The organism is Bacillus sp. ISL-75 (genome assembly GCF_018613095.1).
In genome coordinates this window covers 173,015-230,685 of record NZ_JAGGQX010000038.1, presented here as the reverse complement: position 1 = coordinate 230,685, position 57,671 = coordinate 173,015, and the positions used below count along the sequence as shown (strand labels likewise).

At 39.5% G+C, this 57,671-nt stretch carries 52 protein-coding genes, 6 pseudogenes and 1 riboswitch (2 of these 59 running past the window's edge); of the genes and pseudogenes, 52 read left to right on the top strand and 6 right to left on the bottom strand.

Annotated elements, in window-relative coordinates:
• From J7E63_RS17005 to J7E63_RS16835, 36 genes and pseudogenes are all read left to right on the top strand, one after another.
• On the top strand, positions 1-323 hold the 3' portion of the coding sequence (locus J7E63_RS17005) for an ANTAR domain-containing response regulator (protein ID WP_026564955.1). It extends 250 nt beyond the left edge of the window; 323 of the gene's 573 nt are visible here — the last part of the coding sequence; its start codon lies beyond the left edge, outside the window; its stop codon occupies positions 321-323.
• A gap of 103 nt (positions 324-426) precedes the next feature.
• Positions 427-768 (top strand): ethanolamine utilization microcompartment protein EutS, encoded by a 342-nt coding sequence (gene eutS / locus J7E63_RS17000; RefSeq protein WP_168243707.1) that lies wholly within the window; start codon positions 427-429, stop codon positions 766-768.
• 40 nt (positions 769-808) lie between these two features.
• Entirely contained in the window at positions 809-1,309 is a 501-nt protein-coding gene (locus J7E63_RS16995; RefSeq protein WP_214998773.1) for a EutP/PduV family microcompartment system protein, read from the top strand.
• Between the two features lie 138 nt (positions 1,310-1,447).
• Positions 1,448-2,893 carry an ethanolamine ammonia-lyase reactivating factor EutA gene (locus J7E63_RS16990; RefSeq protein ID WP_215014507.1) on the top strand — a complete coding sequence of 482 codons (1,446 nt, stop codon included), beginning with the start codon at positions 1,448-1,450 and terminating at the stop codon, positions 2,891-2,893.
• A 17-nt stretch (positions 2,894-2,910) separates the two neighbouring features.
• Positions 2,911-4,275, top strand: a complete 1,365-nt coding sequence (locus J7E63_RS16985) for an ethanolamine ammonia-lyase subunit EutB (RefSeq protein ID WP_215014506.1) — start codon at positions 2,911-2,913, stop codon at positions 4,273-4,275.
• Between the two features lie 12 nt (positions 4,276-4,287).
• The gene (eutC, locus tag J7E63_RS16980; protein WP_215014504.1) at positions 4,288-5,259 is read left to right on the top strand and encodes an ethanolamine ammonia-lyase subunit EutC; all 972 of its coding nucleotides are present in this window, start codon (positions 4,288-4,290) and stop codon (positions 5,257-5,259) included.
• 15 nt (positions 5,260-5,274) lie between these two features.
• Positions 5,275-5,928, top strand: a complete 654-nt coding sequence (gene eutL, locus J7E63_RS16975; RefSeq protein ID WP_215014502.1) for an ethanolamine utilization microcompartment protein EutL — start codon at positions 5,275-5,277, stop codon at positions 5,926-5,928.
• A 78-nt stretch (positions 5,929-6,006) separates the two neighbouring features.
• Positions 6,007-7,530 (top strand): aldehyde dehydrogenase family protein, encoded by a 1,524-nt coding sequence (locus J7E63_RS16970; protein ID WP_215014500.1) that lies wholly within the window; start codon positions 6,007-6,009, stop codon positions 7,528-7,530.
• Positions 7,531-7,545: 15 nt separating this feature from the next.
• The gene (locus J7E63_RS16965; RefSeq protein WP_144555092.1) at positions 7,546-7,839 is read left to right on the top strand and encodes a BMC domain-containing protein; all 294 of its coding nucleotides are present in this window, start codon (positions 7,546-7,548) and stop codon (positions 7,837-7,839) included.
• A 19-nt stretch (positions 7,840-7,858) separates the two neighbouring features.
• Positions 7,859-8,488: pseudogene (pduL, locus tag J7E63_RS16960) on the top strand (phosphate propanoyltransferase); the annotation flags it as partial.
• A 242-nt stretch (positions 8,489-8,730) separates the two neighbouring features.
• A complete protein-coding gene (locus J7E63_RS16955) occupies positions 8,731-9,006 on the top strand; it encodes a EutN/CcmL family microcompartment protein (RefSeq protein WP_214711712.1) in 276 nt (91 codons plus the stop codon).
• Between the two features lie 3 nt (positions 9,007-9,009).
• Entirely contained in the window at positions 9,010-9,363 is a 354-nt protein-coding gene (locus J7E63_RS16950; protein ID WP_214711801.1) for a BMC domain-containing protein, read from the top strand.
• A 25-nt stretch (positions 9,364-9,388) separates the two neighbouring features.
• A complete protein-coding gene (gene mdh / locus J7E63_RS16945; protein WP_215014488.1) occupies positions 9,389-10,333 on the top strand; it encodes a malate dehydrogenase in 945 nt (314 codons plus the stop codon).
• A 138-nt stretch (positions 10,334-10,471) separates the two neighbouring features.
• Entirely contained in the window at positions 10,472-11,875 is a 1,404-nt protein-coding gene (gene eat / locus J7E63_RS16940) for an ethanolamine permease (RefSeq protein WP_215014486.1), read from the top strand.
• Between the two features lie 318 nt (positions 11,876-12,193).
• Positions 12,194-12,303: riboswitch (TPP riboswitch) on the top strand.
• A 146-nt stretch (positions 12,304-12,449) separates the two neighbouring features.
• On the top strand, positions 12,450-13,445 hold the full coding sequence (locus J7E63_RS16935; RefSeq protein ID WP_215014484.1) for an ABC transporter substrate-binding protein: 996 nt from the start codon (positions 12,450-12,452) through the stop codon (positions 13,443-13,445).
• Between the two features lie 13 nt (positions 13,446-13,458).
• Complete coding sequence (locus J7E63_RS16930; RefSeq protein WP_098933751.1) at positions 13,459-13,752, top strand: thiamine-binding protein; 294 nt, start codon at positions 13,459-13,461, stop codon at positions 13,750-13,752.
• Positions 13,749-14,516 (top strand): ABC transporter permease, encoded by a 768-nt coding sequence (locus J7E63_RS16925; protein ID WP_215014482.1) that lies wholly within the window; start codon positions 13,749-13,751, stop codon positions 14,514-14,516. Before J7E63_RS16930 ends, J7E63_RS16925 begins: the two co-directional genes overlap by 4 nt.
• Positions 14,513-15,253 (top strand): ABC transporter ATP-binding protein, encoded by a 741-nt coding sequence (locus J7E63_RS16920; protein WP_215014480.1) that lies wholly within the window; start codon positions 14,513-14,515, stop codon positions 15,251-15,253. The genes J7E63_RS16925 and J7E63_RS16920 overlap by 4 nt, the downstream gene beginning before the upstream one ends.
• Positions 15,250-16,017, top strand: a complete 768-nt coding sequence (locus tag J7E63_RS16915; RefSeq protein ID WP_215014478.1) for a TatD family hydrolase — start codon at positions 15,250-15,252, stop codon at positions 16,015-16,017. Before J7E63_RS16920 ends, J7E63_RS16915 begins: the two co-directional genes overlap by 4 nt.
• Positions 16,018-16,415: 398 nt before the next feature.
• Entirely contained in the window at positions 16,416-17,786 is a 1,371-nt protein-coding gene (locus tag J7E63_RS16910; protein WP_215014476.1) for an amidase, read from the top strand.
• 685 nt (positions 17,787-18,471) lie between these two features.
• A complete protein-coding gene (locus J7E63_RS16905) occupies positions 18,472-19,830 on the top strand; it encodes an ABC transporter substrate-binding protein (protein WP_215014474.1) in 1,359 nt (452 codons plus the stop codon).
• A 155-nt stretch (positions 19,831-19,985) separates the two neighbouring features.
• Positions 19,986-20,864 carry a carbohydrate ABC transporter permease gene (locus J7E63_RS16900; RefSeq protein ID WP_215014472.1) on the top strand — a complete coding sequence of 293 codons (879 nt, stop codon included), beginning with the start codon at positions 19,986-19,988 and terminating at the stop codon, positions 20,862-20,864.
• Positions 20,864-21,757: a carbohydrate ABC transporter permease gene (locus J7E63_RS16895; RefSeq protein ID WP_215014470.1), complete on the top strand. Its 894-nt coding sequence runs from the start codon at positions 20,864-20,866 to the stop codon at positions 21,755-21,757. The genes J7E63_RS16900 and J7E63_RS16895 overlap by 1 nt, the downstream gene beginning before the upstream one ends.
• A gap of 52 nt (positions 21,758-21,809) precedes the next feature.
• Complete coding sequence (locus J7E63_RS16890) at positions 21,810-23,048, top strand: ester cyclase (RefSeq protein ID WP_215014468.1); 1,239 nt, start codon at positions 21,810-21,812, stop codon at positions 23,046-23,048.
• A 45-nt stretch (positions 23,049-23,093) separates the two neighbouring features.
• A complete protein-coding gene (gene hisD, locus J7E63_RS16885) occupies positions 23,094-24,371 on the top strand; it encodes a histidinol dehydrogenase (protein WP_215014466.1) in 1,278 nt (425 codons plus the stop codon).
• Between the two features lie 73 nt (positions 24,372-24,444).
• Positions 24,445-25,494, top strand: a complete 1,050-nt coding sequence (locus J7E63_RS16880; RefSeq protein WP_215014465.1) for a LacI family DNA-binding transcriptional regulator — start codon at positions 24,445-24,447, stop codon at positions 25,492-25,494.
• Positions 25,495-25,598: 104 nt separating this feature from the next.
• On the top strand, positions 25,599-26,888 hold the full coding sequence (gene hisD / locus J7E63_RS16875; protein ID WP_215014463.1) for a histidinol dehydrogenase: 1,290 nt from the start codon (positions 25,599-25,601) through the stop codon (positions 26,886-26,888).
• Between the two features lie 40 nt (positions 26,889-26,928).
• The gene (locus tag J7E63_RS16870) at positions 26,929-28,035 is read left to right on the top strand and encodes a cupin domain-containing protein (protein ID WP_215014461.1); all 1,107 of its coding nucleotides are present in this window, start codon (positions 26,929-26,931) and stop codon (positions 28,033-28,035) included.
• 151 nt (positions 28,036-28,186) lie between these two features.
• A complete protein-coding gene (locus J7E63_RS16865) occupies positions 28,187-28,948 on the top strand; it encodes an SDR family NAD(P)-dependent oxidoreductase (protein WP_215014459.1) in 762 nt (253 codons plus the stop codon).
• 18 nt (positions 28,949-28,966) lie between these two features.
• The gene (locus tag J7E63_RS30190; protein WP_285289945.1) at positions 28,967-29,092 is read left to right on the top strand and encodes a hypothetical protein; all 126 of its coding nucleotides are present in this window, start codon (positions 28,967-28,969) and stop codon (positions 29,090-29,092) included.
• Entirely contained in the window at positions 29,082-29,786 is a 705-nt protein-coding gene (locus J7E63_RS16860; protein WP_251033577.1) for an alpha/beta fold hydrolase, read from the top strand. Before J7E63_RS30190 ends, J7E63_RS16860 begins: the two co-directional genes overlap by 11 nt.
• A 78-nt stretch (positions 29,787-29,864) precedes the next feature.
• Positions 29,865-30,629: an HpcH/HpaI aldolase family protein gene (locus J7E63_RS16855; protein WP_215014457.1), complete on the top strand. Its 765-nt coding sequence runs from the start codon at positions 29,865-29,867 to the stop codon at positions 30,627-30,629.
• Positions 30,630-31,365: 736 nt separating this feature from the next.
• Positions 31,366-31,533 carry a hypothetical protein gene (locus tag J7E63_RS16850; RefSeq protein WP_374193748.1) on the top strand — a complete coding sequence of 56 codons (168 nt, stop codon included), beginning with the start codon at positions 31,366-31,368 and terminating at the stop codon, positions 31,531-31,533.
• Positions 31,494-31,758: pseudogene (locus J7E63_RS16845) on the top strand (fructose-bisphosphatase class III); the annotation flags it as partial. The gene J7E63_RS16850 and the pseudogene J7E63_RS16845, both read left to right, overlap by 40 nt.
• A gap of 399 nt (positions 31,759-32,157) precedes the next feature.
• Positions 32,158-33,324, top strand: coding sequence for a phosphoribosylglycinamide formyltransferase 2 (purT, locus tag J7E63_RS16840; protein ID WP_215014455.1), 1,167 nt, complete (start codon positions 32,158-32,160; stop codon positions 33,322-33,324).
• Positions 33,325-33,382: 58 nt separating this feature from the next.
• Positions 33,383-34,269: pseudogene (locus J7E63_RS16835) on the top strand (MFS transporter); the annotation flags it as partial.
• 187 nt (positions 34,270-34,456) lie between these two features.
• On the opposite strand, the gene J7E63_RS16830 reads toward J7E63_RS16835, so the two are convergent.
• Positions 34,457-34,915: a hypothetical protein gene (locus J7E63_RS16830; RefSeq protein WP_215014453.1), complete on the bottom strand. Its 459-nt coding sequence runs from the start codon at positions 34,913-34,915 to the stop codon at positions 34,457-34,459.
• 1,175 nt (positions 34,916-36,090) lie between these two features.
• On the opposite strand from J7E63_RS16830, the gene J7E63_RS16825 reads away from it, so the two are divergent.
• Positions 36,091-37,023: a VCBS repeat-containing protein gene (locus tag J7E63_RS16825; protein WP_251033576.1), complete on the top strand. Its 933-nt coding sequence runs from the start codon at positions 36,091-36,093 to the stop codon at positions 37,021-37,023.
• Positions 37,024-37,318: 295 nt separating this feature from the next.
• On the opposite strand, the gene J7E63_RS16820 is transcribed toward J7E63_RS16825, so the two are convergent.
• Positions 37,319-37,708 carry a ribosomal maturation YjgA family protein gene (locus J7E63_RS16820; protein ID WP_308161966.1) on the bottom strand — a complete coding sequence of 130 codons (390 nt, stop codon included), beginning with the start codon at positions 37,706-37,708 and terminating at the stop codon, positions 37,319-37,321.
• Between the two features lie 267 nt (positions 37,709-37,975).
• Here J7E63_RS16820 and J7E63_RS16815 point away from each other — a divergent pair, with 267 nt between their 5' ends.
• The 8 genes and pseudogenes from J7E63_RS16815 (at position 37,976) to J7E63_RS16785 (ending at position 45,967) form a co-directional block, all read left to right on the top strand.
• Positions 37,976-38,287: a hypothetical protein gene (locus J7E63_RS16815; protein WP_215014450.1), complete on the top strand. Its 312-nt coding sequence runs from the start codon at positions 37,976-37,978 to the stop codon at positions 38,285-38,287.
• Between the two features lie 917 nt (positions 38,288-39,204).
• Positions 39,205-40,203, top strand: a complete 999-nt coding sequence (locus J7E63_RS16810; RefSeq protein WP_251033586.1) for a DnaD domain protein — start codon at positions 39,205-39,207, stop codon at positions 40,201-40,203.
• 197 nt (positions 40,204-40,400) lie between these two features.
• Positions 40,401-41,204, top strand: a complete 804-nt coding sequence (locus tag J7E63_RS16805; protein WP_215014448.1) for a DnaB-like helicase C-terminal domain-containing protein — start codon at positions 40,401-40,403, stop codon at positions 41,202-41,204.
• A gap of 331 nt (positions 41,205-41,535) precedes the next feature.
• Positions 41,536-41,647 (top strand): annotated as a pseudogene (locus J7E63_RS30350) (universal stress protein); the annotation flags it as partial.
• A gap of 175 nt (positions 41,648-41,822) precedes the next feature.
• Positions 41,823-42,401 carry a TetR/AcrR family transcriptional regulator gene (locus J7E63_RS16800; RefSeq protein WP_215014446.1) on the top strand — a complete coding sequence of 193 codons (579 nt, stop codon included), beginning with the start codon at positions 41,823-41,825 and terminating at the stop codon, positions 42,399-42,401.
• Positions 42,402-42,781: 380 nt separating this feature from the next.
• Complete coding sequence (locus tag J7E63_RS16795; RefSeq protein WP_215014444.1) at positions 42,782-43,480, top strand: SDR family oxidoreductase; 699 nt, start codon at positions 42,782-42,784, stop codon at positions 43,478-43,480.
• A gap of 102 nt (positions 43,481-43,582) precedes the next feature.
• Positions 43,583-44,665, top strand: coding sequence for an alkene reductase (locus tag J7E63_RS16790; RefSeq protein ID WP_215014442.1), 1,083 nt, complete (start codon positions 43,583-43,585; stop codon positions 44,663-44,665).
• A gap of 303 nt (positions 44,666-44,968) precedes the next feature.
• A complete protein-coding gene (locus J7E63_RS16785; RefSeq protein WP_215014440.1) occupies positions 44,969-45,967 on the top strand; it encodes an NADP-dependent oxidoreductase in 999 nt (332 codons plus the stop codon).
• A 534-nt stretch (positions 45,968-46,501) separates the two neighbouring features.
• On the opposite strand, the gene J7E63_RS16780 is transcribed toward J7E63_RS16785, so the two are convergent.
• From J7E63_RS16780 to J7E63_RS30555, 3 genes are all read right to left on the bottom strand, one after another.
• Positions 46,502-47,872, bottom strand: coding sequence for an MFS transporter (locus tag J7E63_RS16780; protein WP_215014438.1), 1,371 nt, complete (start codon positions 47,870-47,872; stop codon positions 46,502-46,504).
• 126 nt (positions 47,873-47,998) lie between these two features.
• Positions 47,999-48,445, bottom strand: a complete 447-nt coding sequence (locus tag J7E63_RS16775) for a PaaI family thioesterase (protein WP_133371474.1) — start codon at positions 48,443-48,445, stop codon at positions 47,999-48,001.
• 77 nt (positions 48,446-48,522) lie between these two features.
• On the bottom strand, positions 48,523-48,690 hold the full coding sequence (locus J7E63_RS30555; RefSeq protein ID WP_374193746.1) for a hypothetical protein: 168 nt from the start codon (positions 48,688-48,690) through the stop codon (positions 48,523-48,525).
• Positions 48,691-49,041: 351 nt separating this feature from the next.
• Here J7E63_RS30555 and J7E63_RS16765 point away from each other — a divergent pair, with 351 nt between their 5' ends.
• Both J7E63_RS16765 and J7E63_RS16760 read left to right on the top strand, forming a co-directional pair.
• Entirely contained in the window at positions 49,042-49,290 is a 249-nt protein-coding gene (locus J7E63_RS16765) for an ATP-dependent DNA ligase (protein WP_215014436.1), read from the top strand.
• Positions 49,291-49,419: 129 nt separating this feature from the next.
• Positions 49,420-50,271: pseudogene (locus tag J7E63_RS16760) on the top strand (DegV family protein).
• Between the two features lie 348 nt (positions 50,272-50,619).
• Here J7E63_RS16760 and J7E63_RS16755 read toward each other — a convergent pair.
• A complete protein-coding gene (locus J7E63_RS16755) occupies positions 50,620-51,270 on the bottom strand; it encodes a V-type ATPase subunit a family protein (protein ID WP_215014435.1) in 651 nt (216 codons plus the stop codon).
• 1,174 nt (positions 51,271-52,444) lie between these two features.
• Here J7E63_RS16755 and J7E63_RS16750 point away from each other — a divergent pair.
• From J7E63_RS16750 to J7E63_RS16730, 5 genes and pseudogenes are all read left to right on the top strand, one after another.
• Positions 52,445-53,455, top strand: coding sequence for a DnaD domain protein (locus tag J7E63_RS16750; protein ID WP_251033575.1), 1,011 nt, complete (start codon positions 52,445-52,447; stop codon positions 53,453-53,455).
• 2 nt (positions 53,456-53,457) lie between these two features.
• Positions 53,458-54,714, top strand: coding sequence for a replicative DNA helicase (locus J7E63_RS16745; RefSeq protein ID WP_251033574.1), 1,257 nt, complete (start codon positions 53,458-53,460; stop codon positions 54,712-54,714).
• Positions 54,715-54,756: 42 nt separating this feature from the next.
• The gene (locus J7E63_RS16740) at positions 54,757-55,182 is read left to right on the top strand and encodes a hypothetical protein (RefSeq protein ID WP_215014431.1); all 426 of its coding nucleotides are present in this window, start codon (positions 54,757-54,759) and stop codon (positions 55,180-55,182) included.
• 262 nt (positions 55,183-55,444) lie between these two features.
• Positions 55,445-56,334: pseudogene (locus J7E63_RS16735) on the top strand (electron transfer flavoprotein subunit alpha/FixB family protein).
• Between the two features lie 271 nt (positions 56,335-56,605).
• Positions 56,606-57,671, top strand: partial view of a class I SAM-dependent methyltransferase gene (locus J7E63_RS16730; RefSeq protein WP_215014429.1) — the 5' portion only. Its footprint extends 116 nt past the window's final position; the window shows 1,066 of its 1,182 coding nt (coding positions 1-1,066); the start codon lies at positions 56,606-56,608; its stop codon lies beyond the right edge, outside the window.

Here is a 57,671-nt window from a genome sequence, read left to right as displayed (position 1 = left end):
GTCAAAAGGAATATATAGAAAAAGCGAAGAAGGCAAATATTTTAGGGTATCTTGTAAAGCCGATTTCGGAGGCTAACTTGATTCCTGCGGTTGAAATTGCTTTGAAGCAGGCAGAAAATGCTATTCTTTATAAAGAAAAAGTAGAAGAAATGAATCGGGAACTGAAAAACCGAAAGATTGTTGAAAAAGCAAAAGGAATTTTAATGAAACAATTGAATTTACCGGAGGAAACAGCTTACAATAAGATTAGAGACCTTAGCATGAAAAAACAAATGCCATTGGAAAAAGTGGCAAAGTACATTATTTTGAAGTACCCAAGTTAGTTTACAAGTGAATAGATGAAGCAAAGTCGCTTAGTAGGTTTTATTTTTTATAAAAATAAAGTCTATTAGGCTTTTTTTTATTAATTTGAGAGGCGGGTTTGTCGTGAATGAAGAGAAAAAGAGGTTTATACAGGAGTTTGTCCCAGGGAAACAGGTAACTTTAAGCCATATTATTGCTAATCCGGACCCGGATATGTTTGAAAAACTGGGGATACAGGAGGCTGGGGCATTAGGGATTTTGACGCTGACCCCAAGTGAGACGGTGATTATTGCCGGAGATTTAGCCACCAAATCGGCTAATGTCAAGTTAGGATTTTTGGATCGCTTTACCGGAAGTCTTGTGATTGTCGGCAATGTTTCAGAGGTGGAAATGGCGATGCAGGAAATCAACCGTTTTTTGCAGGATACGCTGAAATATACCCCGGCGGAGATCACGAAGTCATAGAATCAGAAAAATAGAATTTTTCAAGAAAGGAGGAAATATGATGACGAAAAAGAACCGAGCCATGCTGATCGGTTCCATTGGGGCCGGAAAATCGACGTTAACAAATGCATTGCTTGACCGGGACGTGCCTGCTGTCAAAACGCAGTCGCTGAATTACTATGATTGGATTGTTGATACCCCAGGAGAATATTGTGAAAACCCGTTCTACTATAAAAATATCATGGCAACGGCATTAGAAGTGACACATGTCCTGTATTTACAGGATGCGACCAAGAAGAAAATGATTTTCCCGCCAGGATTCAGCAGCGGAATCAATAAAATCCCCATTGGGGTGGTCACAAAAAGTGATTCAGACCAGGCTGACGTTGAACTAGCCATTTCTTTGTTAAAAAAGGTAATCGTAACCAAAGGTCCGATTGTCATTACCTCTTCCCTAAAAAATGAAGGAATAGAGGAGATACGGAATCTGGTAAATTTCCGTTCGACACATGAAATGAAGAAGTATTTTGAAGGAAATCCATCCCCATTTGTAATTTTTTAAATGAAAACCTTTACAATATCCAGAAAATAATTTATATTATGAATAACAAATGAATTTAATGGCAATGGCGCCTCTTATAAACTATCTAATTTGGGATAGTTTACAAGGGGCGCTTTTTGTTTTTTTGGGGGAGTTGAGATGAAGTTCAAAGGCCCGCAAAAAGAAGAAATGATCAGTGCGGGAATCGATATAGGTACAAGTACAACAAAGCTGGTAATCAGCCGGTTCACGTTAATGAATATGGCTGGCGGGGCACATGTGCCCCGAATTGAAATCATTGACAAACAGGTCATCCATCGCAGCCCGATTTACCGGACACCGCTGCTTTCACCAACCACCATTGATATTGAAAAAATTGAAGACTTTGTCAGAAAGGAATATCAGAAAGCAGGTATTGAGCCAAAGGATATTCAAACGGGAGCAGTGATCATTACGGGTGAAACAGCCACAAAGTCAAATGCAGAAGTAATGCTGCATCAGCTGTCTGACCAGGCTGGGGAGTTTCTAGTTGCAACAGCTGGTCCTGACTTAGAAGGAATTATTGCCGCTAAGGGATCGGGCGCCTATGAATATTCGAAAGATACGGGGAAGGTTATCGCCAATATCGATATCGGCGGGGGTACCGCCAATGTGGCCGTTTATAAATCTGGCAGACTTTGTGGAACCTGTACGCTTCATGTAGGCGGCAGATTAATTGAATGTAACGATAATAAAATCATTAGTATTTCTCCGCCTGTTAAAAATTTACTGCGACAATGGGATTCAAGGATGGTGGAGGGGCAAAACCAAAATCCATCAGCGATAAAACAAGTAACCGATTTTATGGCAGATGTCATTGCGCGGATGTTAAAAAAGGAACTCACAAACGAGGATCTAACGTTGCTGCTAGGGCATGAACCTAACTGGGTGGAAGATATTGAGGCGATTATGTTCTCAGGCGGGATAAGTGAATGCATTTATCAGCATGAGACCGGAATCGTACAGTCGGCCAAATACGATGATATCGGGTTGATGTTAGCCGCCTCCTTAAAGGAAAGCTCAAGTCTTGCTCAATGGACTTGGGTAAAGCCGCAGGAAACGGTTCGGGCCACAGTGCTGGGCGCCGGAATGCAAACGACTGAAATCAGCGGCGCAACCATTGAAGTTGATAATCGTAAATTGCCGATGAAAAACTTGCCGGTTTACCAGATTCGATTTGAGGTTGATTTTAAAACGGAAATAAACCAATTATCCAAGCGGATTGAGGAAGCACTCGATCTCTATGACCCACAGCGTGAGGGACAGAATTTTGCGGTTTATTTTTCAGAATTGCCTTACTTAAGATTCCGTGAAATCGATGAATTTGCTGAATCCATCCTCAAAGCAATGAAACAAAAACCGAATCAAACTCAAGAGTTAGTTCTTGTGCTTGACCGGGATTATGCAAAAGTTCTTGGGCAAACACTTAAGCGGAAGGCTCCGGTGCAATCCGTCATTTGTATTGATCAAATTAAAGTTGAAAATGGGGACTATTTGGATATAGGCCAAGTGCTCGAAACCGATGTTGTTCCTGTCATCATAAAAACATTAACATTCCAGAAATGACGAAAGGAGGCATTCTTATGAGATTAAAGTCCACCTATTTAGGTACTGTCTATCAATTTTCCTCACTAAAGGATTTATTTGCGAAAGCAAATGAAGAAAAATCCGGAGACCGCTTAGCAGGGATTGCTGCTGAGACCGTCCAGGAAAGAATTGCAGCAAAACAAGTGTTGAGCTATTTAACACTACAAGATATTAGGGAAAATCCAATGCTATCTCCTGAAGAGGATGAGGTTTCAAAGATTATCGAGGGTCAGATTAACGAACCCATCTATCAATCGATTAAAAATTGGTCTGTTTCGGAACTTCGCGAGTATATCCTGAACGATTCAACTACCGGTGAAGACTTGAAACGCCTCAGCCGAGGACTGAATAGTGAAATGATTGCAGCGGTGGCAAAGATCATGTCCAACCTCGATTTAGTCCATGCCGCCAATAAAATTGAAGTTTTAACCAAATGCAATATTACGATTGGTCAAAAAGGAGTGTTAGCCTCTAGGCTGCAGCCAAACCATCCGACGGATAATGTCGACGGGATGATGGCCTCAATGAAAGAAGGGCTTGCCTATGGGATTGGAGATGCAGTAATTGGAATAAACCCGGTAGATGACTCCGTTGAAAGTGTAAAACGGTTATTGCATGCGACACATGACTTTATTCAAAAATGGGAAATTCCAACGCAAAACTGTGTGCTTGCCCATGTGACAGCTCAAATGAAAGCGGTCCAGCAGGGGGCGCCGGCAGATATGATTTTCCAGAGTATTGCCGGAACCGAAGCGGCGAATCGTTCTTTCGGGATTACCGCTTCCCTCTTGGAGGAAGCCAATGAAATGGCGAAAGTATACGGTACAGGAACTGGTCCACAACGTTTGTATTTTGAGACAGGTCAAGGCTCGGAATTATCCGCCGAAGCTCATTATGATATCGACCAATTGACAATGGAATCCCGGAATTATGGCTTTGCCCGCTACTATGACCCGTATATTGTCAATACGGTAGTCGGCTTTATCGGACCAGAGTACTTGTACAACAACAAACAAGTGATTCGAGCCGGTCTTGAAGATCATTTTATGGGAAAAATGCATGGCATTCCAATGGGCGTTGATATTTGCTATACGAACCATATTAAAGCAGACCAGAACGACATTGAAGATCTTGGCGTGCTGCTTTCCGCGGCAGGGGTGAATTTTATTATCGCTGCGCCAATGGGTGATGATTGTATGCTCAATTACCAGAGCTTAAGTTATCACGATGTTGCGACATTAAGACAGACGCTGAATAAACGGCCGGCACCATCATTTGAAGCATGGCTGGAGAAAATGGGGATTTTTGAAAACGGGAAATTAAGTAAATATGCAGGTGACCCGACGATTTTTTCGCGATAGGAGGTGTAAGGAGTGAATCCTGAGTTAGTGGAACAAATCACGAAAATGGTGGTTGAAAAATTGCAGACGAAGACCGCTGAAGGCGGTGCGGCGGTGGAAGAAGTTAAGAAAAAGGCGAACGATGATACATCGGCAAAAGTGGAAGTGAAATTTTGGAGCCACCGGACGAATCATGTTGAAACAGAGTGCAATCAAAGTCCGGGCTGCCTGGAGTCAGCTCATGAAAAAGAAAAACTTCTTGAACCAAAGCCGCCTGTAGGACTTGAAAATCCGATTAATAAGGAAGAGCTGGATCTTTTAATTAGCAAAACACCGGCAAGAATTGGCGTCGGCCGTGCGGGATTAAGGCCCAAAACGGACACTTGGCTGAAGTTTCGCTTTGACCATGCGGCAGCAGTCGATGCCGTTTATGGTGATGTCGATCCGAAAATACTTGAAAGCTTATCCTTATTAAAAGTTAACACGAAGGTTACCGACAAAGAGGTCTATGTCCGCCGTCCTGACTTCGGCCGAAAGCTCTCTGATGAGGCAAAACAATTAATTGATCAAAAATGTAAAAAGTCTCCGACGGTTCAAATTATTGTTTCTGACGGCTTAAGTTCGAAAGCGGTCGAGGAAAATTTAGAGGATGTCTATTTATCTCTTAATCAATCGCTTCAAAGCTTAGGGCTCGATGTCGGAACACCATTTTTTATCGAAAAAGGCCGGGTGGCGGCAATGGATGATGTTGGGGAGATCCTAAAACCGAAAGTGATTGTTTACTTGATTGGTGAACGTCCAGGTCTCGTGAGTGCGGAATCATTAAGTGCGTATCTCTGCTACGAACCACGCCACGGCACCATTGAGGCCGACCGGATGGTCATCTCCAATATTCATAAGGGCGGCATTCCACCGGTGGAGGCCGGCGCCTATATCGGAACGATCGTGCAAAAAATATTAAAATATGAAGCCAGCGGTGTTTCGCTGGTACAAAAAGAGCAATAAGGGGAGGGTTAATAAATGGCATTAGAACGAATTCATGCAAATATCTTGGCTGTTCGGATTATTCCAAACGTTGACCCTGCCTTAGCAGCTCAGTTTCAGTTAAAACCCCATCAACGGAGTTTAGCGATTTTTACCTCAACGATTGACGATGTCGGCTATACAGCTCTTGATGAAGCAACGAAACGCGCAGATGTTGATGTTGTCTATGCAAAGTCCTTCTACGCAGGTTCTGCGCATGCATCAGGGCCATTGTCTGGTGAAATGATCGGCGTGTTGGCCGGTCCAAGTCCAGATGAAGTGAAAAGCGGGATAGATGCGGTGATTCAAACCGCAGAAAATGAAGCGTATTTTGAGGCAATCAATGAGGAAAAAAGCCATGCATTGTATGCCCATGTCGTGGCAAGAACCGGTTCTTATCTATCAGCTGAGGCAGGGATTAATCAAGGAGAAGCACTAGCCTATTTGATTGCTCCGCCGCTTGAAGCGGTGTATGGAATGGATTCGGCGTTAAAGGCTGCGGATGTAGAGCTGGTTAAGTTTTTTGGACCGCCTTCGGAAACAAACTTTGGAGGTGGGCTATTGACTGGGTCGCAATCGGCATGCCAGGCGGCAGCGGATGCTTTTCGTGCTGTGATTATCGAGATTGCGAGAAATCCACGACAGTATTAGATTCCTATTTAATTGGCGGATAATGCTGCATACGTGTAATTATTTACACAAAAAACAAGAGAGAAAGGAGTGTCCCTGTTGCCATTTGATTTAGATTTACAATCCATTCAGGAAATGCGGGATGCAGTTCAGAAAGCTAAAGAAGCACAGCAAAAGTACTTGGCGTTTTCCCAAGAACAAGTCGACAAAATTGTGAAACGGGCTGCCGAAGCGGCTGCTGCCAAATCACTTGAATTAGCCCAGATGGCGGTCGAAGAAACCGGAATGGGTGTAGTCGAACATAAAAAAATGAAAAATGACGTCGGTTCACATACTGTCTATGAATCTATTAAAAACGAGAAGACAGTTGGAATCATTAACGAGGACCGTACAAAGAAAATAGTCGAAGTCGCCTCACCTTTTGGGGTGATTGCCGGGATCATTCCAACGACAAATCCAACTTCGAGTGCGATTTTTAAAGCATTAATCGCACTAAAAACAAGAAATGGAATCGTATTTAGTCCGCACCCACGGGCAGTGAAATGCTCAGTCGCCGCTTTAAAGATTTGTTTGGAGGCAGCCGTTGATGCGGGAGCGCCGGACGGAATTATTGGCTGGATCTCAAAACCAACAATGGCAGCAACCACTGAATTAATGCACCATCGTGATATTAATTTGATTTTAGCAACTGGCGGAAAAGATTTAGTCCGTGCTGCCTACAGTTCAGGTAAGCCTGCATATGGTGTCGGTCCTGGAAACGTGCCCGTCTATATCGAAAAAACCGCCAATATCGAAAAAGCGGTCAAAATGATTGTTCAAAGCAAAACGTTTGATAACGGCACGATTTGTGCAACGGAACAAGCCATTGTGGTTGACCAGAATGTCAAAGAAATGGCCGTAAGGGAGCTTAAAAATAATGGTGCCTATTTCTTAAATGAGCAGGAGAAATCACTTCTAGAAAAGGTGATTTCACCATTGCCAGGAAAGCTGAATCCGGCAATTGTTGGTCAAAGTGCTGTCAAGATTGCGGAATTGGCGGGTATTTCCGTTCCAGCCGACACAACGATTTTAATTGCGGAAGAAACGCGGATAGGGAAGGACGTTCCTTTTTCCATTGAAAAACTTTCGCCGATCTTTCCGATTTATACAGCTGAAAGCTATGAAAGTGCAAAAGAGCTGTGTGTGAAAATCTTAAATTTAGGCGGGATGGGACATAGCTTATCCCTTCACACCAATGATGACAATGTAGCCCGTGAATTTGCGCTATTCATGCCAGTATCACGACTGATGGTGAATACTCTTTCTTCCATTGGTGCGGTTGGAGCCACAACGGAATTGATGCCATCGCTGACACTTGGCTGTGGATCATTTGGCGGTAATATTACTTCAGACAATCTAACGGCCCGCCATTTAATCAATATCAAAAGAATGGCCTATGGAACAAAAGAGGTTAACGTTCCAAAACCATCCAGCAAAAGTCCTGCTCCACAATGGGGTGCCAGCAACTATGTAGACGAGATTGTGAATCAGGTTTTAAGCAATGTGAATGTATCGGGCCAGCTAGATTCGCAGGTCATTTCTGAATTGGTAAATCAAGTATTAAAAAAATATCAAATGAATTAATAGGAGGAATTTACAATGGCTAGAGAATTAACAGCATTAGGAATGGTGGAAACAAAAGGTTTGGTAGCATCCGTAGAAGCAGCAGATGCAATGGTAAAGGCAGCAAACGTACATTTAGTCGGTAAAGTACATGTTGGCGGCGGGCTTGTAACGGTTCTTGTCCGCGGAGATGTAGGTGCGGTTAAAGCAGCAACTGAAGCAGGTGCGGCAGCAGCAGAACGTGTTGGTGAACTATTATCTGTTCATGTCATCCCACGTCCGCACAACGAATTGGAGAGCATTTTACCAAAATTAGAAGTGGAAGTGTAAGAAGTAAGGAGCCAATAAGATGAATGAACTAGCCATTCGAATGGTTGTTGAAGAAGTGATTCAGCAATTGGTAAAAAAGGACTTCAGACCCAATACAATCCCGATGGCTGTCTCTGCACACCATTGCCACTTAAGTCAAGCTGATTTAGAAACGCTTTTTGGCAAAGGGTATGAGTTAACGAAAAAAGCGGACTTGTCTCAGCCCGGTCAATTTGCGGCTAATGAAACGGTGTTCATTGTCGGACCAAGAGGAAGCATTGAAAAAGTGCGAATCCTCGGTCCGGCTCGTTCTTTAACACAAGTGGAAGTCAGCAGAACAGATGCAGTAAAGCTTGGGTTGAAACCGCCGCTAAGGGAATCTGGCAATATTGCTGGTTCTGCACCGATTACTCTGGCAGGGCCCAAAGGAAGTATTTTCAAAAATGAAGGACTGATCATTGCCCAGGCTCATATTCATATGCACCCTGAGGATGCCGCTTATTTTGGCGTTGAAAACGGCGAGTATGTACGAATCCGAACAGAAGGGGAACGCCCGGTTTCGTTTGAAAAAGTACTTATAAGGGTTTCACCGAGATATCAGCTTGAGATGCATATCGATACCGATGAAGCTAATGCCGGGTTCATTACAAGCGGTCAGGCTGGATTCATTGTTAAGGATGGGGAGCCTTTCGTAAAACCCCAGCCTGTGACCAATCAGGTATCACTTGAACAAAACGAACCAAAAGAAGTTCATTTTCAAAAAAATCTCTTAACCAAAAGAGATGTGCAGGCATGTCAGTACGAGATGATATTGGTTCGAAAAGGCACAATCGTGACTCCATTGGCACGAGATGCTGCAAGAGAGTTGAAAAAAAGCATCCAGGTTATGGATTAGTTTAAGGGGATGATTTTTTGTTAGTTGGAACGGTGATAGGAAATGTATGGGCGACAAGGAAGGAAGAGAATCTAATAGGATTAAAATATTTATTTGTCCAGCCGGAGCTTCCATCCGGGGCGCCTATCCTTTCACCGTTTATTGCGGTGGATCGGATTGGTGCAGGAGTCGGAGATAAAGTGATGGTTACAACGGGAAGTGCGGCGGCAAATATTATCGGTGACCATAGAATGCCGATTGATGCTGTCATTATCGGAATTATCGATTCTATTGATGTAGAAGGAGGTGCTTAAATGATGTCAAAAGCCTTAGGAATGATTGAAACTAGAGGGCTGATTGCCTCGATCGTTGCCGCAGATGCAATGGTTAAAGCAGCGGATGTACGTTTAGTTAAAAAAGAAAAAGTGGACGCCGGACTCGTTTCGATTTTAGTAGAAGGAGATGTCGGGGCTGTCCAGGCAGCGGTCGATGCTGGCAAGTATGCTGCTCAAAGTGTCGGGGTGCTGGTAACCGCACATGTGATCCCGCGTCCGGATGAGGAAGTAGGGCAAATGTTGGCACAGACGCCGAAAAAGGGCGAGGAGAAACCAAAACCTGCAAAAAGAGGTCAAAGGGCAAAACAAGATGAGCCTCCAGCACAAACAGAATAATTTTTAAAAGAATGGAGGAAGAAATATGGTTTTCAAACGTAAAAAAATTGCAGTGATTGGTGCAGGATTTACTGGTGCAACAGCGGCGCTGATGATTGCGCAAAAAGAATTAGGAGATGTCATTCTGGTTGATATCCCGTCTCAAAACGATCCGACCAAAGGGAAGGCACTGGATATGCTAGAAGCAAGCCCTGTCCAAGGCTTTAATGCAAATATAACGGGTACCTCAGATTATGCGGATATACAGGATGCTGATTTGGTGTTAATCACTGCAGGGCTGCCGCGGAAACCAGGGATGAGCCGGGATGATTTGGTTTCTACCAATGCAAAAATTATCGAGCAAGTCTCTGAAAATATTAAAAAATATGCGCCGAATAGCTACATTATCGTTTTAAGTAATCCTGTTGATGCGATGACCTATGTTTGCTATAAAACAACAGGGTTTCCTAAAAATAGGATTATCGGTCAGTCCGGAGTCTTAGATACTGCGCGTTTCAACACTTTTGTTGCACAGGAATTGAATGTGTCAGTGGAAGATATTTCGGGTTTTGTCCTTGGCGGGCATGGTGATGATATGGTCCCATTGGTTCGATTCTCTTATGCCGGCGGAATCCCGCTTGATAAAATTCTCCCGCCTCACCGAATTGAAGCGATTGTGGAAAGAACGCGTAAAGGCGGCGGCGAGATTGTCAGTTTGCTAGGTCAAGGCAGTGCCTACTACGCCCCGGCAGCTTCGATGGTCCAAATGGCTGAAGCCATATTAAAAGACAAAAAACGAATCTTGCCATGTATTGCCTATCTGGAAGGGGAATATGGCTATCAGGATTTATATCTAGGGGTTCCAACGGTCCTTGGCGGCGATGGGATTGAAACGGTAATTGAAATTGCGTTAACCCCAGAAGAAAAAACAGCCCTTGATCAATCAGCCCAATCTGTTCGGAATGTTATGTCGATTTTGAAGACACGATAATATTTGGATAATATATCCTGTGAATCCTTCTACAATTCTATATTAAACTAGTAACACCTAGTTTTGGAAATAGTCGTGTATGGGATATGGTTTTACTTTAATATTTCCAGGAGATTAACTTTGAAAGGGGAAGGGTATATGGAGCAGGGAAACAACCATTTACAAAAAGCGCTTAAACCAATTCATCTCTGGGGTATTGCTGTAGGGATGGTCATATCCGGCCAATATTTTGGCTGGAACTATGGTTTTGAATCAGGCGGCACCATTGGCCTCGGCATTGCCGCACTGATTATTATTGTCTTTTATACGACCTTTATTTTTAGTTATTCAGAGCTTTCAACTTCCATCCCTCATGCCGGCGGACCGTCTGCCTACGCTCGAAAGGCAATGGGGCCGTTTATGGGCTTTATAACAGGTTTAGCCTGTTTACTGGAATTCGTATTTGCCCCTCCAGCGATTGCGGTTTCTGTTGGAGCGTATATCAATTTCTTAATCCCAAGTATTAATCCCGTTTATGCAACGGTCGGAATGTTTATTTTATTTATTTTGGTCAACCTAATTGGCGTAAAAGGTGCCGCTATCATTGAGTTAGTGGCAACGGTATTGGCACTGATCGGTCTCTCGATTTATTATGTGGCCGGTTTACCTCATGTTCAATCATCCAATATATTTAATGATATGGCTTTTAGTCATGGCTGGTCCGGTGTTTTGGCAGCGATTCCATTTGCCATTTGGTTCTTCCTTGCGATTGAAGGGGGAGCGATGGCAGCAGAAGAGGTGCGCGACCCGAAGAAGGATATTCCAAAAGGCTTTATTTCCGGTATTTTAACGCTTGGTGTGGCAACGATTTTAACCTTAGTCGTAACGGCAGGACTTGGCGGCGGTACCGGTAAACCGGCGGATTATCCACTTCCACAGGCATTGGAAAGTATTTATGGAGAAGGCAGCTTTATTCCAAAATCAGTTGCCATTATCGGTTTATTTGGTTTAATTGCCAGCTTGCACGGTATTATTATTGGTTATTCCCGTCAAACGTTTGCCCTGGCTCGTGCAGGATACCTGCCTAAGTTTTTGTCTAATCTTTCGAAACGCGGGGTGCCGCATTGGGGCTTGATTGTTCCAGGAGCGATTGGAGTGATCGCAGCAGGCTCAGCAAACTTTGCAAATGCATTGATTATCCTATCCGTTTTTGGTGCGATTACGATGTACTGCTTAAGTATGGTTTCGTTGTTTGTGCTGCGGAAAAAGGAGCCGAATTTGGAAAGACCATTTAAGGTAAGCTATCCTGTGGTACCGGCGATTGCATTAGTATTGGGTGTTTTCTCTTTCTTCTGCGTGGTAAAATACAGTGTGTTAACGACAACTCTTCCATTGTTTGGAGTGGAGCTGCCTTTGGCGGGTGTGATTCTGACGATTTTTGGTGTGGCGATTGTCTACTATTTCTTAGTAGGATCCAAGAAACTTCGTCCAATGTCGGAGGAGTTTGTTTTAATTGAGGATGTGACTTCTGGAGAAACAGGGACAGATGAGAAAATAGGATAACGTTCAATAGAAAAAGATGTTCCATTGGGGTGGGGCATCTTTTTTGTATTAGTTGAAATGATTGGATATAGACGGATCCTCAAATAATGCCCCTGTTCGTATAAGTTATCATGAACGAAACTAGCTCCTTACTCGTAACACCGTAGGTTAACTAGCAAAGTTATTTCGTGCAGGTGAATTAACCTCTGTTTACGTGCCAACAGAAGATGAGAACTGGATGTTTCATGATAGGAAGTATTTGTTAACAAGCATAAATAGATAAAAGCAGTTGGCATTGTCTGCCTTGACTGATATAATAGTAGGATATGAAGTGGAATACGAGTAATGTGGGGGAACCGGTGGTGCCGGTTGAGATTTAGTCCGTGAGACGATGACCCTTGGAACCTGATCTGGTTGATACCGGCGGAGGGAACATATTCTTAAACAATTAATTGTTTGCTGATATGCACTCAGGTTTCTTTACCTGGGTGCTTTATTTTGTTTAAGCAAGTTTTTGCCTTCTAACCAACACTTAGGTTTCACTCTCTTTCATTTGTTTCACTTTCGATTTTATTTTACATATGGGGGATTCTACATGAAGAAATGGCTAGTACTAGTCCTTTCAGTCCTTTTAGTGACTGGATGCAGCAGCAAAAAAGAAACAGAAAACGCAAAAGAAAAAAAACAGCCGCTTAAAAAGGTCTCGATTGTACTGGATTGGACGCCAAATACCAATCATACTGGATTATATGTAGCAAAAGAAAAAGGATTCTTTAAAAAAGAAGGCTTGGATGTGGATATTATCATGCCGGGTGAGACCGGTGCTGACCAACTTGTAGCTTCTGGCAAGGCGCAGTTTGGTGTTGGCTACCAAGAAGCGATTACCCAGGCACGTATTCAAGGGGTACCACTCGTATCGATCGCTGCAGTGATTCAACACAATACATCAGGATTCGCTTCACCAGCTGGCAAACAGATTCAATCTCCGAAAGATTTTCAAGGAAAAACATATGGTGGATGGGGCTCGCCAGTCGAAAAATCTGTCATCACTTCTCTCATGAAAAAGGAAAACGCCGATGCCAATAAGGTGAAAATCGTGAACATGGGTGATACGGACTTTTTTACGGCTGTGAAACGAGACATCGATTTCGCTTGGATTTACTATGGGTGGACTGGTGTAGAAGCAGAGCTTCGTAATGAAAAAATTAATATGGTTTACTTAACAGATTACTCTGACAAACTGGACTACTATACACCTGTTTTAGAAACAAACGAGAAAATGATCAAAGAGGACCCTGAAACGGTTAAGGCGTTCGTAAATGCCGCTGCCAAGGGGTATGAATTTGCCATTAAAAACCCTGATCAAGCGGCAGATATCCTGATTAAAGCAGCACCGGATTTAGATCCAAAGCTTGTAAAGAAGAGTCAAGAATGGTTGTCTCCAAAATATCAGGATGATGCAAAGGAATGGGGAATTCAAAAGCAAGAGGTTTGGGAAAATTATGCCCAATGGATGTATGATAATAAGCTTCTCGACAAGAAACTAGATGCGAAAAAAGCATTTACAAATGAATTTTTACCAAAATACTAGGGGGTAGTAAAACATGGCGAATTCATTAATCAGCATTCAAATCATACCGAAAACAAAGGATGGAGAAGACGTCATTCCATACGTTGATGAAGCCATTAAAGTCATTGCTGAATCTGGTGTGAAATATGAGGTACACCCGTTAGAAACAACCATGGAAGGCGAACTGCACGAATTATTTACTGTGATTTCAAAAATGAATGAACGAATGATTGAAATGGGAAGCAAAAATGTCATTTCTCAAGTAAAAATCCTTTATCAGCCAACAGGTATTTCCATGGATGACTTAACGGAGAAATATCGATCATGAGGAAGAATCTTGTAAAAGGGTGGAGACCGATTTTGGTTCTCCTCCTTTTGTTTGTCATTTGGGAGATTGTCGTTAAAATAGCAGAAGTGCCGGAATGGCTTCTTCCGCCGCCATCAAAGATTTTCACAGAGGCCATTGCCGGTTGGCGTGATTTTTATCCAGATGTGTTTTCAACGGTTAAAATTTCACTATTTGGATTTGTAGTTGGAGCATTCATTGGACTGGCGGTCGCCGTTTTATTCCATCTGGTGCCTGTTTTAAGGGATTCTTTCTATCCATTATTGATTTTATCGCAAAATGTTCCCATTATCGTTCTGGCTCCACTGTTGGTGATTTGGTTTGGGTTTGGCTTATTGCCCAAAATGATTGTCATCACCCTTGTTTGTTTCTTTCCCATTACAGTGGCCGCCTTAGATGGATTTAGCCAAACCCCTTCAGAGTTGAAGCATTATATGAGGATGGCAGGTGCATCCAAAACACAGCTTTTTTGGAAATTGGAGCTGCCGTTTTCGTTGCCCTCGATTTTTTCAGGCTTTAAGGTTTCTGCCACGTATAGTGTAATGGGTGCCGTTATTTCTGAATGGCTTGGTGCTAAGCAGGGGATTGGTGTCTTTATGACATTCGCATCGTCGTCTTTTCGAACGGACCGGGTGTTCGTTGCCATTTTTACCATCATGTTCTTAAGCCTCTTATTTTTCTTTTTAATCGTTTTTATGGAGCGAAGAGTGGTTCGATGGCAGCAGAAAGGGGATGAGAAAAAATGAGCTATCTTCGTTTTCAAAACGTTTCGAAACGTTTCGGGCAAAATGAAGTACTGAATGACCTTGATTTTTCCATTAATAAAGATGAATTTGTTTCTATTATTGGCCCTTCAGGTAGTGGGAAAAGCACCATTTTCAATTTAATAGGAGGAATTCTTTCACCAGATGAAGGGGAGATCCTATTAGACAACCAGTGCGTTAATGGAAAGCGTGGTTTTATTAGCTATATGCCTCAAACTTCTTCTCTTTTCCCGTGGAGGACGATACTTGAAAATGTCCTTCTTGGCCAAGAGCTTCAGGGAAAAAAAGACGTAAAAGCAGCACGAGAAATGCTGGCGATTGCAGGACTCTCTGATTATGAAAACGCCTATCCTCACATGCTATCTGGAGGAATGAAGCAGCGGGCTGCTTTTATCCGTGCCTTATTGAGCCCGCAAGAGGTGATCTGTCTTGATGAGCCTTTTTCAGCATTAGATGAGCTAACCCGATTTGAAATGCAGAAATGGTTATTGGAAATGTGGGAATCACATCGAAGGACGATTCTTTTTATTACTCATCATATTGAGGAAGCACTGTTTCTATCCGATCGAGTGATGATGCTGTCTGGTAAGCAAGCAAAGGTCGTTTCAAACATAGAGGTTCCATTTGAAAGGCCGCGGCACGAAGGTATTCTACTAGATGAAAGCTTTATTCAACGGAAAAGGGATGTATATTACCAATTAGTAGGTGAAATCAAATGAACATGATCGACGCTCATATACATTTGGATCGCTATCAGGATGAGGAAATCAAACGGATTGTATTGGATTCAGCCCATATCGAAGCCTTGATTTCTGTATCCTTTCATTTGGATTCCAGTAAAAGAAACCTTTTGCTTTCACAAAAATATCAAAAGGTAAAACCTGCATTTGGCTACCATCCAGAACAAGCATTGCCTTCTGAAAACGAGCTAAACGTGCTGCTAAATTGGATGGACGACCACCGTGACGAGATGATTGCTGTAGGAGAGGTGGGGCTGCCATACTACTTAAGGCAAGAGCAGGGGATATCGATTGCTCCTTATTTTGAAGTATTAGAAGTGTTTATAAGTAAGGCGAAAATATGGGACAAACCGATTGTTCTTCATGCTGTTTACGATGATGCGCCTCTCGTTTGTGACCTTCTCGAAAAATATTCTGTTTCCAAAGCGCATTTTCATTGGTTTAAAGGGGATCAGAATACAATAGACCGAATGATAAGAAACGGCTACCATATTTCTATTACCCCGGATGTGGTGTATGAACAAGAAATCCAGCAGCTTGTCAGCGTCTATCCTCTCGAGCTTATGATGGTTGAAACAGATGGTCCTTGGCCATTTGAAGGTCTATTTGCAGGGAAAATGACCCATCCGAATATGATGGAGGAATCCATAAGGAAAATCGCACTGCTCAAGAAGCTTTCCGCTGCGGAAGTTTCAGATGTCTTACATCAAAACACAAAAGGGTTTTATCAATTAACATCTTGAAGCTGCCGATCAAACATTGGCAGCCTTTCTTAGTGTACTAACGAAGCACTTTAGTTTAAGTACAAAATTTTACAATAATTCTGTTGGATTCAACCATAATGGTTACCTTCATGTTCATGAAATTGCTAATGTTACCAAGGAAATTGCCTTCCATCTTTGAAATACCCTCCATAGGTCCTTCAGGTCCAATATAAAGTTGTCAAGGCTTTTAAGTACTAGTAAATTCAATCCCTTTATATTCAAAAATAGTAACTCTATTTAATAATGGAATATTATAATGAGTATTTTCAGAAAATAAAGGATATTTCGAATTGATGTAGAATTAAACAAAGGAAAAAAAGATGTTTAAAACAGTTTGATTCCAGAACTAAAGGATTATTAAGGGGGCATATATGGTATTGGAAAAATCAATAAGAGAAATAATTAACGGATATAGGGAAAAAGAATTTTCTCCTGTAGAAATCCTCGAGGAGTATGTGAAACAAATAAAAACTCATAACCCAAAACTTAATGCTTTTATTACAGTTAATGAAGAAAAAGCCTTTGACCAAGCTGTAATTTCAGAAAGGAGAATATTGGAAGGAGGAGATATAAGAATTCTTGAGGGCATACCAATTTCTTACAAGGATAACATTGATACTAAAGGGATATTAACAACGAGCGGTTCTGTTATTCATAAAAATCGAATTCCTGCAAGTAATGCAAGTGTTGTTGAAGCTCTTAATTCTGAAGGTGCTGTGAACATTGGAAAAACCAATATGTATGAATTTGCATTTGGTATTACCTCAAAAAATTCCTTTTTCGGTGATATTAAGAATCCTTGGAATGACAATGTTACAGCTGGCGGTTCAAGTGGTGGTTCAGCAGTTGCCGTTGCAGCTAATCTTTGTATGGGGTCAATCGGCACCGATACTGCAGGTTCCATTCGAGTACCTTCTTCGTGCTGTGGTGTGATAGGGTTAAAACCAACATATGATTTAGTAAATATGAGAGGTATAATGCCATTATCCAATTCCCTCGATCATACAGGTCCAATTGCTCGAAATGTTGAAGATTTAGCTATCATGATGGAGGCTATCACAAAGAAAACATTCACGAATAATTGTATTTCTGACATAAGAGGAATGAGAATTGGGGTTCCTAAGCAGTACTTTTATGAAAGGATAGATAATGATGTTTTGAGTTTCTATAAGAATGCATTAAATACTTTTGAAAGGTTAGGAGCAATAATAGTAGAACTTGAAATTCCGAATTTCGATGATCCAAGAAAAATTGCACATGTATTAGCTACCTCCGAAGTTGGTTATTTCCATAGTGAATTAATTAAGTTATCGCTATCCCAATATAGTGAGGAAGCAATAAACACATTTGATAAGAGTAAATCTATTTCCGCCCACTCATACATTGATGGCTTAAACAAAAGAGCACAAATGACTAGAGATATAAGCAAACTTTTTGACCTTGTTGATATTTTAGTAACTCCAACTATGCCTATAGGGCCACCAGACATAGGGATTAAAGAGTTCTTGTTAGCTGGAGAGATGGAATCGATCGATGAATGCATGATTCGATATACTTGTTTATTTAATATAACGGGCCTTCCTGCGCTTTCCATTCCTTGCGGTTTATCACATGGATCCGTTCCAGTTGGTCTGCAATTAATAGCAAATCATCATAGAGAGGACCTTTTGATAAGGAATGCGCATTCATATGAACAAGCCATGTTATTGGATTTTTATAAAATAAGGGAAAAAATCGTAAAAAATTAAGCGAGAAAGTGTAATAAATTAAAACATTACAGATTTATATTGTTTAAATATGATATTTAATTTTTAAATTTTTTAGAATATTCAGTATTGACATAGATAGTTTTCAAGTTTAATATATTGTTTATAAGGAATGCGTATTCAATGCTAGCTAGCAGCTTATATTTTTTTTGAAATAAATCTAAATAGAGTAAAAGAAATATATGAATGCGGATTCAAATGAAAAAATCAGCAGTAAGTAGTTAAATAGGTTCTCCAATGGAGTTTTTTAGAATCTTCGCGCAGATAAAAAATAGAAAATATTTTTTGTGAATGCGGATTCATAAAAAAATCTAATCAAAAGGTAATTTTTATGATTGAATGCGGATTCAAAACAAATCTTGTAACAATAATAAAAAACTTTTTGAAATACCACCACACCACAGAAACTACACAATAATCCTTCAAACAGCCTTCAGATAATTTTACGTCAAGATATTTCATCCAGTTAAGTTGAAAAAATACAGTACTTAACAAACTCCAGACCCCAGCAAATCATTTAGCTTATTAATAATGATCTACCGTATGTGCACTTTTATTAAAGGTCTAAAATTATTAATAGCTCAATGTCATATACAAAACATTTTTTACAAGAAATGATGTACCTAAAAAAATTTAAGTCAACCTATTAAAAGAGAGGAATGTGCAAATGAGTATAAAAAAAGGATTTCGTTTTTTCGCTGTTCTCTTAATGCTAGTAACCCTTATTATTTCTGGATGTAGTAATTCAGAATCTTCAAACGGCGAAACCAAACCGAGTGCAGATTCTTTGAAGGGGAAAACAGTGAAAGTATTACTTTCAGCTGGCGGTGTTGGCCAATTTAACGCATGGAAGCAAAGATCCAAAGAATTTACGAAAAAAACGGGCATTAAAGTAAAATTTATTGAAACTCCTTATGAAAACCTTTTAGAAGACATCACCACAGACGGTATTGCAAATGGTGGGGCGTACGATTTAGTTGCACACCTTGATTCCATGGGTTCTTCTATTTCACAGTTTGTAGAACCTCTTGATAACTATGTAAAAAGGGACAATATTGATTTAAATCGTTGGCCAAAAGCAGCGATTGATCTATCCACATTTGATGGTAAGATTCAGAGTTTGCCGGTAAGGGCTCACGTTCAAATGCTGTTTTATCGTAAAGATATCTTTCGAAAATTAAACATTCAACCTCCTACCACTTGGAAAGAGTTTGAGGAAGCAAGTAAAAAAATTACCGACAACACTGACTTATCTGGTGTCGTTCCGTACTATGCTGCAGGTAATAATGGTCAAAACCTATTTATGTGGACAGCTTATTTATGGAGTAATGGCGGTGACATTTTTGATAAAGATATGAAACCAACATTTGCATCCAAGGAAGGTGTAGAGGCTACGCAACGCTATATTGATCTTCTTGTAAAAGATAAAGTGGCACCGCCGGGTTCTGTAACCTTTGGTGAACAAGATTCTCGTACATTCTTTAAACAAGGTAAGGCTGCCATGTGGTTAGGCTGGTGGTGGGTGTTCTCTGAATTCAACAGCAAAGAATCAGCTGCTCCAGAAGTTGCAGGAAATGTAGGGTTTGCCCCTGTTCCCGGATGGGAAGGGAAAGATAGCAAAGCAAACGTTTCATCTTTCCCATTGGCAATGATGAAGGGGTCTAAAAATAAAGAAGCTGCATGGGAAGTTTTGAAGTGGATTGCAGAGCCTCAGGAAGAACTTGATATTGTAATGAAGACGGTTAAAAATGAAGTCCCGGCTGAAGTGCAATCTACCGTAATCACACAAACTGAGAACCTCCGAAATAAGGAACTTAATAGTTTAAGCGATGGGTTTTATGATGTGGCAGCTGATAATTTTGAGAATTCTCGTGCATTGCCAAAAATACAGGAATGGCCACAAGTCGCGGATATTATTAGTGCGGCCATCTCAAAAATGGCGACAGGTGAACCGGTTGAATCTAATCTTAATAAAGCCTCAGAGCAGGTTGAAAAGCTCTTGGATAAAGCTGGATACTATAAGTAACATTTGAAGATTAAAATACACCTATCAATAAAGGTTTAGAAGGTGTCTAATTTCTTCTAAACCTTTCAAGATAGGGGATCTGGTACTCTATTGGGTGTAAATGTCACAATTGATGTTTCCTATTACCCTACTACACTACTTAGGAGGGACTTTAAATGAAAAATAATGTTTTTAAATACACAATCCTTGCTCCTGCGCTCATTCTTATTTTAGCAACGACAATTTACCCTCTTATTAGGTCGTTTTGGATCAGTCTCCATACTTGGGACTTAAAGAAATCAACAGAAATGGGTCCTTTTATTGGCTTTGAAAATTATATACGCGCCTTTTCGGACTCACAATTTTGGAATAGCGTTGTCATTACACTAATTTTTACTGGATTGACTGTACTTATTACCATTGTACTGAGTATCGGGGTTTCACTCCTGTTAAGTAAAGAAAAGCGTTATCTTTCTTATCTGCGCGCAGTTTTAATTATTCCTTTTGCAATGAGTGCTGCTCTAATCGGTTACTCTTGGCGATTCATGCTAAATTCAGATTATGGTTTATTCGATAAAATTATTGATTTTTTCTTGCCGCCTTTGGCAGATGTAGTTTGGTTAGGCACCCCACAAACAGCAATGGCAGCACTAGTTTCCGTAGTTGTTTGGATTTGGCTTCCGTTTATGAGTCTAATGTTTATCAGTGGTTTAATGGGCATGCCAAAAGAAGTGTTTGAAGCGGCTCAGGTGGATGGGGCATCTCGAATTAGAACTCTAATACATATTACATTACCGATGCTAAGACCCATTATTTTGATTGCTTCCATTTTAATGACAATGTTTTCATTAAAGGCATTTGACCCTATTGCTACACTTACTCAAGGAGGACCAGGAGATTCCACTGAAGTGTTAAATTTCCTTATTTATAAAACAGGGTTCCGCTTCTTTGATATGGGATATGCCTCTGCGCTCGGTTATATTTTAGCGATGATCACCATTGGGTTTGTCGTAATTTACATGAGAAGGCTTGTCAAAGGAGATGACTGGAATTAATGAGCAGTGCATTAGATTTAAGTGAAAAAGAAAGTAAATCAGAATTGTTGAGTGAACCATTGGGTTTAAACAAAAAAAATAACAAGGTTTCGTTTGCTTCCATTTTTGAAGGGTTCGGTGTCATTCTTGTTGCGGTGTTTCTTTTCCTTCCTATCTTCTGGATTGCTATTACAGCATTTAAGCCGGAACAGGAAGTTTATACAACAAGCATTTTTTTTCAGGCTACTCTAGACAATTTTAAGACTGTCTTTAGTCAATCTAATATTGGAAAATATTATTATAACAGTACCATTGTTGTTTTTGTAACACTGCTTATAACAATGCCAGTGAGTATCCTTGCATCATATAGTCTTTCCCGATTCAAAATCCCTGGGAAACAATTATTTTTGTTTGCAATATTAGCGACACAATTTATTCCATTAATTGTTAACGTTATTCCATACTTTATCATGTTCCGAAATTGGGGATTGCTTGATACAACACTCGCCCTAATCATTGTTAACTTAGGTCATACAATTCCTTATGGTATTTGGCTTCTTAAGGGATTTATTGATAAAATTCCACAGGATATGGAAGAAGCCGCAACGATTGATGGAGCAAATCGACTTCAAGTAATATGGCATGTTTTAATACCTCTTGCTAAACCGGGAATTATTACAGCTACCGTTTTTTGCTTTGTTATCACATGGAATGAATTTATGTTCGCATTAGTTTTAACAAATCAAGAGGCTGTTACATTACCGGTCGCCCTGTCATTCTTTAATGGGGAAAAGGGAGTCTTATGGAATCAAATGGCTGCAGCGGGAATCATCTTTGTTATACCAACGATCATTTTTATGTTGATAGTAAGAAAGCAATTTATTTTAGGAATGACTTCAGGCGGAGTTAAATAAAGAGTGATTGCCTGATTAGCCAATAATTATTTATAAAAGGATGGTTCAGCAAATGGAGAAAACATTAACTAAAGAAGAAACCAGTGTGATGATTAAAACAGAAGATAAGAAAAAGAGTAACATTCAAATAAAGAATAGGGGAAATTTAATCTTTTATGCTGACTCAAGTGAAGTGAATCCAATCGATTCTAAGGATGATTATGACTATGTCAATATTAGTCCTGTTGACCAGAAAAAACAAAGCATGAGAGGGTTTAATGAGGAGTATAACAATATTGTTGATTATATTGTTAAAATAACCCGCCAAATTTGGAAAGAAAAAGATATTGGCTTAATTTATGATACCTACAGTACCGGGGTAAGCATTCACAAAGGCTTAATTAACAGCCATGGAATAAATGAGGTAATTTCCGGAACTCTTCAAACGCTGCATTCTTTTCCGGATCGAAAAGGATTAGGCTGGAGTGTTGTTTGGTCGGGCAATGACCAAGATGGATTTTTTACTTCTCACAGAGGAAGATCCGTTGCGACTAATACCGGTGACAGCTATTATGGACCGGCAACTGGTAAAAAAGTTATGTTTAGAACAACGGCAGATTGTCTGATTCATTCCAATAAGATTTATGAAGAATGGCTGGTAATGGATACTTATCATCTTGTTCAACAATTGGGGTTTGACCCCATTGAGGTGGCTAAGAAAGTAGCGTTAGGCACTCAAAAACTTGCCCCTTCGTTAAGTTTTGGCCTTCCAGAAACAGCAGAGGCAGGACTTCCTCCAAAACTTTTCATACCATCATCAGTTGAATTTGAAATTGGGGAATTTATGCTTGAGCTGTTTAATAAAGTTTGGGAGAGACGTTCCTTTAACTTTGTTAAAAAATTCTATGAAGAAAAAGCAGTTCTTCATTATGTCTGTAACAGAGATCTTGTCGGCGTTAATGAGATTCAAGGGATGTTTCTTAGTCTATTTGCTTCAGTACCAAATGCAAAATTAGTACTTGAACGGATTACTTGCAACAGGAGAGAGAGTAATCAAGACTGGGATGTTGCTGTTCGCTGGCGGTTACAAGGAATGCATGAGGGCACTGGTTATTTTGGAGTGCCAAGTGGAAAACCGATTGATATCTTTGGAATTAGTCACTATAAAGTAAGAAATGAAAGAATCGTAGAAGAGTGGCTATTATTTGACGGAATGGAAGTATTGCGGCAAATCTATTTGCCTGAATCAGAAGAAAAGGCAGCAGCTGGGAATGTTCAAACAGAAGATGGTAATTTTACAGGAGTTTCGTGATTAACAGTATTGGGCTTAGTTTTTTATAAAAAAGGAGGCAGTAAGTTGGAATACTTAAAAAAGGCAAAATTATATGAACAGACATATTCTAATGATGTTGAACAAACAGTGAAAGAGATTATTGAAGTTGTTAGGTCAGAAGGCGATGCTGGTGTTAAAGAGTATGAAAAACGTTTCAGTCAGTCGGACCGTCCTCTAAGAGTAAGCGATGAGGAAATTGAAAGATGCATCAGTAAACTCTCAGATGAAGTGAAAGAATTAATTGACCGGGTGGTGGACCGAGTTTCGGCATTTTCTCAGGCCCAGCTTGAGTGTTTAATGCCATTCGAAAGAGAATTCGGGCCAGGAATCCATATGGGCCATCGTATTATTCCAATTGAAAAAGTTGGAGCCTATGTACCAGGAGGAAGATTCCCACTATTGTCATCTGGTCCTATGGTTGTTGCACCTGCAAAAGTAGCTGGAGCTAAACAAATCGTTGCATGCAGTCCGGCAAACTTTAATGGGGGTATCCACCCTGCCGTCCTTTACGGGCTCGTGAAATCAGGTGCAACCGATATATTTGCCATTGGGGGAGCCCAAGCTATTGCTGCCATGGCTTATGGAACAGAATCAGTCCCTGAAGTGGATATCATAGCTGGCCCAGGAAACCGATTTGTTGCAGAGGCCAAACGTCAAGTATTCGGAAAAGTAGGGATAGATCTTATTGCTGGTCCAAGCGAGATAATGGTTTTTGCAGATGATTCAGCAAATCCCAAAAAATGTGCTGCTGACCTCTTGGCCCAGGCGGAACATGATCCATTTGCAAGAGCCATTTTCGTTACAACCTCTCGTAACCTGGCTAAACAAACCGTGGACGAAATTGAACATTTGCTTCAAGAGTTTTCTCCAAGTTCCCCAGCGTATGAATCATGGTCCAATTTGGGAGAAATTATCTATGCAGAGTCTTTACAAGAAGGAATTGATATTTGTAATGATTATGCGATCGAACATCTGCATTTACATGTAAGAGATAGTAGACTTCTGATGGAGCAGCTTCATAATTACGGTTCACTTTTTATAGATTCTGATAGTTCAGTTGTATTTTCCGATAAGGTTTCTGGAACTAACCATACATTGCCAACGAATAGAGCTGCCCGATATACGGGAGGGCTGTGGGTAGGAAGTTATGTTAAGGTAATCACCCATCAACAGATTACAGGGGATGGTGTACAATACCTAGCATCACATGCTGCTAAACAATCAGATATTGAAGGTCTTGAGGGACATCGTCTCTCGGCTGCCATTCGTTTAACCGAGGATGAAGTACCAACAGCTAAATAAATTTTTTTACTATGTTACTACACCATGAATTAATCAATCGGGTAAATATATGAATGCGGATTCAAAAGGGGTAATGATTAATGTGAAGGTAGAAATGAAACATAGTATTAATGCTTATGATGTCGCAAGAAAAGCTGGTGTTTCCCAATCAACAGTTTCGCGGGTATTAAATAATTATCCGCATATTAAGGAAGATACGAAAAAAAAGGTTCTATCTGCCATTAAGGAACTTAATTTTACACGGGATGAGATTGCCAGGAGTTTAGCGGAAAAGAAGACAAGGACAATCGGCTTAATCATTGGTGATATTACAAATCCATTTTACGCTGAGACATCTAGCATTATTATGAAAAGAGCCAATGACCAAAATTATGATGTCATCATAAGCTACACTGATTATCAAAATGATAATCTGGATCAAGCCATTCAGACTCTTATTGGAAAAAGAGTGGATGGGATTATTATTGGTTCAATTAATCGGTCTAATAAAAAAATCAATGAACTATATCAATCTGGTTTTCCTATTATTTTATATAATAGCCCGGTGGATGATTATGAGCATGCCAATTTTGTTGTGCTAAATAATGAAAGAGGTGGTTATTTAGCGACAGAACACCTCATCAATCTCGGTCATCAAAGAATCGCATTTGTCTCGGGACCTGATCGATTTTTGAATCTTTATCAGCGGCACATAGGTTATGTTAATGCATTAAAAAAATATAATATTCCATATAATGAAAGTTTGGTTTATAAGGGTGAATTGACTTTCCAAGAAATTATCACTTTTGTTATTACACGTCTCTTTACTCACAATAGGCCAACTGCCATTTTTGCTGGTTCTGATCAAATCGCATTAGCGATAATGGATGCAGCAGCTAAGCAAGGGCTCAGAATGCCGGAAGATCTTTCTATCATAGGTTACGATAATATAAATTTTTCTGCCAACCATTTAATCAGTCTAACTACTGTTTCTCAAAATATCGTTACCATGGCTACTCTAGCATTGGAAAATCTGCTTCTATTAATTGAGGGAAATGAAGTGATGGAGAAATCTATTCAAATTGAATTAGCACCCGAACTCATTATTCGAAAGACCACAGGTCCTGTTTCCATTTTGACATAATTCCCGGCCCTTTATTACTTGATTCGTCAAGTTAGGGCTGGAATTTCTTAGAGCAGTATTAAAGGAAAAAATATTTTTTGATATTTTAATAGGAGTGTATGCGGATGGCTCAGTATTTAAAGGTTGGAAAAACGGTTGAAGAACTAGCTCAGTCAGAGGAGCAGGTATACCAAACAGTTAAGTCCATGATAGAAGAGGTAAAGAAAAATGGAGATAGTGCTGTAAGGGAGTTTTCTAAACGCTTAGACAAATGGGTACCTGAGAGTTTTCTACTATCTCAGGAACAAGTTAAGGAAATTATTAATTCTGTACCCGAGGAAACGATTAACGATATTAAATTTGCACAGGCTCAAGTAAAAAGGTTTGCAGAGGCACAAAAATCCTCGATTAGAGATATTGAAGTGGAAACATTACCAGGAATAACATTGGGTCATAAAAATATCCCAATTGATAGTGTAGGATGCTATATTCCTGGTGGAAGGTATCCGATGGTTGCTTCGGCACATATGAGCGTATTAACTGCAAAAGTGGCAGGAGTAAAACGGGTCATCGCATGTACGCCCCCGATTAATGGGGAAATTCCAGCTGCAACGATTGCAGCCATGTCACTGGCAGGTGCAGATGAAATATATATCCTTGGCGGAGTTCAGGCTTTAGCTGCAATGGCGATCGGTACAGAAACAATTGTACCGGTAGATATGATTGTCGGACCAGGAAATGCCTATGTGGCTGAAGCGAAACGCCAGCTTTTCGGAATAGTAGGCATTGATTTGCTGGCCGGACCAACTGAAACATTAGTAATCGCTGATGACAAAGCTGACCCTGAAATGATCGCCTGTGATATTCTTGGTCAAGCCGAACATGGCCCGACTTCCCCAGGAGCTTTAATTACCACCTCAGCCAGGATTGCCAAGGAAACCTTAATTGAAATAGAGCGGCAATTAAAAGTCCTGCCAACGGCTGACGTAGCAAGGGTTTCTTGGGAAGAAAACGGAATCATTATTGTTGTTGACACACTGGAAGAGGCTGTAGTTGAAGCTAATAAATTAGCATTTGAACATGTAGAAATACTTACTGAAAATCCTGACTATTTCTTAAGCAATCTGAAAAATTTCGGGGCATTGTTTTTAGGACCAGAAACGAATGTTGCGTATGGAGATAAGGTAATTGGAACAAACCATACCCTTCCAACGAAGGGGGCTGCACGTTACACAGGAGGACTTTGGGTTGGAAAATTCATTAAGACATGTACTTATCAAAAATGTACTCCAGAAGCGAGTGCTTATATTGGTGAATATGCTGCTCGTTTATGTGAATTAGAAAATTTCATGGGTCATCGTGAACAAGCATTACTTCGAGTTAGACGATATGGAAAGAAAACTGTGACAAGTTAATTTTTTATATAAAAATTTATGTAAGGGAGGAAAATAAATTTTGATAACGATAACAAAAGAAGAATATAAAAAGCGAGTCATTCGGTTCGAGGATTTGGTTTCTGACAAAGCGGCTTTTATTGATGCGAAAACTCCTGGTTCAGACAAAAAAGATAACTATACCATTATTGGACCTGGAGTATCAGAAAGCAGCAACAGGGTAATCAATTTAGAGGAAGCACATGGATTTAACTTTGGAGCGGCTGCTATGCCTCATGGAATAAAAAACTCGCTTCATTCTCACTTAACTGCAGAGGTTTTTATAGTTGCCAAAGGGACATGGCGCTTTTTCTGGGGGAATGATGGGACAGAAGGAGAGACTATTTTAAAAGAGGGAGACGTTTTCTCCATTCCTACTAAGATTTTCCGGGCATTCGAAAATATAGGATCTGACGACGGTTTCTTGTTTTGCATTTTAGGTGAAGATAACCCTGGAAAGGTTACCTGGGCTCCTCAAGTACTGCGTGCCGCTGAAGGATATGGACTAGTTTTGCTTGAGGATGGACGTTTAATTGATACGACAGCTGGCCAGGAAATTCCTGAAGATGCAAACGTAGTGATGCCGATCAGCAATGAAGAATTGGCTAAGGTTCCTAAAATAAACGCAGAAGAAATGAGCAAACATATATTTCGGTTCGAAAACCGGATTCCTTACGAAGAGTCATACTTGGATTGCCGACTTCCCGGTGGGGACAAAAAAAGCTATGGTTTGATTGGACCGGGCATGGCGGAGGCTGTCGAGCGTCCAACAATGCTAAACACTAAGCATTCTTTTACCTTCGAGTTAGTGGAATCTAAGGAGGGCAATGGTTTCCATCCATTCAAACAATCAACAAAGCAGGTCGTTTTCGTTCAAAGCGGTGAATGGAAGGTTTCTTTAGGAGATGGAGGAGAAGACGGGGAAGTGATACTACAAGCTAAGGACGTTATGTCTATTCCAGCCGATGTGATTCGACGTTTTGAAAGTGTTGGAAAGGAAACGGGATTCCTCTTTATTATTAACAGCGGGGATGAACGTCCCAAGCTTGAATGGGCACCTGAAGTGGTAAGCGCTGCCAGGGAAACCGGCTTATATCTAGATGAAAACAATAGGTTGCTTAAATTATAAATAAGTATTTATAAAATATGATCGTAACCCCAAGTTTTCTGTTTCAGATAACTTGAGGGTTGCGATTTTTTCAAAGACTAAGAGATTCGCAAGTTCCATAGTAACACCTTTATTCCTGAGATAGCAAGTAGATATAAGTGGAGGGAAAGACGTGGACTATTTTACAGACCTAAAGAGTCAAAAGGTGATTGTTACGGGTGGAAATAAAGGAATTGGAAAGGAAATTGCCCATTCTTTTGCCAAACTAGGAGCAACAGTCATCATTACGGGGCGGGAAGAATTTTCCCTTAAAGAAACAGCAGATCAATTAAAAGAATATAATCCCGATTGTTCCTATATTGCTTGTGATATGCAAGATATTAAGAGTATCAATTTAATGGTTGATGAAGCATATTCTCGGATGAGAGGCATTGATGTTCTTGTCAATAATGCAGGAATAAATATTCCGAAACCCGCGCTTGAAGTGACAGAAGAGGATTGGGATCGGGTACTGGACACTAATTTGAAAGGAGTGTTCTTTTGTTCCCAACAGACCGGGAAATATATGGTTTCCCAAAGAAAAGGGAAAATTATTAATATTGTTTCACAAATGGCTTTTGTTGGATATGTTAAACGAGCGTCCTACTGTTCTAGTAAAGGTGGAGCAGTTCAGCTTACGAAAGCATTGGCCATTGAATGGGCTCCTTATAATATAAAGGTTAATGCAGTTGCCCCAACCTTTATAGAGACCGATTTTACAAAAAAAATGTTTGAGGATCAAGACTTTTATCAAGATGTGATAAGCAGGATTCCACTGGGGAAAATGGCCCGCCCTTCTGATGTCACAGGATCGGTTCTATTTTTGGCTTCTGAAATGTCAGATTTTATCACGGGAGAGACCATTAGAGTTGATGGAGGATGGACAGCAATTTAAGGAGCTGAGGAGGTTCCAATGCTGATTCACACGATTTTATTAAAATATTATTTTCAAAGAATTGCTTCGGGGAGATTCTTGCTGATTCTTTTATTAGTTTCAGAAGATAAAATACATATTCAAGAAAGGGATAATGATGAGTAAAGAAGATTTAATTTTGCTTCCAGGGACACTGTGCACGGAAAGTCTTTGGAAATATCAAATAGAACAATTGTCAGATGTGGCGAATATCCAAGTTGGTGATTTGACACAGAACGATACAATCCAAGGGATGGCGGAATCGATATTAAGAGAAGCCCCATCAGAATTTTGCCTTGCTGGTCTGTCTATGGGCGGGATTGTTGCGATGGAATTAATGCGCCAAGCCCCTGAAAGGGTCAAGAGATTAGCTTTGCTGGATACCAACCCTACCCCTCCACACTCAGAACAGATCGCGGGCTGGGAAAATTTTATTGCCATGGCTAATAACGGACGATTTATGGATATTACCGAAAAGTATTTGCTGCCTGTTTTAATCCATCCTCATAGACAGAAGGATGATAATTTAGTTAAAACCATTATACAAATGGCTGAAGACATCGGACCTAATGCAATGAGCAGACAAATGAACGCACTTATGACTCGTCCGGATGTAAGGGAGCATTTATCCTCAATTAAATCTCCAACACTTGTTATTCTTGGACGCCAGGATGAACTTTGTTCCATTGAAATGCATGAATATCTTGCTTCTGTCATTCCTAATGCAAAACTCGCAGTTATTGAAAATTGTGGTCACTTATGTACGATGGAACGGCCTAAGGAGGTTACAACAGTTTTACGTGACTGGCTGATTAGTTAGGTAGAGTAAAAATCGTAATACAACACCTATAAATCGGAAATTTCCGTATTAACAATATTGATTAAAGGAGTGAATAAAGTGATTAACAAAGTGAAGGAAAAGATCAGGAATGGAGAAAAAGTACTGGGGGTTTTTCTTGGAATTTACTCACCCTCACTGATCGAGATGATTGGATATTCTGGATATGATTTTGTCGTAATTGATGATGAACATGGGGCATTTAGTCATTCGGAAATTGAAAACATGGTAAGGGCTGCAGAGTTGGTTGGTTTAGTCCCAATTATCAGGGTTTCTTATGATCCATCAAGCATTCAAAAGGCATTGGATCGAGGAGCAAAAGGTATTCAAGTACCTATGGTTAATACAAAAGAAGATGCGGAGCGGGTGGTGAAAAGAGCTAAATTTCCGCCGCATGGACAAAGGGGAGCCGCTTTTGCCATCCGGGCTGCACGTTTTGGAAGGGATGGTGGTGAATCCTATTTTATAGAAGCTGATGAGAATCTCCTAGTCAGTGTTCATATTGAAACACCAGAGGCTGTGAACAACTTTAAGGAAATTATGAGTGTGCCAGGTATAGACATGGCATTTATTGGATCCACTGATTTATCAGTCAGTATGGGATTTAAGGCAGAGGGAGCAAATCATCCTAAAGTAAAACAGTCAATCCATGAGTTGTTTAGAATCGCCAATGAGCATGGATTTAAGGTCGGAACCGTAGCAGCAAACTCAGCAGGAGCAGCGAAAAGTTTCGAAATGGGAGCCTGTTATGTAGGGATTACGGGACACTCGGTAATCATTAACGCTTTCGACCAAGTAGTAAATGAAACTAAGAATAACAGATGATAGATGGAGAATTACTAGTATTAGTTAACGACAACATCGAAGGGGTTGATACAATAAAAAATGGATTTCTCTGAGCTAATTTTGAAAAGAAATAGGATTGTCTAGGCAGATGCAATAAATTCAATATATATATTACTTGGTGCAAATGAAAAAGTGGTTATCCACGTTTGAACTATGTACCTTGGCTCTGCAATCTTTTTGGTTTAAAAGGCGACGATATATTTCTCCATCCTGAATAAGTAAATTATGTACAAAAATAGATGAGTCGTTAAAGCAGGTAAATCCAATCTAAGTTCGATAGTAAATTAGGCATTAAGGAAAAAAATGTATGTTCGCATGATTTAAAGGTTTTTAAATACTATTAGTTGCGAATCAAAAATTTCAATAAATCCCCTCGGAAGTATAACCAGATAAACGCCTTCACACAAAAATAATCTAAAAATCACTCAAAAATGCAAAAAACGCCTTCAAAAATCAAATTTGAAGGCGTTTTTTGACGTTTACGCTCAAAAAATGCCCTCAAATTTGAAAATTGGCGATTCGCTTTACCCCGCCAATCTCGATATCGTAGAAGTGCAAAGGATGCGGGCTTTCACCTAAATCCTGCGCAAAGGACAAGGTGATGAAAAGGTGTCATAAAGTATTCACATATTATTGAAAAACATATGACCATTTTCTTTATTTATTTATATATCAAGTATGAAGGAATTTTTTAAGAGAAAGGTAGTGGTTGAAGATGGCAAAGTTTAGAATGGTACGTACTGATTTTTGGAAGAATCCAATGGTATCAGAGGAGATGACTCCAGAGGACAAATTCTTCTGTCTTTATCTTCTTACGAATCCACATACGACTCAAACCGGAATCTTATCTATGGTGGGTTCTCAAAACCCTATCAATCTGTAACAGGTATAGCAGGATACACGTTACTATATAATTCCTACGGTAGCAATTGGTTGCTCATAAACAGTTTCATTCAAAAGAAGATGTATTAAGTGACGGTACGGATGTATTATCGGTAAAAAGAGTAGTGGATGGAGAAAAAAAGTAAGAGAAACGAATATTGGTAAAGAACTATTACAGGAGATTTCTATTTTGAATAGTTTGAAGGAATATCGTTATATGAATTAACAAAAAGGTAATAAAAGTAAAGCACATAAAAAACCATCCTTGCGATTTAGAAGGATGGATTTAACAATAGATAAATAGAGGCAATGGAACTTAAAGAAAAAGCAGGTAGTGAGCTGATAATAGCTCAAGTACCTGTTTTTTTAATTGAGAAAAAGAATGAACCTACGAGACCATGAAAAGGTGGCATCAGGGTTGTCTCTCTTTTTTGCTTTTTACATATTTTTTCACATACGCTAGAAGTACATCTGTTAAAAAATAGTAACGCTTTCAAGAAAAATGACGAATGAAACTTATGAAAATATTAAATAATGTTCGTATTTTGTGCGAGAATATCACTTGAACGAAGAGTAAATATGGGTTAATATAAGCAAAAAAACAAACAATAAGGGGTTGTGTAAGATGTTTGGTACACAGACAAAAAAAGTGTTGTTACTAGGTTCTGGTGAGCTTGGTAAAGAGACGATCATCGAGGCTCAGCGTTTAGGACTTGAGACCATAGCTGTAGACAGATATGAAAACGCTCCGGCAATGCAGGTGGCCCATCGTTCCTATGTGGTGGACATGCTGGATGGAGAAGAACTTCGCAGAGTGATCGAACAAGAGAAGCCGGATTTGGTAGTTCCTGAAATTGAGGCGATCGCAACAGAAACCTTAATCGGCCTTGAAAACGAAGGATTTCGTATTGTACCGACGGCTAAAGCTGTGAACTTGACCATGGATAGGGAAGGAATCCGACGCTTGGCAAGCGAGGAACTGGGGCTCCCTACAGCGAAATATGCTTTTGCGAACACATTAGAGGAATTAAGGGATGCTGTAGAAGAAATCGGGATTCCATGCGTGATTAAACCAATCATGAGTTCATCTGGAAAAGGGCAAACTGTTTGCCGTTCGATCGAGGATGTAGAATGGTCTTGGAACGAGGCTATTTTAGGTGGAAGAGCCAAAAAAACTCGGGTGATTGTCGAGGAATTTATCCATTTTGAATCGGAAGTTACACTACTAACAGTCCGTTCCATTTCAGGAACAACCTACTGTGCACCAATAGGACATGTTCAAAAAGATGGTGACTATATTGAATCATGGCAGCCGCATGACATGTCAACGGAACAAATCGCAAAAGCGCAGGATATCGCCAAAAAAGTCACTGATGCTCTTGGCGGGTACGGACTTTTTGGAGTTGAATTATTTCTTTCTCCACAAGGTGTTTATTTTAGTGAAGTGTCGCCACGGCCTCACGATACGGGGATGGTTACAATGGTAACTCAAGACCTATCCGAATTTGCCTTACATGTAAGAGCAATTTTAGGCTACCCGATTCCATATGTTCAGCTATTGAAACCTGGTGCAAGTCATACGATTAAAGCAACGAAGGAAAGCAATACCTACCAAATAGCTGGAATTTCTGAAAGCTTATCCATCCCAGATACACAGGTAAGGGTTTTTGGAAAACCAGAAACAAAAGTAGGACGACGTATGGCAGTAGTGTTAAGCAGCGGAGAATCAGTCGAAGAGGCAAGGCAGCGAGCCGTATTAGCAGCTTCCAAAATGATCGTTACTCACGACTAAGTACGATTTGAAATCAACTCACAGCTTGGAAATACAACTTGAAAAAGGGGACGGAAGGATGCAAACAAAAAATCGTTGGCTAATCGCTCTTTCAGCGGTTGGAATTCATATTTCAATTGGTTCAGTTTACGCCTAGAGTGTTTTTACAAAACCGCTGCAAGAACAGATGGGGTGGGGATTGAAGCAAATTTCGTTTACGTTTAGCTTGGCGATTCTATTTTTAGGTTTATCAGCAGCTTTTCTAGGGCACTTTGTCGAGAAGTTTGGACCGAGAGCGGCTGGTACACTTAGCGCTCTGTTTTTTGGAGCTGGAATTGCTGGGGCAGGTTTAGCCATTCATTTAGAATCATTGCTATTACTCTATTTATTTTACGGTATGATTGCAGGAATTGGGTTGGGGGTTGGTTACATCACACCTGTTTCCACGCTGGTAAAGTGGTCCCTGACAGGAGAGGTCTCGCAACTATTACATGTGGAATCGCGATTCTTTCTGTTGCCTCTCCAATGGCTCAAGAGTTAGCAGGGATGTCGGCTGCCGGAGCAGCGGCAATGGTTGGAATCATGGGGTTATTTAACGGATCAGGAAGGATAGCTTGGGCTTCCATTTCCGATTACATCGGAAGGCACAATGTTTACACACTATTTTTTGCTTTTTAAATCGTTGCCTTTTTTATGCTGCCAAATATAGTAGTGGGAATTCTTTTTTCGATCTTTGTTTATATGATCATGACCTGTTATGGAGGAGGATTCGCCTCTATACCTGCTTATATCGGCGATTTATTTGGAACTAAGCAGCTTGGAGCCATTCATGGCTACATTTTGACTGCATGGGCTTCAGCTGGTCTAGTAGGTCCAATCTTTGTATCCTGGGTCAGGGAGACCACCGGAAGCTATCAGGGGACTTTAGTCATTTTTTCAGGGATATTTGTCATAGCTCTAGCCGTTTAACTCCTCATTCGTCTAGATATTAGAAAATTAAGGACAAAGAGCGAAAATCCTATCATCAAAAATGCAGGGAATTTTTAACGTTCCAATCGATTTTCCATGTTAATCACATAAAGAAATGCACATTAAACTAGGGACCACAACAAAATGGTGTGGTCCCTTCTTTTTCATTTGCAAGACATCTATTTCAACTAAGTTTCACAATGGATAATGATGCAGCATTTATACTTCTGTTCTGTAAAATAGGTAATAGGGTGTCTGTAGCAGCTCCTATATTTCTAAGCTCAATGGTGGCCATTTTGGGAATATGGATAATTGCTTGTCCTACAAGCATTAGCGTAGCATTATTCACTTGCCTTGTTATCCCAAAGTTGGTTAGATGATCAGGAACCAAAGAATGATTCAAGAAAATTCCATATACCGAAGTTGAAGCAGGACCATCGATTAGCAAAGTATATTCAATCTTATAGTCTCCAGATTTTAAAACGGTTAAAGTACCATCATGAAGGGAAAATCTTATATTTTTTAATGAGCCATGTTTGTTAAAGTGGATATTCTCATTTGGATTTACTAGTATAGCCTCCGTACCTACCAGAGTAACATAACCATAGGCCGCTGAGGATCTCTTCCAGTTTCGATCCGACACTTTTAAATCACCACCTTTTCAATCTACTAATATATGATATTGGAGAATGTAAGAAATGATTGTACGATAATGAAACTGGAGATTTTTTTATTTCATTTGTGTGTTGGCCTCTACGTCCTTTAGAACGTATCAAGTGAAAGTGAACAGGATGTTTCAATCTTTCAGCCTTTTTTAATTCCCCACTGCTTATGTCACTATTTAATTTTCTTTGACTAATCCCATTCTCTTTAGAAATATTGATAATAATGAAGAAAAATTGTTGGGTGTTACAAAATGCATTTTTTCCATGCGTTGTTATTTTGTGGATCCATCATACTAAACCACTGCTAGCTTGGGTATTTTCTATTATGTGGCTTATTATTTTATGGAATATTTTTGATTTATCCCATAACTTGTTAAGTTTATGAATATAACCATCATCTCATCCATCACTTTACTAATTCTCATTTCTTTTTGTGTTACACCAAAAAAACTGCATATTAATCGTCCTATTAAGTTTAGCAATACCGAACATCATCGACCATACCATTGCTGCCATATCTCCTTATGATTTATATCGAATCAATGATTCGGAGAAGTATGAAGTGTTCGATATTGTATTAAGCGGAGTCTATGCTCCGTTTGGGTATCTCTGTGTGTATTTTTATGAATGGTTTAGACCCAAGAGAATGAAAATTGTCCTTTATATTCTAAGTTGGTCCCTCTTTGCGATTTGTTTTGAATTTGTCATTGTAAGATTGCATGTCTTTACATTTCACGGTTGGAAATTGGTGTATTCTTTCCCCACCTATTTGCTCGTTATTTCTTTATTCTTATCCTATTACTTCTTTTCCACCACAAGAAAAAGGTTGTAATGCGAACTTCATTATAAGAACACTTAAGTTGTATTTGTAAGCTAAACTACTAAAAAGTTTAGGTGTAGCGGTAGAAACTCCACTGCTAGAGAACGGTGGAGACAATTCTCCTATAGACTTGTTGGGTGATAAAACTGAGATCTAGAGGAACTTCACGGAAAAAGCAGGTAATGGGTGATAATAGCTCAGGTACCTGCTTTTTTAATATGGAAAAAATGATGGAACCTATGAGACGATAACTCATGTAGAACGGATCTTGGAATGCTCCTGTGGATTTGTACATAAATCTATATAGAGAATCATAAGACAGGTGGGTTGCAGATGGAAACCAATAATTTTAATAAAGAGCTGCATCACTATTACACAAAAATACGTGAGACGAATCATCCCTATTATTGGTACTGTTTGGCTAAAACGCAGGCAAGAGCCGGATTAACAAATGAAGCACTGCAAACAATTGATATGGCTTTGTCCTTTCCCAATCCTTATCCTTCAAAGCATAAGCTTTTTGAAATACGGGCGGGACTGCAATCAGCTGATTCAAGACAGATATATACTAATAGTCCAGCCATCGTAACAGTAAAGAGGGGTGATATTGACGGAGACGGGATAAAGGATAATGTTTATCTTACGGCATATAAAACTCCTGATAGTCCATTTTGGAAAGATATCACTTTGGTTGTCCAAAATGGGAGAACACACCACTATGATCACATCCATTTTAAAAATAACTCAGGATACAACCCCACACTTTTTCTAGGTGATTTGACAGGAAACAAGGGGGAAGATATTTTAGTGGTTATTGACACCGGAGGAAGCGCTGGCACGGTTTATGCGTATATCTTTTCTTATATGAACGGTCAAATAAGGCAAATATTTGATTCAGATGCATTCAATGATTCCTATAAGTACGATGTGACATATGAAAATCAATACAAAGCAATGGTAATCAGTTATCATCTCAGAGAAAAGTATATGCTTGACCTGGCTTATAAGGGGAAGGAATATTTATCGGAAATCTATAACCCCCAAGGTATATTAAAGGCTCCTATTAATGGGTGGGTGAACCCCTTGTCTGGTTTATACCCGATTGATTTTAACAGGGATAATAGATATGAACTCGAAGCGTATCAAAGGATAGCTGGCAGGTACAATGCGGATAGTCTGGGATATGTACAAACTGTATTGAAATGGAATGGTCAGGAGTTTGGTCCTGACAGACAGACGGTGGCCACCTTTGGTGGGGAGATGTAGGTAGCTTTGGAAATTCTTCCTTCTTCGTCCAGCGGGTGACTCCCTTTCCACCAAGGACGGTAGAATGATTGGAGGCCAAGGTCCAACGAACATACTTGATGGAGGAACGAACAAGGAAACTGTCCATAAGTCGACTGTAAATGTAATCCGCAAGCCAGTGTCCATAAGGGGGAACCTGTGAGATGTTTTAGTGGTATACACTCCCTTTATGAAAAGAAGATGCCCCAATCTACTTGTAAGGTAATCAATCGTTAAAAAAACGACAAGTACGATGCACTTGTTTGTTTTTTTATTTCTAGAGGCTTTTCTTATGTTGGTGTCTGAAGATTAACTGATCTAAGAACGAGGCTAAAAGGATCCCCACCGTATAGCGAATAAGATCCACCGTTAGAAAGCCCTTGCCTAACACCAGTGCACCGAACCATGTACTGCGAATCTGATTGATCCAGTCTGCCTGATACAATTGAGAAAATTCAATACTAAAGCTAAACAATAAACTGAACAAAATGCTTTGGAGGATGTGCTTCCTTGCAAGCAGGAAGCGAAAGCCAAAATAGACCATCATAGCCCACAGTGCATCACCGGCATTCTCCGCTAGAAATAAAGGCAGATATGGACTGTATTTTCGAGAAGCAACCCCTAAAAAAATAACAGCCACAGCATAGATAAGATAGGTTTTCCTCAAGTTACCTGTAACTTCATTATTAGATAAAAATTTAGCAGCCAATTGAATCATTCTTTAAAGAAATTATTTTGTCTACTATTATATCAGAAAGTTTAGCTAAAGAATGGTTTCATACTAACGTTCTATATTAATAGGAGTGAATGTATAAGGCAAAGGTAAGGGTAATGTATTAATGGTGCATTTATTTACCAGCAATATTTTTTTTATAAACATTGAACATTAAAAAATAAATATTTCCTTTATGAAATGTAAGAGGTGAGGTGTAAAATGACTTGTAGTGATGAAATTAAAGTAAAAGTAGAGGAGATTGATCGTGAGATAAAATCTCTTCAAGAAGATTTGTCGGACGCTGATTGGAGTGAAAGACATGCAATAATCGCAATGATAAATGCTCTTCGGGGACAAAAGGAGAGTCTATTGAGGTCATGTGATTCACCCGACAAACCGAATCCAGTACCAGAACATTCAATTCCTTCCCATCTTCGGGTTTGTGTTCCTATTTGTGTTTATTATACCCAAGCGGCAATGGATACAATGGATGCTGAAAAAAAAATTGATCCAAGATATTACATTGTGTAGGACAGCATGGGATTATATACTGGCTCATGAAATAGGGCATTTGTTATTCTATAAATTAGACCCAAAAGGCGTTCCCATTACCTTAGAACCTGATAAGAGTAATTTAGATACAAAACCCGACTGAACTACAGATGTTGCTCATCATAGGAATGTTAATAATCTAATGCATCACACGTTTTCGAACATCACTCCTCCTGGGACTACGCCGTTTCTGAACGATATTCAGAAGACGGCGGCTCGAAACAATCTGTTTCAAAATTCAATTTGTGTGAGATAAAGTTAATTTAAATCTTCGTATTGAACGGTTTAGAATCACTGATTCTTCCGAAGGTAAGGATTTTAAATGGAAACAAGAGAAAGGAAAAAAAGAAAACATATCTCCTGAGCGTGTTTGGTATCAGGGTAGCCTTTTTTTGCTGAACAGACCAGAGGCCAGCGCAAAAGTGGTGTAGATCGCACAAGAAAGAACCATCGATACGATCATCATTGAAAAAAATGAGGGTTGGAAGATGGAAGTTGATAGGCAAAAGACTAGTAAACAAACCCTCATACAAATCCCATATGCCACTTTCATAGTTATGATTCAATACGATAATCGCCTTCACACAAAAATAACCTAAAAATCACTCAAAAATGCAAAAAACGCCTTCAAAAATCAAATTTGAAGGCGTTTTTTGACGTTTACACTCAAAAAATGCCCTCAAATTTGAAAATTGGAGTTTCGCTTTACCCCGCCAATCTCGATATTGTAGAAGTGCAAAGGATGCGGGCTTTCACCTAAATCCCTCGCAAAGGACAAGGTGATGAAAAGGTGTCATAAAGTATTCACATATTATTGAAAAACATATGACCATTTTCTTCATTTAATTATATATCAAGTATGAAGGAATTTTTTAGGAGAAAGGTAGTGGTTGAAGATGGCAAAGTTTAGATTGGTACGTACTGATTTTTGGAAGAATCCAATGGTATCAGAGGAGATGACTCCAGAGGACAAATTTTTTTGTCTTTATCTTCTTACGAATCCACAAACGACTCAAATTGGAATCTATAAGATTACCAAAAAACAAATGGCTTTTGATTTGGGTTATTCGATTGAGAGTGTTCACTCGTTAATGGAACGATTCATCGTGCATCATAAGCTGATTCGTTACAATCCTGAAACGAGAGAACTCGCGATTCAAAACTGGGGGAAATATAACCTGGATAAAGGCGGGAAACCGTTCATGGATTGTATATCTTCCGAGTTAAAGGATGTGGAGGATCTCTCACTGATTCAATATGTTTCTAAGGCGATTCAAAAACAGGAAATTCGCAGTCTATTTGAATCACTTTGTGAACAAGAAGAACTGGTTTTCGGCAAGGAAGTTAGCGGCCAAGATGAAAATGATACATATCTAGAACCTGAATGTGGAGAGCTTGACGATACGTTGACGCATCGTGATACGAGAAGGGGGCAAAAAGAAGAAGAAAATAAAAAAGATAATAAAAAAGAAAAACAACAACAAGAAGTTTTTATTCCAAATATAGAGAAAAATCCAGACACAGAAAATAATCAAAAAGATGTAGATGTAAAAGAAATTGTTGAGTTTTGGGACAACAATGGATTTGGTTTTTCGAACGTGAATGCGAAAGATCAGCTGTTAGTTTGGTTAGAGGATTCTAGCTTTTTACAGCCGAAAGAGGTGATTTTAAAAGCGATGAATATTGCCTGTGTCAATAACAAGCGAAGGCTGAGTTATGTGGTTGGGATTCTGAAAAACTGGGTAAATGACTCCTTACTGACCGTAGAAGAAATTGATTCCTTTTATGAGAGTCAAAATTCTGCACTAAAGCATAGGAAACCAACCGAATCGTTTCCTACCGGAAGGGCTATTCCAAGTGGATTTAAACTTGATCTTACGGCAGGTGAAGAGTGATGAGTATCGCAGAAAAAGCGTTCTTAGGAAGCTTGATGAAGGCGGAGTACTTACTCCAAGATACCGTCATTTGAACAGCTAGAAAGTACACGGCATAAAGAAATCATGCGAAGAATGGTGGAGTTAAAACGGGCGGGTAAGAATGTTGATTTAATCACATGGACAACCTTACCAGACCTCGATTCATTAGGAGGGGGATGTCTTACCTATCGGAGCTGTTATCATACGCGGATCTGGAGAAATTTGACGGTACGGAGAAGCTCATTCTCGATCTGTGGAAGGAACGAGAAAAGAGAAACATCTTGACGCTTGCAGCCTTGAATGATTGGGAGATTGCGAAAGTCATTACCGAATTGGATAAAATTAACCAAGTGAGAATGGAGGATCACACGTCCTTACAACAAGCATTGGTAGAAATCTATGAGGCACCCTGGGAAGATCGAATAAGCCAGAAAAGTGTAACAACGGGGATCAACAAGCTCGACGAAGTGACGGGAGGCTTTCAGGGAGGGGAAGTGACGATTCTAGCAGCGGGACCATCGATGGGAAAAACCGACGTAATGCTTCATTTTGCCAAAATGACGGGTTGGGCCGGGTTTCTGCCACTCGTATTTTCCTTAGAAATGCCTGAAAAGCTGATAACTTCGCGGTTAATGGCTTCGACCGGGGGCTTTAACCGTGCAAAAATGCGGGATCCGAAAAGAATGCTAACTGAAAATCAAAAGAATAAATGGTGGGATGTAATTGGTGATCTCACGGAAACCCATATGCAAATTTTTGATGGGGCGGGACAAACCATTGCCGAAATGAGAGCGAAAACGCGAAAAATGATGAATCAATTTCCATACAAGAAACCAATCCTTTTTATCGATTACTTAACACTGATCCATTCAGGCCAATTTTACGGAGGGAATTACCATTTACAAGTAACGGAAATTTCCAAATCCCTGAAAACGATGGCGAAGGATTTTGATTGCCCCGTCATTTGTTTGCGCAATTAGTCAGGCACCATATTTCTATTCAAATAGTTCTTTAGTTATTTGAATAAATAATTGGACGACACGAGAGGCATCCTTTATGGAAGGTAAGCCTAAGGCAATATGTCTGTTAAGGTTTGTTTCTAATGGCCGGATGTTCGATTTGGGAAAAGAAAGATTTTTCAATGAGAGCTCAGGCAGGATAAGCACCCCCCAATCCTTCTTTAATGTATTTAGTTTAGATGTATTATATTTCATGTAAGTATTATTTTATTGATTGCTGGTGTACTAGTCGGTTTTGGATATGGAACTTATATGTCCAGCGCTCAGACTGTTGCAGTCCAATCTGCACCTGCTCATCGTCATGGGGAGCAGGGGGTTTGGAAATATTAAAATGGTTAATGCTCGGAAGTGTTAGTCAGAAAGTTTCCCAGCTATCGCATTGTCCTGTTTTGATCATCAAGTAATAGTAGCAGGGCAGCCTTTATTAAAGGTTAGCCTTTTTTTGCTGAACAGACCAGAGGCCAGCGCAAAAGTGGTGGAAGGTATTCTTTTTATAACAAGCATTTATGTGGAAAGGATTTATTTTCTTTACCGTTCGTTCTCAATATGTTATATTGACGATGGGAGGAGGAAAATAGAATGGCAAGAAGTAAAGAATTCGAAGAGAACGTAGTATTAGACAAGGCGATGAAGCTCTTTTGGGCACAAGGTTATGAGAAGACATCCTTGACCGATCTGGTCGAGCATATGGGAATCCATCGCAGAAGTTTGTATGACACATTTGGCGACAAACATACGCTGTTTTTGAAAGCTATGGATCGATTTCGCGATAAAGTCAGTGCTGAGCTTACGGGAGAAGTTAAACGCTCCAAGACTGCAGCAGAGGCTATTCAGTTTATTTTTAGTTTCATGATAAATGGTGAAGAGAACTCGCCTTCAGGCTGTTTAATGGTGAATTCGGCGGTGGAATTGGCAATGCGCGATGCCGATGTGGATTCAAAGTCCACTGAATCGTTCACACTATCAGAGCAGCTACTCAAGGATATTATTCTGTGGGGGCAGGAGGAGGGAGAATTTACCTCAGATTACGATGCCGGCGAACTGGCGGAGCATCTGCATACCGTATGTGTTGGGTTAAGGGTAATGACAAGAACCTCCATTCCCAAAGAAAAACTACACCGTATAGCCAATTTATCCATAAAACTTTTAGATAAATAATTATTTTATTCTTAGAATTATAGTTCCTATATGAGTAAGTCTGAGCTGTAGTAAAGCTTACTCCTAAGAAGATATCATTGCTTATGCATTTTTTAGAATGATCGTTCTCGTATGTGAGTCTTTCCTTGCTTAAGCTCTCTCCATGAAGGGATCATTCTTTTGTGTTTTTTAGAATGGTCGTTCTCGTATATGAGTCTTGCCTTACTTAAAGCTCTCTCCATGAAGGGATCATTCTTTTGTGCTTTTTAGAATGACCATTCCCATATAGCGAGACTTGCCTATGTCCAAAACTTCTCCTTAAGGAAATCATTACTTGCGTAGTTTTGAGGAGGAAGACATTTTGTTGTACCAAAATTAAATAATAAAAGGAGCACATAAAAATGAAAATTTCTGAACAAGTAGCATTTGTCACCGGCGCGAACCGAGGTTTTGGACGCCATTTAGCACTTGAACTTCTATCCAGAGGGGCTAAGGTTTATGCTGGTGCAAGAAATCCTGAGTCCATTGACATTCCCGGTGTAATTCCTGTAAAGCTTGATATTACTAACCCTCAAGAGGTAGCTGCAGCCGCTATGGTCGCTAAGGATGTTACGATTTTGATCAACAATGCAGGATCGTCTACAGGTGCTTCTTTGATTGACGGTGATCTCGATAAAATACATTTGGAGTTTAATACGCATTTCTTTGGCACACTTTCCATGGTTCGTACTTTTGCACCGATTCTAGCAATTAATGGGGGAGGATCGATTCTGAATATTCTCTCCGCATTATCTTGGGTTAGTTCGGGAACTTTTGGCTCTTATACGGCTGCAAAGGCGGCAGAGTGGGCATTGACGAACGACCTACGTTTAAATCTCTATCCTCAAAATGTGAGAGTAGCTGGATTACATGTAGGCTTCATGGAGACAGACATGACGTCGAGCTTAGAAGTTCCCAAATCCAACCCTGAGGATATCGCAAAAATTGCTATTGATGGATTAGAATCCGACAGCTTTGAAATTGTTGCTGATGACGTGAGCCGAAAGATCCAAAGAGATTTTGCCGGGGGTGTAACTGCGATATACCCACATCTCTCCTAAATACAAATTCACTAATACAGTGATTTGTCCAAGATTTCAAACAAAAGGTAAAAGGACACACGTATACAACGGGTAACATAATTTGAAGAGGAGTGTACAAAAATGGATAAATTGTGGAGCAAAACGAAAATTGGAAATTTGGAATTACCTCATCGTTTAGCGATGGCACCAATGACACGTAGTAGAGCGCAAGAAGATGGTACACCGGGAGAACTAAGTTCCCTTTATTATGCTCAAAGAGCATCTATGGGATTAATTATTAGTGAAGGTACACAACCTTCTGATGATGGACAAGGTTACTTATCGTCACCTGGCATCTATACTGAAAAGCATATTGAAGGGTGGAAAAAGGTTACGGATGCGGTGCATGAAGCAGGTGGATTTATGTATATCCAATTAATGCATGTCGGTCGTATGTCGCACCCTGACAATACATCACATCATCGTCAAGCAGTTGCGCCATCTGCGATCGCACCCGGTGTAGAAATGTTTACTGCTAAAGGGATGCAGGAAATACCCGTTCCACGTGAGTTAAGTGAAGAAGATATTCAAACGACAATTGCAGACTTCCGAAAAGCAGCATCTGCAGCTATTGAAGCAGGAGCTGATGGCGTTGAAATTCATGGAGCAAATGGTTATCTAATTAATCAATTTATCGGAGTAAATTCTAATAAACGAACGGATAAATACGGTGGATCAATAGAGAATCGTGCTCGCTTTGCTATCGAAATAACGAAAGCAATCGTTGAAGAAATTGGAGCAGAAAGAACAGGCTTTCGTATTTCACCAGGGACACCTCTTGGTGGGATTGAAGAAGGTGAACAAGGTCCTGTAGTTTATCTCCATCTTGTAAAAGAATTAGCTCAATTCAATTTAGCTTACCTTCATGTTATGCATTTAGGAAACGAAACACTGCTCCATGAAATTCGTTCAATTTGGTCAAATCCATTATTAGTCAATCGAGCTGGTCGAGCTCTAGAAGATATTAGTGTAGATATTGATAATGGCGTTGCTGATATGGTACCAGTCGGTGTATGGTCATTAGCTAATCCGGATTTAGTAGAACGTCTCAAAAAAGGGTTTCCTTTGAATGAAGCATACCGTACAACATTCTTTGGTGGTAACGGAAGCGTGGGTTATACGGATTATCCTACGATGAAAGAATTAAAATCTCAAGAGGGGTAAGTATAGCTTATAGGGTGAAGAATGGCGTACAACTGAAAAATTGTACGCCATTCTTTCATCAGAATTAGACATTGTGGGAAACAGCTGTCTTGGTAATTAATATAATAAAAGTTTGTGCCGTTTTTTGGCTCAACTTGAAAATCAGTGCTTGACGCATGAATTACGTGTATTTGCATGCGTTTGGTGCATTCTTGGGCTATACCCTTCATGCACTGGTTTTTGTTTTGAGTCACCTACATTCAACGCTAGAGATTGCATTTCATGAAAAGCCACCAAAACATTGTAAAGGAGGAGGAAGAAAAAATGAGAGCTGCTCAAATGCAGAAATATTCAAAAGAAGTTCAAGTGGAATTGAATGATGTTAAAATACCAGAAGTTAATAGCCGGGAGGTACTCGTTAAAGTAAAAGCAGCAGGTGTTAATCCATTAGATATCCTTATTTTAAATGGAAGTATTCGAATGATTTCTGATTATGATTTACCATTAACTTTAGGAAATGAACTATCTGGCGTTATTGAGGCTGTAGGAAAAGATGTTGAGAACTTCCACGTTGGTGACCACATTTATGCGAGGTTGCCAGTTAATCAAATTGGAGCTTTTGCTGAATATGCGGCCGTCAATGAAGATGCTATATCCATAATGCCTAAAAATCTATCCTTTATTGAAGCAGCCGCTGTTCCTCTAACTGCTTTGACTGCTTATCAAGCATTAAATGACGTACTCAATGCTCAGCCTAACAAAAAGTTATTTATCCCTGGAGGAACCGGTGGCTTTGGTGCTATGGCAATCCCCATCGCCAAATCAATGGGGTTATATGTTATAACAAGCGGCAGTGAAAGAGGTAGATCACGTACACTGTCGATTGGCGCTGATAGATTCATAAATTATCATGAGGAAAACTATGCCAACATTTTATATGATATAGATTATGTTATCGACACCTTGGGAGCAAAAGAGATAAAAGCAGAACTTGGTATCTTAAAACCTCAAGGAAAGTTAGTATCATTAAAAGCCGTACCTAATTATCGCTTTGCGGTTGACAATAATTTTCCAATGTGGAAAAAATTATTGTTTGGTTTAGTGGGTGCTCGTGTAGATTTTTTAGCACGTAAACGTAAAAATGAATATCACTTTTTATTCGTACACGCCAATGGCAGTCAATTACAAAGAATCACTAATCTTGTTGAAAAAGAAAATATCACGCCCTCTATTGATTCAATTTATAATTTTAATGACATTAACAAAGCATTAATAAAAGTTTCTACTGGACACTCACAAGGCAAAGTTATTGTAACCTTCTAATCTAAAATTTAAGTACGTGGAAGAACTCTTGTTAAACTATAAGGTGCTTTCCTTTTATAGATCTAGCTGCCAATAGGGTAGCTTTTTATTTATGTCGCAAACGGGGAAGCATTCCTGTAATGAATAAAATCAATTCAATACGAAATGGATCACAACAGAAAAAATTATTTTATTGACCTTCTTTGGAAATAAAACAGCACCCCTTGAAAGAGTGCTGGATGAACCCCAAATCAGGGATAAAAGCTTATTATTTTGTTGTAAAGTCTGAAAGTTTAACTAACTTAATATGACCATCATTTTTAATTTCGAAGTAACCGCTATCGTATATCCAATGAATGACATAAATTTTTGACTCGAATATTACTTTACTCCCTTTAACCAACAAATAAATGCCCCCTTTTATCTGAATTTGAACCTTTTTTTAGCAAGTAGCTTAATTATTAACAGAAACATTAAAGTATCATGATTGAAATCTTTTTAAGAAAGAGTGAAACCTATAATAGCCGTCCTATTTTCATTCAAGCGATGAAGAATTTAACTTGGCTCCTTTAACCTAGCTCTACGAAGATAGAAGCCGTATATGAAACTAGCCATAATGTTAACAATCGAGAAGCAAATAAATATATTTCGATAAACCATTTCCAAAAATAATCCTTCTTGAATGGTTATGAGTAGTCCAGAAATAGTCACTCCGAGACCCGCACCGAAAAATTGCATTAATTGGACGATTCCTATCCCCGAACCAATTTGATTGATTGGCAAGATCCTTGTTATCTCGTTCGAAATACTCGAAGAAATTGCCGTAAAGCCAACGCTAGCAAACATATAAATGAAAAGGATAAAATAGGGATTTACAGAAGAGAACCATGCAAATAAGATTGAGGCACTTAATAACAATAACTGCCCAAAAATAATTAAGGGTGCATTCCCAAAACGGTCAATGAATCTTCCTATATATATGCCAGCAACCACGGCGATAATGGCACCTGGAAAAATCATCAGTCCTAGCTCTGCTGGTTCTTTCCCGAATACAGTTGTGAGAATAATGGGCATTAAAAACAGATTTGAAAAGTTAATGAAAAAAGCGGAACAATTAATAAGAAGGAGCTTTGTATATTGCTTATTTCTAAGTAGGATTGGCGGAATAAACGGTTCTTCCGTCTTATTAAGATATTTCCACCATACCACAAATAGAACGACTGTTCCTAATAGTATCCCATACGAAAATGTAGATAGAAAAAGTAACAGACCTGTTACACTAAGCCCCGTAAGAATAGCACCGAATAAATCGAAATGTCCTTTTTTAATCACCTCATTAGGCAATAACTTTAGGAAGAAAGGAATAAGCAGGACAGAAAAAATAGTGACAACGAAAAGATAATTCCATCCTAAGTATTGAGTAATCACTCCCCCTAGTACAGGACCTAACCCAAATGCCAAAGAGGCAGCTGAAGCAATAATCGCCATCGCTTTTCCACGCCTTGATAGAGGGATATACCGCCCAGCCATGATCATACTTAATCCCATAACGGCTCCTGCTCCAGCTGCTTGAAGAATTCGAACTCCTAATAAGATAAAAAAATTTGTTGAAAAGAAACCGATGACTGATGATATTCCTAATAGGCAAATTCCATGGAGTAGAAGTCTTGAGATGGGAACAAAATCAGATAGGCGACCAAAAGTTAACGTTGAAATGGCAAACATGATGGAATAACCTGATACCAGCCATGATCCCAAGGATGAGTTTAAGGATAAGTCTTTAAGTATAAAGGGTAATGCAACATTAAACATGGTTGTATTCATTACCACCAGCAAAGTGGTAACACTCCATATTAAAATGAGTTTATTCTCTTGTAAGTGCACCGTGCTTTCCATTTTGGAAGGAGCCGTTAGAATAGAAGGCATTTGTTCCCACCTTACCTTTTTAATATTGATAAAATGAACTTTACATCGTACTACAAGCTAAACGATAGCTAAAACTTTATGGACCTTACTTTGAATGGACTTTCTTTTTACAAGAGATTAGTTATATTATTCTATTTTCAATCTTTTTCCAGCAGAATTTCCCTTCAAAATCATACATGTACTTGTAGAATGTGCCACGAGACTTTGTTTTTCATCATATACATGACACTCCAGCAATCCGACTGATGAACCTTTTTTTATTAATTTTCCCTCAGCTCGAAGTCTAGATTTAAAAATAGGTTTTAGGAAATTTAATTTAATTTCGATCGTCGTAAATAGTTCGTCCTCAGCTAATGTAGTTACAAATGCATAGCCCATAGCGGCATCGGATATGTCACATAAAATCCCTCCATGTAGTGTACCCATCGGATTGTGTAATCTTTCTGTGGCATCCATTTCGACCACAACCTTCCCTTCCTCAACATCCGTTATGTGAAAACCGATTACCTCTGCAGCGGGCGAACCTGGTATTTCACCCTTTGCCATTTTCTTCAAGAACTCTAAATGATTCATTCTTTTCACCCTCCATATTAAAAATAAAAAAGATTAGACAAAATCATTACATTTTTAGAACGTTCATTCTAAAAATGTTAATCTAATACCGCTAAAGTGGAATCAATGATGTTTTTAAGTTTCTCTTTATCTTTCGTTGTTTTGGCTAATACTCTTACCCCAATAAGTGAATTATGAATAAATTGAGCTGATTTTCCTATATCATCACCAAATGTTTCATAAATACTTCGACGGTGTATGTTCATATAGTCTACTAAATCTTACAAAGAAGTTTTTTCATATCCATTTCGCCAAAAAAGCACCATTGCTTTTTGCAGAACCTTGGCTTCATCAAATTCTTTGTGTCTAGCCATTTTTTCCCCCCTTTTAAAAAATTTTATCATTATTAGAATGATCAGTAAAGAATATTCTAACTATTCAGACGGTAAGGGGTAATGAGCAACGGTAACATCGATATTTTCTTGTTCATATCAAAGAGATTGTGAAGAACTGTACTTAAGGTAATGGGCGTTAGTTCAATAAGAAAGGACATTACATGTTAGTCATGTAAAATATGTAATGTCCTTTAATTTATCTATATTTTTTTAATTTGGGTCTTGATAAAAACCGAGGTTAGAGCCAAGTTCCCAGAACTTTTAGCAATAGACATTCCGGATGGCACTATATTAGATGGGGAAATTATTGTAACCGGTACTGATGGGAAACCTGACTTTGAAGCTATGATGAGCCGGTTCCAGTCAAAAAGTAAAATCTTAATTGATGTCACTTTAACTTACACAGTCTTTGATGTTCTTCAACATAACGGGCTTTCGGTTCCACGGCTGCCATTGTTAGAAAGGAAGTAGCGGCTACACGAAATTATCCCGGAGGATACAAGTATGTGTAGCCTATCCCTTATTTAATGTATAGTAGAGTAGAACATAAAAATGCAGAATTGATAGTAACGGATTTTTATATAGAAGTGGGGGATATTTATGAGAAGAATAATTTTGTCGACAGAGAGTGGTGCGGATTTACCAGAAGAATTAGCTGATAAACATAATGTGCAAGTGGTCCCGATGCACGTGATTATGGATGGGCAGGATTACTTAGATGGTTCGTTACCTGTAACGGATATTTATGACTATTATGAGCGGACAAAAAAAATACCCTCTACAACATCGACAAATTCCCATGAATATCTTGAGTTTTTCAAGAAGATAAAAATTGATTTTCCTGACTGCGTTATCATACATATTGGTTATACGTCAAAGGCATCTTCTTCCTTTCAAAATGCGATCATCGCAACGGAAGATTTGGATGATATTTTTCTAATTGACGCCTTGAACGTAACAGGTGGATAAACTGCAATTGTGATGTATGCGGTAACCTTATTAGAGAATGAACCTTCAATTGAACCAGACCAATTAGTAGAGAAGATTGAATCAAAGGTTCCTAAATCAAGACTGGCTTTCGTTCCCGGGAGCTTAGAATTTTTAAGAGCAGGAGGGCGAGTTAGTAATTTAGCTTATCTCGGTGGGGCTTTGTTAAAAATCAAGCCGCGTATTGAACTAATTGATGGAAATCTTGTTTCAACAAAAAAATATCGTGGGAAAATGGAAATTGTTTCGGAAAAACTCATACGAGATTATTTAGGTCAATATGACATTGAAAAAGAACAACTTTACCTTCTATACTCTGTCGGACTTGATGAAAAGATCAAGCAGGGGATGGATGAAATCGCTAAAGAAACAGGTTTTAAAAATGTAAAATGGATTCAAGCAGGCGCAATGATATCTACACATGCTGGACCTGGTGGGATCGGAATTGCAGGCTTAGAAGTATAAGACGGTCAAAGCCAGAACTTAGATCGGATTAGCAACAACCTTAGCTAAAAGGATAGCAAAAAAACCTAATCTTAAATCCTTACTGCAAGAAAAGGGGACACCACCGATATGAAAATTAGCAAAAGCATAATAAAAATTATGCTTTTGCTATTTATGATGCGAATTAGCTTGCAAATTCGATAACTAAAAAAACAGATAACTGTCGTCGTTAAAATTTCTTATTCAACATAAGGTCTGGATAGTTCAATAAGCATAATACAAAGGGTACATTAAAGCGCTGGACTTATGAATGACTCTAAATTATTAAATGCCTAAGAACCAGTAAAATACCCTCACAAGTAATTCTGCTTAATCGTTATAATCTATCTCCGAAGTAACACCTCTATCCCACGTCCGTACAATATTGAACTTTGTCAATTCTTCATGCAGTTCCACGGTTTTGTCGTCAATGCTTTCTGAAATGGTATTAAAGGCTTTTAACAAGCGAAAGAACTCGGCCTTATCTTCCACGGTGGCACTCTCTGATTGCTCGTAAAGGGCGGTCATTTTCTCGAAATAAGTGACAAGAGTTTTCATTCGTTTGTTCAGGGCTAGTACATCCTTACTCTTGAACTTGATGGTGTATTCGCCAATCCGTTCCCCTGTATTGAAATACTCGGTCAATAAGACACTTTGTTGTTCAAGAGTTTGGAGCATTCCTTCTATCTCTGATCGCTCAACCTTATCCTCCTCTTCGCTGATTTCTATAGTCTCGAAGGCTTCCCGTATTGGGTAAATACCCACATTTAGGGTATCTATAACGGTCAAGTGCCCCCGCAGGATCCTTCTCAATTCATTCAAATAATAGGAGCGGTCTTTCACTTCATTGACAAAACTCCTGTCTTCCGCTTGTGGCTCAGGTTCCCTGCTCTTCTTTTTCATCTCATTGGCAACTATACGGGATGCATCATTAGCAAACCGCTTGGAAGCCCCCCATAACAACTTATCGAAAAAACCCATTGCAATTCCTCCAAATGTGTTTGCACTCCATTAATATTATTCAGGCAATTCCGCTATCACAGACTAAACGATTAATTCTCTTCCTTTAAATTCGGCACAATAGCCGCTCTCTCCTGTTCAGTACCGTAAAAAGGTAACCAAATTGTATGTTATCTTATGGAATCAGTCTTGAGGATAGATTCCATATGGTTTAGTTAGAAAAAGATATTCATAGTTTCATAAAATTAAAAAGCTCCCTCCAATAAATGAATGAGGCTGCAAACAGATGCTAAAAAGGTCTATCCTAACGGTAAAAAGAGCAAAACCATGAAGCTAATCAAAAACAACGCAGAAATGGTTAACTCTGGAAGAAAAAACTAGTAGGAAACTATTTATTCACCACTACCGTCAGCAGAAAACCGGAAATACATTAATCAAGAATCTAAATTAAAAGTTAAGGAAGCTATTTATAAGTATTTAAGGTAGTTTATCAATCTTCTTGGAGTTCAGGAACCGATAAATCAGTTGTTTATTATTTTTGGCAGCATTTCGGTAAAAATATCGATAAACATAAATACTAGCATTAGGATGGCAGGTATGGAGAGAATTGCAAAGCTTAGGTAGGCAAGTTTCAGCTTGCCATTTGATTGGTCGAACCATTTCGTAATGTACTCAATCAGTAAGGCAAGAAGGACGGATCAGATAATAAACGAGGCCGAAAATAGGGCTATTCCTAACGGTGCTTGTGGTCCAAATAATTCATTGTTTGGATTGGACAGAAACAAAGGTTAACAATTAATTTTTGGTCCAATATTTTAGAAGCAACAGGGGAACAGTTCTTTCTAAAACCTAAGAAAGTTTAGATAAACGGTTTCACAAAAAAAGGATGAAAAATAACCAAAAATGCAAAAAACGCCTTCAAAAATCAAATTTGAAGGCGTTTTTTGACGTTTACGCTCAAAAAATGCCCTCAAATTTGAAAATTAGCGATTCGCTTTACCCCGCCAATCTCGATATCGTAGAAGTGCAAAGGATGCGGGCTTTCACCTAAATCCTGCGCAAAGGACAAGGTGATGAAAAGGTGTCATAAAGTATTCACATATTATTGAAAAACATATGACCATTTTCTTTATTTATTTATATTTTTATATATCAAGTATGAAGGAATTTTTTAAGAGAAAGGTAGTGGTTGAAGATGGCAAAGTTTAGAATGGTACGTACTGATTTTTGGAAGAATCCAATGGTATCAGAGGAGATGACTCCAGAGGACAAATTCTTCTGTCTTTATCTTCTTACAAATCCACAAACGACTCAAATTGGAATTTATAAGATTACCAAAAAACAAATGGCTTTTGATTTGGGTTATTCGATTGAGAGTGTTCACTCGTTAATGGAGCGATTCATCGTGCATCACAAGCTGATTCGTTACAATCCTGAAACGAGAGAACTGGCGATCAAGAACTGGGGGAAATATAACCTGGATAAAGGCGGGAAACCGTTCATGGATTGTATATCTTCCGAGTTAAAGGATGTCGAGGATCTCTCACTGATTCAATATGTTTCGAAGGCGATTCAAAAACAGGAAATTCGCAGTCTATTTGAATCATTTTGTGAACAAGAAGAGCTGGTTTTCGGCAAGGAAGTTAGCAGCCAAGATGAAAATGATACATATCTAGAACCTGAATGTGGAGAGCTTGACGATACGTTGACGCATCGTGAGACGAGAAGGGGGCAAAAAGAAGAAGAAAATAAAAAAGATAATAAAAAAGAAAAACAACAACAACAACAACAAGAAGCTTTTAATCCAAATATAGAGAAAAATCCAGACACAGAAAATAATCAAAAAGATGTAGATGTAAAAGAAATTATTGAGTGTTGGGACAACAATGGATTTGGTTTTTCGAACGTGAATGCTAAACAACAGTTAGTATCTTGGTTAGATGATTCTAGCTTTTTACAGCCGAAAGAGGTGATTTTAAAAGCGATGAATATTGCGTGTGCCAACAACAAGCGACGGCTAAGTTATGTGGTTGGGATTCTGAAAAACTGGGTAAATGACTCCTTACTGACCGTAGAAGAAATTGATTCCTTTTATGAGAGTCAAAATTCCACACCAAAGCATAGGCAATCAACCGAATCATTTCCTGCCGGAAGAGCAATTCCAAGGGGATTTAAACTTGACCTTACGGCAGGTGAAGAGGGATGAGTATGGCAGAAAAAGCGTTCTTAGGAAGCTTGATGAAGGCGGAGTACTTGCTCCAAGATACCATCATTCAACCTGAACAGCTAGAAAGTACACGGCATAAAGAAATCATGCGAAGAATGGTGGAGTTAAAACGGGCGGGGAAGAATGTTGATTTAATCACATGGACAACCTTACCCGACCTCGATTCATTAGGTGGAATGTCGTACCTATCGGAGCTGTTATCATACGCGGATCTGGAGAAATTTGACGGGACGGAGAAGCTCATTCTCGATCTGTGGAAGGAACGAGAAAAGAGAAACATCTTGACGCTTGCAGCCATGAATGATTGGGAGATTGCTAAAGTCATTGCCGAATTGGATAAAATTAACCAAATGAAAATGGAGGATCACACGTCCTTACAACAAGCGTTATCAGATATCTATGAGGCACCCTGGGAAGATCGAATAAGCCAGAAAAGTGCAACAACTGGTATCAACAAGCTCGACGAAGTGACGGGAGGCTTTCAGGGCGGGGAAGTAACGATTCTAGCAGCAAGACCTTCGATGGGAAAAACCGACGTGATGCTTCATTTTGCGAAAATGTCGGGTTGGGCCGGGTTTCTGCCACTCGTCTTTTCCTTAGAAATGCCTGAAAAGCTGATCACTTCGCGGTTAATGGCTTCAACTGGGGGCTTTAACCGTGCAAAAATGCGGGATCCGAAAAGAATGCTCAATGAAAATCAAAAGAATAAATGGTCGGATGTGATTGGTGATCTCACGGAAACCCATATGCAAATTTTTGATGGGGCGGGACAAACTATTGCCGAAATGAGAGCGAAAACGCGAAAAATGATCAATCAATTTCCCTACAAGAAACCAATACTTTTTATCGACTACTTAACACTGATCCATTCAGGTCAATTTTACGGAGGGAATTCCCATTTACAAGTAACGGAAATTTCCAAATCTCTGAAAACGATGGCGAAGGATTTCGATTGCCCTGTCATTTGTTTAGCGCAGCTCAATCGGTCGGTGGAATCAAGAGCCAATAAACGGCCGATGATGTCTGATATTCGGGAATCGGGCAGTGTGGAGCAGGATGCCGATGTCATTTTGTTCTTATATCGTGAGTCGTATTATGACAAGGACACGGACAATCATTCCCTTGAAATCATAGTCTCGAAAAACAGAAATGGTCCAGTTGGAAGCATCGATGTATATTATAACGAGCATACAGGAAGGATTGAGGACCAGAAGGAATCGAGTCCTACCCTTGTATAACCATATTTAGCCGAAAAAAATCTTAAATCGAGGTGTGATCACATGATTGTGAAAGATCTTTACATGGATTGTTTCCGTTATGAAGAATCCTCCTTGGCCCATTGCATCTACCATTTACTAGCAGAGCAGAAAATCTCTTTAGATGACAACATATCCAAGATAGACTTAGAACAAGCCGACCATCAGAAAGTAAGGGAATTGGTTCAAAACAATGTATTAGGTATTCATAAAGTTGGCATCTACTCACTGAAGATGAACCAGAAGGATTTTGTCTTTATCTTTGCTGGCAGCCACAAAGAAGCCATCCAATTCTATACAGAAACATTTCATCAAAACCCATTGAATTGTCACGATTATTCGCTAGATTACCGGCTCGCAAGAGGAAATGATGTAATTTCGTTTCGGGATTTGAGGAAGGAATTCATGAGTTTTCCAGCAATAGCGGGGTATTTTAAGAGGGAGATATGAAAGTGAGAGAGAAGGGAACAAACCCACATCTAGGATGGTCCGATCGGAACCGTCAAACTGAGCTTCAACAAGCTTTGCACTTCTCCACTTTTATTTCCAGATTGCCTAAAAAAAATACGATGCAATAAGAAATTCACTTCTTATCACATCGTATTAATTATTTTACGACTTTAATCGTACGGTAGTTTTGATTTCCAGCTTTATCAATCACGTAAACCTTTAAATATGTATTAGCTTTCTGAGTTTTTATTAACTAGCGGGTATTCTCATCGGGGAAAATGTTAAACCTTTAACAAAGACCGCTTTTGAATATGGAGCAGATACCGTGTATGTCTATGATCAACCTCTCTTTAAGCATTACCGGACCGAAACCTACATGAAGGCGCTGCTAGAGTGCAGTGATAAATATAAACCGGAAATTATCCTCTATGGGGCCACCTCAACGGGAAAAGACCTGGCAAGTGCATTGGCCACCGATCTGCCGACAGGGTTGACGGCGGATACGACGGAGCTGGATGTGGAAGAGGAAACGGGGTTACTCCTTGCGAGTAGGCCGGCGTTTGGCGGAAATATTATGGCGACCATTTTATGTAAAAAATACAGGCCGCAAATGGCGACCGTACGCGCCAAGGTCATGAAGGCGCTGATCCCAGAGGTGGGGAGAATAGGAAAGGTCATCGAAGAAACCGTCTCACTAAAGGAAGAAGATATCCGGACAAAAGTCTTGGAAATTGTAAAAGAAACGGTTAAGAAGGTAAGAATCGACGAAGCGGACATCGTTGTGGCTGGCGGAAAAGGCTTAGGCAGCTACGAAGGATTTCAGTTAATACACCGGTTGGCGGAAACCCTTGGAGGAGCCGTTGGTGCGAGCAGGGATGTGGTGGAAGCGGGGTGGATTGCCCACCCTCATCAAGTAGGGCAAACCGGTGTGACGGTAACGCCAAAGATTTATTTTGCGATTGGGATTTCTGGTGCGATTCAAAATATTGTGGGAATGAAAAATTCTGGTTTAATTATTGCCATTAATAAGGACAAAGAAGCTCCTATTTTCAGAACTGTCATTATGGAATTGTTGGCGATGCCTTTGAGATCGTTCCTGTCCTAATCGAACAGTTTAAACATGCACTTTCTAGTGACAAGGTGATGAAGTAAGTTAGGGCTGAATTATTACCATTATTCCTCTGTCATTCGTGAGTGAATTCTTCCATGAGGCTTCTGCTAGCGTTTAGCCTTTCGGATTAACAATATTTGTTTAACCTCCAAAGGCCTTAGAAAATTTCATTTAATCGCTTACACTTTTTTCTTTACTTCACTAAGAAGTAAAGCTTTTTTTTATGCTATAATTAGTATCAGATAATAATACTAACTAATAGGTTTTGGTCCTGTTAAGCAAAATAAATACGCCTAAACTGGAGATAATACTATGTTTATAAATACCAAATTAAAGTCACAAAGTGTCTCTGACTATTTTAAGTCACTGGGTATCAAGAACTGCTTTACCAAAGAAGACTTTTGGAGGCACGTAACCGAGGTTGACTCCTTCTTGGCTAAGGAACTCCAACCCATTATGGACCGCAAACTAAAAGGGAATCTTTATGAAGTGAAAAACCGAACACTGCCCTTCAGTTTGGCAGTAGAATCATGGACGATGAATTTCCATCAGTCCTTGCTTAACTGGATCAGTCAGCAAACTCATTTAAAGCCGAAGCGGATTTTGGAAATTGGCTGTGATAATGGGTTGCTGTCTTGCTGGTACGCCACGATTTTTCCAGATGCGGAGATCGTTGGCATTGAACAGTGTGGAAATGGAATTCAATGTGCACAGCAGTTGGCCATGCAGCAAGGGTTTAATAACGTGAGTTTTTACCAAATGGATTTTATGGAGGTAACTGAGCACTTTTCCCTGAATTCTTTTGATTTAATCATTTCATCACGGACCTTTCATGAGATCATGGGGCCTATCATGATTTCAAACTATTGGTCACTTCTAGAGTACGTGAAGGAGAATCCAACCTATGGTGACAGTCGTTATTTAGAAATAGTCCATCGTTTGTTAACGGAGGATGGATTGTATCTCTCTTGTGAACAATTGAAAAATTCCGCAGATCTCGGAAGGTGGGCGAATGTGCTTCAGGATGCTGGTTTCCATATTCAATGGGATGACAGTGGTACCATCGAATACCATGAAATAGGAGTAGATAGGCTGTCTCCTGTGATTGTGGCGACAAAAAGGGAGACCAGTCTCGAAACCTTGGAAGGTATGGAACACCTATATACGAAAGGTTACCCACTTGTATTTGAGGAGGGTAGGTCCTATAAAGGAGGGATAGCGGAGTTTGCTTATCAACGGCTGGGGGAGAAAACATTCTTCTCAGGGATTCAATTGAAAGTGACGAACCATTGGCATGTGTTTCGACTTGAGCTTTGGGAGACAGATAGGTTTTTGCTTGTCTATAACTATGGAAATATGGGGTATCATGAATTGGATA

What these genes read in the sequence shown, in the direction of transcription:
- eutL (WP_215014502.1), top strand. Translation starts at nt 5,275, where the DNA reads ATGGCATTAGAACGAATTCATGCAAATATCTTGGCTGTTCGGATTATT.
- J7E63_RS16825 (WP_251033576.1), top strand. Translation starts at nt 36,091, where the DNA reads ATGGAAACCAATAATTTTAATAAAGAGCTGCATCACTATTACACAAAA.
- J7E63_RS16890 (WP_215014468.1), top strand. Translation starts at nt 21,810, where the DNA reads ATGGAGAAAACATTAACTAAAGAAGAAACCAGTGTGATGATTAAAACA.
- J7E63_RS16785 (WP_215014440.1), top strand. Translation starts at nt 44,969, where the DNA reads ATGAGAGCTGCTCAAATGCAGAAATATTCAAAAGAAGTTCAAGTGGAA.
- J7E63_RS16925 (WP_215014482.1), top strand. Translation starts at nt 13,749, where the DNA reads ATGAGGAAGAATCTTGTAAAAGGGTGGAGACCGATTTTGGTTCTCCTC.
- J7E63_RS16815 (WP_215014450.1), top strand. Translation starts at nt 37,976, where the DNA reads ATGACTTGTAGTGATGAAATTAAAGTAAAAGTAGAGGAGATTGATCGT.
- J7E63_RS16775 (WP_133371474.1), bottom strand. Translation starts at nt 48,445, where the DNA reads ATGAATCATTTAGAGTTCTTGAAGAAAATGGCAAAGGGTGAAATACCA.
- mdh (WP_215014488.1), top strand. Translation starts at nt 9,389, where the DNA reads ATGGTTTTCAAACGTAAAAAAATTGCAGTGATTGGTGCAGGATTTACT.
- J7E63_RS16810 (WP_251033586.1), top strand. Translation starts at nt 39,205, where the DNA reads ATGGCAAAGTTTAGATTGGTACGTACTGATTTTTGGAAGAATCCAATG.
- J7E63_RS16895 (WP_215014470.1), top strand. Translation starts at nt 20,864, where the DNA reads ATGAGCAGTGCATTAGATTTAAGTGAAAAAGAAAGTAAATCAGAATTG.
- J7E63_RS16780 (WP_215014438.1), bottom strand. Translation starts at nt 47,872, where the DNA reads ATGCCTTCTATTCTAACGGCTCCTTCCAAAATGGAAAGCACGGTGCAC.
- J7E63_RS16755 (WP_215014435.1), bottom strand. Translation starts at nt 51,270, where the DNA reads ATGGGTTTTTTCGATAAGTTGTTATGGGGGGCTTCCAAGCGGTTTGCT.
- J7E63_RS16740 (WP_215014431.1), top strand. Translation starts at nt 54,757, where the DNA reads ATGATTGTGAAAGATCTTTACATGGATTGTTTCCGTTATGAAGAATCC.
- J7E63_RS16915 (WP_215014478.1), top strand. Translation starts at nt 15,250, where the DNA reads ATGAACATGATCGACGCTCATATACATTTGGATCGCTATCAGGATGAG.
- J7E63_RS30555 (WP_374193746.1), bottom strand. Translation starts at nt 48,690, where the DNA reads ATGAACATACACCGTCGAAGTATTTATGAAACATTTGGTGATGATATA.
- J7E63_RS16805 (WP_215014448.1), top strand. Translation starts at nt 40,401, where the DNA reads ATGTCTTACCTATCGGAGCTGTTATCATACGCGGATCTGGAGAAATTT.
- J7E63_RS16900 (WP_215014472.1), top strand. Translation starts at nt 19,986, where the DNA reads ATGAAAAATAATGTTTTTAAATACACAATCCTTGCTCCTGCGCTCATT.
- J7E63_RS16990 (WP_215014507.1), top strand. Translation starts at nt 1,448, where the DNA reads ATGAAGTTCAAAGGCCCGCAAAAAGAAGAAATGATCAGTGCGGGAATC.
- J7E63_RS16880 (WP_215014465.1), top strand. Translation starts at nt 24,445, where the DNA reads ATGATTAATGTGAAGGTAGAAATGAAACATAGTATTAATGCTTATGAT.
- J7E63_RS16985 (WP_215014506.1), top strand. Translation starts at nt 2,911, where the DNA reads ATGAGATTAAAGTCCACCTATTTAGGTACTGTCTATCAATTTTCCTCA.
- J7E63_RS16905 (WP_215014474.1), top strand. Translation starts at nt 18,472, where the DNA reads ATGAGTATAAAAAAAGGATTTCGTTTTTTCGCTGTTCTCTTAATGCTA.
- J7E63_RS16795 (WP_215014444.1), top strand. Translation starts at nt 42,782, where the DNA reads ATGAAAATTTCTGAACAAGTAGCATTTGTCACCGGCGCGAACCGAGGT.
- J7E63_RS16790 (WP_215014442.1), top strand. Translation starts at nt 43,583, where the DNA reads ATGGATAAATTGTGGAGCAAAACGAAAATTGGAAATTTGGAATTACCT.
- J7E63_RS16750 (WP_251033575.1), top strand. Translation starts at nt 52,445, where the DNA reads ATGGCAAAGTTTAGAATGGTACGTACTGATTTTTGGAAGAATCCAATG.
- purT (WP_215014455.1), top strand. Translation starts at nt 32,158, where the DNA reads ATGTTTGGTACACAGACAAAAAAAGTGTTGTTACTAGGTTCTGGTGAG.
- J7E63_RS16935 (WP_215014484.1), top strand. Translation starts at nt 12,450, where the DNA reads ATGAAGAAATGGCTAGTACTAGTCCTTTCAGTCCTTTTAGTGACTGGA.
- hisD (WP_215014463.1), top strand. Translation starts at nt 25,599, where the DNA reads ATGGCTCAGTATTTAAAGGTTGGAAAAACGGTTGAAGAACTAGCTCAG.
- J7E63_RS16930 (WP_098933751.1), top strand. Translation starts at nt 13,459, where the DNA reads ATGGCGAATTCATTAATCAGCATTCAAATCATACCGAAAACAAAGGAT.
- J7E63_RS16850 (WP_374193748.1), top strand. Translation starts at nt 31,366, where the DNA reads ATGGCAAAGTTTAGAATGGTACGTACTGATTTTTGGAAGAATCCAATG.
- J7E63_RS16965 (WP_144555092.1), top strand. Translation starts at nt 7,546, where the DNA reads ATGGCTAGAGAATTAACAGCATTAGGAATGGTGGAAACAAAAGGTTTG.
- J7E63_RS16995 (WP_214998773.1), top strand. Translation starts at nt 809, where the DNA reads ATGACGAAAAAGAACCGAGCCATGCTGATCGGTTCCATTGGGGCCGGA.
- J7E63_RS30190 (WP_285289945.1), top strand. Translation starts at nt 28,967, where the DNA reads ATGCTGATTCACACGATTTTATTAAAATATTATTTTCAAAGAATTGCT.
- J7E63_RS16920 (WP_215014480.1), top strand. Translation starts at nt 14,513, where the DNA reads ATGAGCTATCTTCGTTTTCAAAACGTTTCGAAACGTTTCGGGCAAAAT.
- J7E63_RS16950 (WP_214711801.1), top strand. Translation starts at nt 9,010, where the DNA reads ATGTCAAAAGCCTTAGGAATGATTGAAACTAGAGGGCTGATTGCCTCG.
- J7E63_RS16800 (WP_215014446.1), top strand. Translation starts at nt 41,823, where the DNA reads ATGGCAAGAAGTAAAGAATTCGAAGAGAACGTAGTATTAGACAAGGCG.
- J7E63_RS16860 (WP_251033577.1), top strand. Translation starts at nt 29,082, where the DNA reads ATGATGAGTAAAGAAGATTTAATTTTGCTTCCAGGGACACTGTGCACG.
- eat (WP_215014486.1), top strand. Translation starts at nt 10,472, where the DNA reads ATGGAGCAGGGAAACAACCATTTACAAAAAGCGCTTAAACCAATTCAT.
- J7E63_RS16745 (WP_251033574.1), top strand. Translation starts at nt 53,458, where the DNA reads ATGGCAGAAAAAGCGTTCTTAGGAAGCTTGATGAAGGCGGAGTACTTG.